At 54.2% G+C, this 56676-nt stretch carries 56 protein-coding genes, 3 tRNA genes and 2 rRNA genes (1 of these 61 only partly in view); 29 read left to right on the forward strand and 32 right to left on the reverse strand.

From position 1 onward, the window contains the following. Window positions 1-2724: hypothetical protein (locus tag KBY68_RS09170; RefSeq protein ID WP_255096895.1), on the forward strand; the 2724-nt coding region annotated here is incomplete at its 5' end. Between the two features lie 40 nt (window positions 2725-2764). Beyond that, window positions 2765-3721, forward strand: a complete 957-nt coding sequence (locus tag KBY68_RS09175) for a vitamin K epoxide reductase family protein (protein WP_255096896.1) — start codon at window positions 2765-2767, stop codon at window positions 3719-3721. A 10-nt stretch (window positions 3722-3731) separates the two neighbouring features. On the opposite strand, the gene nadB is transcribed toward KBY68_RS09175, so the two are convergent. From nadB to KBY68_RS09190, 3 genes are all read right to left on the reverse strand, one after another. Continuing rightward, window positions 3732-5342: an L-aspartate oxidase gene (gene nadB, locus KBY68_RS09180; protein ID WP_255096897.1), complete on the reverse strand. Its 1611-nt coding sequence runs from the start codon at window positions 5340-5342 to the stop codon at window positions 3732-3734. A gap of 53 nt (window positions 5343-5395) precedes the next feature. Continuing rightward, entirely contained in the window at window positions 5396-5779 is a 384-nt protein-coding gene (psbU, locus tag KBY68_RS09185) for a photosystem II complex extrinsic protein PsbU (protein ID WP_106500568.1), read from the reverse strand. A gap of 84 nt (window positions 5780-5863) precedes the next feature. After that, window positions 5864-6604, reverse strand: coding sequence for a DUF3120 domain-containing protein (locus tag KBY68_RS09190; protein WP_255096899.1), 741 nt, complete (start codon window positions 6602-6604; stop codon window positions 5864-5866). 75 nt (window positions 6605-6679) lie between these two features. Between KBY68_RS09190 and KBY68_RS09195 the strand changes: the two genes are divergently transcribed. From KBY68_RS09195 to KBY68_RS09215, 5 genes are read left to right on the forward strand one after another with little or no spacing between them, the layout of a single operon-like run. Further along, on the forward strand, window positions 6680-7540 hold the full coding sequence (locus KBY68_RS09195; protein WP_255096900.1) for an undecaprenyl-diphosphate phosphatase: 861 nt from the start codon (window positions 6680-6682) through the stop codon (window positions 7538-7540). An 18-nt stretch (window positions 7541-7558) separates the two neighbouring features. Continuing rightward, on the forward strand, window positions 7559-8929 hold the full coding sequence (locus KBY68_RS09200) for a TIGR03279 family radical SAM protein (RefSeq protein ID WP_255096901.1): 1371 nt from the start codon (window positions 7559-7561) through the stop codon (window positions 8927-8929). 51 nt (window positions 8930-8980) lie between these two features. After that, a complete protein-coding gene (locus tag KBY68_RS09205) occupies window positions 8981-10648 on the forward strand; it encodes a TolC family protein (RefSeq protein ID WP_255096903.1) in 1668 nt (555 codons plus the stop codon). An 11-nt stretch (window positions 10649-10659) separates the two neighbouring features. Beyond that, on the forward strand, window positions 10660-12051 hold the full coding sequence (locus KBY68_RS09210; protein ID WP_255096905.1) for a BCD family MFS transporter: 1392 nt from the start codon (window positions 10660-10662) through the stop codon (window positions 12049-12051). Beyond that, window positions 12044-12859: an inositol monophosphatase family protein gene (locus tag KBY68_RS09215; RefSeq protein ID WP_255096906.1), complete on the forward strand. Its 816-nt coding sequence runs from the start codon at window positions 12044-12046 to the stop codon at window positions 12857-12859. The genes KBY68_RS09210 and KBY68_RS09215 overlap by 8 nt, the downstream gene beginning before the upstream one ends. 20 nt (window positions 12860-12879) lie before the next feature. Here KBY68_RS09215 and obgE read toward each other — a convergent pair whose 3' ends face one another. Then, window positions 12880-13878, reverse strand: a complete 999-nt coding sequence (obgE, locus tag KBY68_RS09220; RefSeq protein ID WP_255096908.1) for a GTPase ObgE — start codon at window positions 13876-13878, stop codon at window positions 12880-12882. A 49-nt stretch (window positions 13879-13927) separates the two neighbouring features. Here obgE and KBY68_RS09225 point away from each other — a divergent pair, with 49 nt between their 5' ends. Then, window positions 13928-15097, forward strand: a complete 1170-nt coding sequence (locus KBY68_RS09225; protein WP_288918447.1) for an ABC transporter ATP-binding protein — start codon at window positions 13928-13930, stop codon at window positions 15095-15097. Here KBY68_RS09225 and KBY68_RS09230 read toward each other — a convergent pair. Genes KBY68_RS09230 through KBY68_RS09240 form a run of 3 tightly spaced genes read right to left on the reverse strand, consistent with a single transcriptional unit; the run spans window position 15080 to window position 18745 of the window. Next, window positions 15080-15985, reverse strand: a complete 906-nt coding sequence (locus tag KBY68_RS09230; RefSeq protein WP_106500136.1) for a cation diffusion facilitator family transporter — start codon at window positions 15983-15985, stop codon at window positions 15080-15082. The two genes, KBY68_RS09225 and KBY68_RS09230, sit on opposite strands and share 18 nt — an antisense overlap. After that, complete coding sequence (locus KBY68_RS09235; protein WP_255096909.1) at window positions 15961-18372, reverse strand: endonuclease MutS2; 2412 nt, start codon at window positions 18370-18372, stop codon at window positions 15961-15963. The genes KBY68_RS09230 and KBY68_RS09235 overlap by 25 nt, the downstream gene beginning before the upstream one ends. Next, entirely contained in the window at window positions 18356-18745 is a 390-nt protein-coding gene (locus KBY68_RS09240; protein WP_106500134.1) for a VOC family protein, read from the reverse strand. The genes KBY68_RS09235 and KBY68_RS09240 overlap by 17 nt, the downstream gene beginning before the upstream one ends. 44 nt (window positions 18746-18789) lie before the next feature. On the opposite strand from KBY68_RS09240, the gene KBY68_RS09245 reads away from it, so the two are divergent. Both KBY68_RS09245 and KBY68_RS09250 read left to right on the forward strand, forming a co-directional pair. After that, a complete protein-coding gene (locus KBY68_RS09245) occupies window positions 18790-20088 on the forward strand; it encodes an NHLP bacteriocin system secretion protein (protein ID WP_255096910.1) in 1299 nt (432 codons plus the stop codon). After that, window positions 20088-20279 carry a hypothetical protein gene (locus tag KBY68_RS09250; protein WP_106500133.1) on the forward strand — a complete coding sequence of 64 codons (192 nt, stop codon included), beginning with the start codon at window positions 20088-20090 and terminating at the stop codon, window positions 20277-20279. The genes KBY68_RS09245 and KBY68_RS09250 overlap by 1 nt, the downstream gene beginning before the upstream one ends. On the opposite strand, the gene KBY68_RS09255 is transcribed toward KBY68_RS09250, so the two are convergent. The 6 genes from KBY68_RS09255 to KBY68_RS09280 are packed head-to-tail and all read right to left on the reverse strand — an operon-like array spanning window position 20233 to window position 25421. After that, window positions 20233-21918 (reverse strand): TolC family protein, encoded by a 1686-nt coding sequence (locus tag KBY68_RS09255; protein WP_255096911.1) that lies wholly within the window; start codon window positions 21916-21918, stop codon window positions 20233-20235. The two genes, KBY68_RS09250 and KBY68_RS09255, sit on opposite strands and share 47 nt — an antisense overlap. Then, window positions 21915-22121, reverse strand: coding sequence for a hypothetical protein (locus tag KBY68_RS09260; protein WP_106500131.1), 207 nt, complete (start codon window positions 22119-22121; stop codon window positions 21915-21917). The genes KBY68_RS09255 and KBY68_RS09260 overlap by 4 nt, the downstream gene beginning before the upstream one ends. Window positions 22122-22125: 4 nt before the next feature. Beyond that, window positions 22126-22356 (reverse strand): hypothetical protein, encoded by a 231-nt coding sequence (locus KBY68_RS09265; protein ID WP_106500130.1) that lies wholly within the window; start codon window positions 22354-22356, stop codon window positions 22126-22128. Beyond that, the gene (gene hemB / locus KBY68_RS09270; RefSeq protein ID WP_255096912.1) at window positions 22338-23339 is read right to left on the reverse strand and encodes a porphobilinogen synthase; all 1002 of its coding nucleotides are present in this window, start codon (window positions 23337-23339) and stop codon (window positions 22338-22340) included. The genes KBY68_RS09265 and hemB overlap by 19 nt, the downstream gene beginning before the upstream one ends. A 25-nt stretch (window positions 23340-23364) precedes the next feature. Further along, window positions 23365-24453, reverse strand: coding sequence for a hypothetical protein (locus tag KBY68_RS09275; RefSeq protein ID WP_255096913.1), 1089 nt, complete (start codon window positions 24451-24453; stop codon window positions 23365-23367). Between the two features lie 38 nt (window positions 24454-24491). Next, entirely contained in the window at window positions 24492-25421 is a 930-nt protein-coding gene (locus tag KBY68_RS09280; RefSeq protein WP_106500127.1) for a DnaJ C-terminal domain-containing protein, read from the reverse strand. A 113-nt stretch (window positions 25422-25534) separates the two neighbouring features. Between KBY68_RS09280 and KBY68_RS09285 the strand changes: the two genes are divergently transcribed. From KBY68_RS09285 to KBY68_RS09300, 3 genes are all read left to right on the forward strand, one after another. Beyond that, a complete protein-coding gene (locus KBY68_RS09285) occupies window positions 25535-25912 on the forward strand; it encodes a thioredoxin domain-containing protein (protein WP_255096914.1) in 378 nt (125 codons plus the stop codon). Between the two features lie 88 nt (window positions 25913-26000). Beyond that, window positions 26001-26279: a DUF427 domain-containing protein gene (locus tag KBY68_RS09290; RefSeq protein WP_255096915.1), complete on the forward strand. Its 279-nt coding sequence runs from the start codon at window positions 26001-26003 to the stop codon at window positions 26277-26279. 372 nt (window positions 26280-26651) lie between these two features. Beyond that, the gene (locus tag KBY68_RS09300) at window positions 26652-27824 is read left to right on the forward strand and encodes a THUMP domain-containing class I SAM-dependent RNA methyltransferase (RefSeq protein WP_255096935.1); all 1173 of its coding nucleotides are present in this window, start codon (window positions 26652-26654) and stop codon (window positions 27822-27824) included. Here KBY68_RS09300 and KBY68_RS09305 read toward each other — a convergent pair. Both KBY68_RS09305 and KBY68_RS09310 read right to left on the reverse strand, forming a co-directional pair. Further along, window positions 27821-28195: a phage holin family protein gene (locus KBY68_RS09305; RefSeq protein ID WP_255096916.1), complete on the reverse strand. Its 375-nt coding sequence runs from the start codon at window positions 28193-28195 to the stop codon at window positions 27821-27823. The two genes, KBY68_RS09300 and KBY68_RS09305, sit on opposite strands and share 4 nt — an antisense overlap. A 5-nt stretch (window positions 28196-28200) precedes the next feature. Continuing rightward, window positions 28201-28623, reverse strand: coding sequence for a glycine zipper domain-containing protein (locus tag KBY68_RS09310; RefSeq protein WP_341886302.1), 423 nt, complete (start codon window positions 28621-28623; stop codon window positions 28201-28203). A gap of 103 nt (window positions 28624-28726) precedes the next feature. Here KBY68_RS09310 and smc point away from each other — a divergent pair, with 103 nt between their 5' ends. Beyond that, window positions 28727-32311 carry a chromosome segregation protein SMC gene (gene smc / locus KBY68_RS09315; RefSeq protein ID WP_255096936.1) on the forward strand — a complete coding sequence of 1195 codons (3585 nt, stop codon included), beginning with the start codon at window positions 28727-28729 and terminating at the stop codon, window positions 32309-32311. A 43-nt stretch (window positions 32312-32354) separates the two neighbouring features. Continuing rightward, window positions 32355-33395: a PRC-barrel domain-containing protein gene (locus KBY68_RS09320; RefSeq protein WP_255096918.1), complete on the forward strand. Its 1041-nt coding sequence runs from the start codon at window positions 32355-32357 to the stop codon at window positions 33393-33395. Between the two features lie 9 nt (window positions 33396-33404). Here the strand turns inward: KBY68_RS09320 and msrB are convergent, their stop codons facing one another. The 3 genes from msrB to KBY68_RS09335 form a co-directional block, all read right to left on the reverse strand. Continuing rightward, complete coding sequence (gene msrB, locus KBY68_RS09325; protein ID WP_255096919.1) at window positions 33405-33788, reverse strand: peptide-methionine (R)-S-oxide reductase MsrB; 384 nt, start codon at window positions 33786-33788, stop codon at window positions 33405-33407. A 39-nt stretch (window positions 33789-33827) separates the two neighbouring features. After that, window positions 33828-35135, reverse strand: coding sequence for a glycosyltransferase family protein (locus KBY68_RS09330; protein ID WP_255096920.1), 1308 nt, complete (start codon window positions 35133-35135; stop codon window positions 33828-33830). Further along, window positions 35097-35178: transfer RNA gene (locus KBY68_RS09335), tRNA-Leu, on the reverse strand. Before KBY68_RS09335 ends, KBY68_RS09330 begins: the two co-directional genes overlap by 39 nt. Window positions 35179-35294: 116 nt before the next feature. Here KBY68_RS09335 and accC point away from each other — a divergent pair. Then, complete coding sequence (gene accC / locus KBY68_RS09340; protein ID WP_106498809.1) at window positions 35295-36671, forward strand: acetyl-CoA carboxylase biotin carboxylase subunit; 1377 nt, start codon at window positions 35295-35297, stop codon at window positions 36669-36671. On the opposite strand, the gene KBY68_RS09345 is transcribed toward accC, so the two are convergent. Continuing rightward, window positions 36634-36954, reverse strand: coding sequence for a YggT family protein (locus KBY68_RS09345; protein ID WP_241536950.1), 321 nt, complete (start codon window positions 36952-36954; stop codon window positions 36634-36636). The genes accC and KBY68_RS09345 overlap by 38 nt on opposite strands. A 76-nt stretch (window positions 36955-37030) precedes the next feature. On the opposite strand from KBY68_RS09345, the gene psbX reads away from it, so the two are divergent. Genes psbX through KBY68_RS09365 form a run of 4 tightly spaced genes read left to right on the forward strand, consistent with a single transcriptional unit; the run spans window position 37031 to window position 38953 of the window. Then, window positions 37031-37153, forward strand: coding sequence for a photosystem II reaction center X protein (gene psbX / locus KBY68_RS09350; RefSeq protein WP_106498808.1), 123 nt, complete (start codon window positions 37031-37033; stop codon window positions 37151-37153). 47 nt (window positions 37154-37200) lie between these two features. After that, entirely contained in the window at window positions 37201-37977 is a 777-nt protein-coding gene (locus KBY68_RS09355; protein WP_255096921.1) for a Ycf66 family protein, read from the forward strand. 17 nt (window positions 37978-37994) lie between these two features. Next, window positions 37995-38477: a TolB family protein gene (locus KBY68_RS09360; RefSeq protein WP_106498806.1), complete on the forward strand. Its 483-nt coding sequence runs from the start codon at window positions 37995-37997 to the stop codon at window positions 38475-38477. Further along, window positions 38474-38953, forward strand: a complete 480-nt coding sequence (locus KBY68_RS09365) for a hypothetical protein (RefSeq protein WP_255096922.1) — start codon at window positions 38474-38476, stop codon at window positions 38951-38953. The genes KBY68_RS09360 and KBY68_RS09365 overlap by 4 nt, the downstream gene beginning before the upstream one ends. Before the next feature lie 3 nt (window positions 38954-38956). On the opposite strand, the gene KBY68_RS09370 is transcribed toward KBY68_RS09365, so the two are convergent. From KBY68_RS09370 to KBY68_RS09380, 3 genes are read right to left on the reverse strand one after another with little or no spacing between them, the layout of a single operon-like run. After that, window positions 38957-39133: a CAB/ELIP/HLIP family chlorophyll-binding protein gene (locus KBY68_RS09370; RefSeq protein WP_255096923.1), complete on the reverse strand. Its 177-nt coding sequence runs from the start codon at window positions 39131-39133 to the stop codon at window positions 38957-38959. Between the two features lie 20 nt (window positions 39134-39153). Further along, a complete protein-coding gene (locus KBY68_RS09375; RefSeq protein WP_255096924.1) occupies window positions 39154-41127 on the reverse strand; it encodes an ABC transporter ATP-binding protein/permease in 1974 nt (657 codons plus the stop codon). A 34-nt stretch (window positions 41128-41161) separates the two neighbouring features. Next, entirely contained in the window at window positions 41162-41509 is a 348-nt protein-coding gene (locus KBY68_RS09380) for a histidine triad nucleotide-binding protein (RefSeq protein WP_106498803.1), read from the reverse strand. Between the two features lie 37 nt (window positions 41510-41546). On the opposite strand from KBY68_RS09380, the gene KBY68_RS09385 reads away from it, so the two are divergent. Further along, window positions 41547-41867: a hypothetical protein gene (locus tag KBY68_RS09385; protein ID WP_255096925.1), complete on the forward strand. Its 321-nt coding sequence runs from the start codon at window positions 41547-41549 to the stop codon at window positions 41865-41867. Window positions 41868-41955: 88 nt separating this feature from the next. After that, a complete protein-coding gene (locus KBY68_RS09390) occupies window positions 41956-43491 on the forward strand; it encodes a YifB family Mg chelatase-like AAA ATPase (RefSeq protein ID WP_255096927.1) in 1536 nt (511 codons plus the stop codon). Here KBY68_RS09390 and KBY68_RS09395 read toward each other — a convergent pair. The 5 genes from KBY68_RS09395 to def are packed head-to-tail and all read right to left on the reverse strand — an operon-like array spanning window position 43482 to window position 45356. Continuing rightward, entirely contained in the window at window positions 43482-43715 is a 234-nt protein-coding gene (locus tag KBY68_RS09395; RefSeq protein WP_255096928.1) for a hypothetical protein, read from the reverse strand. The genes KBY68_RS09390 and KBY68_RS09395 overlap by 10 nt on opposite strands. A 4-nt stretch (window positions 43716-43719) precedes the next feature. Continuing rightward, window positions 43720-43890: a 30S ribosomal protein S21 gene (rpsU, locus tag KBY68_RS09400; RefSeq protein WP_010304532.1), complete on the reverse strand. Its 171-nt coding sequence runs from the start codon at window positions 43888-43890 to the stop codon at window positions 43720-43722. A gap of 39 nt (window positions 43891-43929) precedes the next feature. Beyond that, entirely contained in the window at window positions 43930-44493 is a 564-nt protein-coding gene (locus KBY68_RS09405) for a DUF3747 domain-containing protein (RefSeq protein WP_255096929.1), read from the reverse strand. Between the two features lie 56 nt (window positions 44494-44549). Continuing rightward, window positions 44550-44747 (reverse strand): hypothetical protein, encoded by a 198-nt coding sequence (locus tag KBY68_RS09410; protein WP_255096930.1) that lies wholly within the window; start codon window positions 44745-44747, stop codon window positions 44550-44552. Between the two features lie 3 nt (window positions 44748-44750). After that, window positions 44751-45356 (reverse strand): peptide deformylase, encoded by a 606-nt coding sequence (gene def, locus KBY68_RS09415; protein WP_106498824.1) that lies wholly within the window; start codon window positions 45354-45356, stop codon window positions 44751-44753. A gap of 52 nt (window positions 45357-45408) precedes the next feature. On the opposite strand from def, the gene KBY68_RS09420 reads away from it, so the two are divergent. After that, a complete protein-coding gene (locus KBY68_RS09420) occupies window positions 45409-47235 on the forward strand; it encodes an alpha/beta hydrolase family protein (RefSeq protein WP_255096931.1) in 1827 nt (608 codons plus the stop codon). 54 nt (window positions 47236-47289) lie between these two features. Further along, window positions 47290-47661 carry a hypothetical protein gene (locus tag KBY68_RS09425; protein ID WP_255096932.1) on the forward strand — a complete coding sequence of 124 codons (372 nt, stop codon included), beginning with the start codon at window positions 47290-47292 and terminating at the stop codon, window positions 47659-47661. On the opposite strand, the gene KBY68_RS09430 is transcribed toward KBY68_RS09425, so the two are convergent. Genes KBY68_RS09430 through KBY68_RS09445 form a run of 4 tightly spaced genes read right to left on the reverse strand, consistent with a single transcriptional unit; the run spans window position 47639 to window position 51478 of the window. Then, a complete protein-coding gene (locus tag KBY68_RS09430; RefSeq protein ID WP_255096933.1) occupies window positions 47639-48571 on the reverse strand; it encodes an aspartoacylase in 933 nt (310 codons plus the stop codon). The two genes, KBY68_RS09425 and KBY68_RS09430, sit on opposite strands and share 23 nt — an antisense overlap. Before the next feature lie 20 nt (window positions 48572-48591). Further along, a complete protein-coding gene (locus KBY68_RS09435; RefSeq protein ID WP_106498796.1) occupies window positions 48592-50037 on the reverse strand; it encodes an NAD(P)(+) transhydrogenase (Re/Si-specific) subunit beta in 1446 nt (481 codons plus the stop codon). Next, window positions 50034-50330, reverse strand: a complete 297-nt coding sequence (locus KBY68_RS09440) for an NAD(P) transhydrogenase subunit alpha part 2 (RefSeq protein ID WP_106498795.1) — start codon at window positions 50328-50330, stop codon at window positions 50034-50036. Before KBY68_RS09440 ends, KBY68_RS09435 begins: the two co-directional genes overlap by 4 nt. After that, the gene (locus tag KBY68_RS09445) at window positions 50327-51478 is read right to left on the reverse strand and encodes an NAD(P) transhydrogenase subunit alpha (RefSeq protein ID WP_193464798.1); all 1152 of its coding nucleotides are present in this window, start codon (window positions 51476-51478) and stop codon (window positions 50327-50329) included. Before KBY68_RS09445 ends, KBY68_RS09440 begins: the two co-directional genes overlap by 4 nt. 168 nt (window positions 51479-51646) lie before the next feature. Here KBY68_RS09445 and KBY68_RS09450 point away from each other — a divergent pair, with 168 nt between their 5' ends. Then, window positions 51647-51865, forward strand: coding sequence for a CP12 domain-containing protein (locus tag KBY68_RS09450; RefSeq protein WP_106498821.1), 219 nt, complete (start codon window positions 51647-51649; stop codon window positions 51863-51865). 13 nt (window positions 51866-51878) lie between these two features. Here KBY68_RS09450 and KBY68_RS09455 read toward each other — a convergent pair whose 3' ends face one another. After that, window positions 51879-52061, reverse strand: a complete 183-nt coding sequence (locus KBY68_RS09455; protein ID WP_106498794.1) for a hypothetical protein — start codon at window positions 52059-52061, stop codon at window positions 51879-51881. A 700-nt stretch (window positions 52062-52761) separates the two neighbouring features. Between KBY68_RS09455 and KBY68_RS09460 the strand changes: the two genes are divergently transcribed. From KBY68_RS09460 to KBY68_RS09475, 4 genes are all read left to right on the forward strand, one after another. Next, window positions 52762-54246: ribosomal RNA gene (locus KBY68_RS09460) — 16S ribosomal RNA — on the forward strand. 260 nt (window positions 54247-54506) lie between these two features. Continuing rightward, window positions 54507-54580: transfer RNA gene (locus tag KBY68_RS09465), tRNA-Ile, on the forward strand. A 9-nt stretch (window positions 54581-54589) separates the two neighbouring features. Beyond that, window positions 54590-54662 (forward strand) — tRNA-Ala (locus KBY68_RS09470). A gap of 496 nt (window positions 54663-55158) precedes the next feature. Further along, window positions 55159-56676: ribosomal RNA gene (locus tag KBY68_RS09475) — 23S ribosomal RNA — on the forward strand; its annotated part runs 462 nt beyond the window's last position; the annotation flags it as partial.

Genomic DNA, 56676 nt, shown 5'->3' on the forward strand with positions numbered 1-56676 from the left:
CTTGTTGCAGCTAATAGCAGTGCTGAATTGCCCTTGAAAGTTACCCTGCTGGCACCACTTCCTCACCATGCTGCAGCTGATGATAATTACAGCGAAGCATTAGCTTCCGGAGATTATAACGGTGCTATTAAAATTACTGGGGTTCCATTACGTGCAATGGCAAGCAATGGGCAGGTGGCTGAAGCAACTTCTAGCATTGTTGTTCTTGATGATATGCCAGCTGAGTTGCAATTAATTGGCGGCACAAATACCTATTTTGGTTCCACTATTCCCCTCATTGGTTCTTTTCTTGTTCAACCCGGAGCCGATCAGGGATCTCACACTGTTGAATTTGCTGCCAATGGTAGTTCCATATCGCTTAATAATTCGCTACCTGCTGGCTTTTTAGATATTCAAGGCTTTGGCCGTTTTGATGTTTTTGTTGATTTTGCTACGGGCAAAGGCATCTGGTCTTTTATTGCTAATGCCCCAGATGGATCTGCCGGCAATTTGGATTTTCATGTTGCTGTTAAAGATGCCGATGGCGATCAAAGATCTGCTTTCCATTCGATTGTAATCTCCAAGCCCGCCAGCATTGATTTAGGAGCAAGTGGTGGACAACTGGTACTCAATGAGGATGCATTAGCCATACCTTTTGTGGGGCCAGATTCTCCTTATACACCCACTTTCAGTAACACCATCGCAACAGGTGCCGGTATCACAATAAAAATCAATCTCAATTCTGATTCAGTTACTGGGATACGTTTCGATTCCTCAAGGCTCACTTCCATCCAGGCTAATGCGCCTGGATTAACTTTCCAGCTAACTAATCAAGCCACAACATTGCAGGTTTGGCAATCTAGTAATGCAGCTGTAGCGGCGCCGATTCAAGTGGCTGAAATTAATTTGGGAGCAATTGATTTAACTACAGATCCCCTTGTTCCCAGTGTTCCAATTTCAGCCACGTTGCTAAGTAATTTAATTACCCATTCCAGCACTCAAGCGGATAACAAATATTCAGCATTGGATTTTGCTAATCTTCCAATTGTTCTCGAGCGTGTTCAATCCGAATTGCCATCTGTAACTGAAGTTATTAAATTACGAATTTATGATGATGTTCCTCGGGTGGGGATAGCTGATCCCTACGCAGATTCAGGTGAAGAAGTTCAAATCATTGCCCTTAATGGTGAGAGCTTTGCTGATACTGATACCGTTACTCGCACAGCCCCTGGCGGCCAGGTGCAGGGCACCTGGGGTGCTTTAGCAACTAATAATGAAGCGCGATCATCAATAGCAGGTCTTGGCCTTGATTCGGCTTTAGGCGCCGATGGCCTTGCCGCCGGACCCGCGCTTGAAGGAATTAAAACTTGGCAATTGTGGGTTGATCTTAACCTTGATGGAAACGAATCCACAGATGAACTGTTTACGCCTACCTCCGCTGCAGCCCTTGATGGCACGGGCCCAAACAGTGGTTTGGCAATTCGAGATTCTAATGGGAAAGCTTTTGGTAGGTTTAAATTTTGGGATAGTCAAGCTTCTAAATCAGCTGGATGGGCTTTTAAGGCAGATGCTGGCGCCACATCTGGCAAGTTGAAATTTCGCCTGCAAGTTAGTGATGTTGATGGCGATTTAGATAGCCACCTACATAGCATTGAAGTTGCAGATAGCCCAACCCAGGTGGGGCAACATCCAACCGTAAATCTTTATTTGTTGTTGGATAATTCCACTTCGATGAAAGGTGCCGACCCTGCCACAGCAGCCGCTAGCAATCAAACACGCCTTGAAACTCAAAATCGCTCTGCCTTTATTGCCCTGCAGCAGGCGGCAGCTCTTGCTGGCTATGGATATTACACCGGCTCTAATTCTCCCTTCTTTAATTTTGATGATTCATCGATAAATAATGTGTTGCTAAATAGTAGCGATCTCATCGCTAACTCTTTGGCTTCTTATCAGCTGGCAGACAACCCTTCCGATGGCATCTTGGCTGGCAAGATTAATGTTCATGTTATAAAATATGGATATATTGTTGAGTACCAGAAAACTGAGATAACAACAACATCTGTTGATGAGGGCATATCTATAGCTCAGCAGGTGCTGCTCACTAAAACGCCTGATCAACTCTATGGAAACAGCATCGCCTCAAATCCAAACTGGATCGCCCGTGGCTTGCCCGCCCCAAGCGAGCTTGATTACTACCAGGGGCCAAATACGCTTGCTTCTAATCTTTATGCCGGCACTGAAATCCTAGGAGCCCTCACTGGTTTAAATAATTTGCTCCAGGCACAATTGCAATCAACTGCGCCAGGTTCATTAGATACAACGCTTGTTGCCATGAGTACCGATGGCCGCCCCGAACGCCGTTATTGGTGGGACAACCGGCCGGAGCGGGGCTCCACCGGCATCGCAGTTGCTTTGCCTGCGGAGTTGGGTGGTGATCGAATTCTCTCCTCTGGGCGTTTATACGATCAATCGGGTAATTCAAGGGTTACTCCCACGGCCGCTGGCGTGGATCAATGGAGCCTCACCCAACTGGCAATGAACAGAAGCCTTGATTCCCTAGCCGCCAAACTGGCATCACCTTCTGATCAGTTGCAGGTTTCTGCCCTTGGCACTGGCGATGGCTCCTTGGCCCGTTTCCCCCAGATCTACGCAGATTTGCTTGGCGCGCAAACCTTTGATAACAGCAACAGCACCTGGGTGTATCAATGGAGCGGCAGTAGCAGCCTCCCCCCTTTCAAGGGGTAGGCGTTCAATGCCAAACTATCAAAATCAGCTAGTCAGCCCTTTGACAACCACTCGCCAGCGCCCAGAGACCGTATTGCACCGTTGGGTGAGGCCAGTGATGGGGGCCCTTGCCACCATCGGCGCCATCGACACCGCATCAATCAGCCTTTCCAGCTGGGGTGTAATTGGTGAACTCAGCTGCCCCGGTGCTGCTGGCGGTTGCAACAAGGTGCTGAATAGCGCCTGGGGCACAGTGGCGGGCCAACCGCTTGCCCTGTTTGGCTTTTTTGCCTATGCCTCCCTTGTGTTGCTATGCCTTTTGCCCTTGATCCCGGCCCTGCAGCAATGGTTAAGTAGCCAATCGATATCAACTAAGGCTGGCCTTGGCGCCCGCCGCAGTGGCCGTAATCCAGATTTGTTTTGGCACCTAGGCTTTTTTATCAGCCTGGCAATGGCGGTGTTTAGCCTTGTATTAGTGGGCTTAATGCTGTTTAAAATCCAAGCAATTTGCGCATTTTGTTTTTTATCTGCAGCACTTAGTATTGCCCTTTTGCTTTTTCATTATTTCGGTAGGGAATGGCAGGATGTTGGCCAGTTGATATTTCGCTCGGTAATTGGCGCTCTATTAGTTGCGTTGATCTCATTGGCCTGGGCCGCTGCTGCCGATAGGCCTGCTGTTTTAACCGAAAAAGGTGTTCCCCCAGTGGTAATTAAGCAGAGCAATCCAGCCAAGATTGCTTTGGCGGAACACCTAACTAATACGGGTGCAACGATGTATTCAGCCTATTGGTGTCCCCATTGCCATGAACAAAAGGAGTTGTTTGGCAAACAAGCCACGGCCAAGCTGAATGTTGTTGAATGCGCTGTGGATGGCAAAAACTCCCAGGCGGCCCTGTGCGAAGCAAAAAAAATTGATGGTTTCCCCAGCTGGGAAATCAATGGCAAGCTTGATTCAGGTGTAAAAAAGCTTAGTCAATTGGCTGATTTAAGCGCCTATAAAGGTGATCGAGCTTTTTAAGGCTTTAGCTTTAATTAATTGCTTCGCCCACAGCAGCAGTGGAAAGCTTTTCGCCTATTCTTTGCAGGCTGTGGCGGCACCAATAGGGCAGAGCGGCGGGGGCATCACGGCGAAAATGACCGCCGCGGCTCTCTTCGCGAAAAGCAGCGGCTTTAAGTAAAAGCAAACTCACTAGATTGCGTTGGCGTTGATCCCATAAAACTTCAAATTGCGTTAGTTGTGCCTCGTTAACATTATGTAATTCACCCTGGGGCTGTTCTAAAATTGGTTTTAAAATCGTTGATAGATTTAATTCCTGCTGAATTGTTGTGGCTATTTTTATAGCTTCTTCCAGGCTGCTGCCCCAGCGCTCCACCCCCGCCACTTGCCAGCAGAGCCGCCGCAGCTTTTCGCTTGCTTGCTGGGCCTTCAGCATTAAAGTTTGCTCACAATTCCAATTCAAGCTGCTCACTTTTTTGTTGAAACTTGGGCCAACAGGGTTGCTCAAGGGGTTGAGCATTCGCAATTGATGGGCCATCACTAAGCATTCGCTCAAGGAATTACTTGCCAAGCGATTTGCCCCATGGATGCCGCTGCTGGCTACTTCGCCAACCGCATATAAACCAGCTATTGAGCAAGCTGCTGCCAGGTTGGTGGCCACACCACCCATCCAGTAGTGGGCCGCTGGTGCCACAGGCAATGGTTGTTGCAGTGGCGCAAGCCCTAGCTCGATGCAGCGCTTCAGAATCATTGGAAACTGTTGCTGCAGCTTTGTTACACCCACCGGTTTGAGATCCAGCCAGAGGCGCTGCTCAGCGCTGCGTTGCATTTCCCGCACCATGGCGCGGCTGAGTTGGTCCCGGGGCAGCATTTCACTGGCCCCAAGCGGTTTTCTATCGCTTTTCAACAGTTGAGCCCCCTCCCCCCGCAATGCCTCTGAAAGCAGGAAATGGGGTGCCCCGGGATGCATTAAGGCCGTGGGATGAAATTGCACAAATTCCAGATCCCGCAGCACTGCCCCGGCCTCCCAGGCCATTGCCACCCCATCACCGCGGGCGCTGGCTGGATTTGTTGTGTTGGCAAATAGGTGGCCACCACCACCGGTGGCCAGCACCACAGCCCCCGCCTGCAGCCAACCGAGCTGGCCGCCATAGATCAGCTGGAGCCCACAGCATTTGCCTGCTTTTAGCCAAAGTTGTGTGGCAAGCCCCCCCTGCAGGCAGCAAACATTGGCCTGGGCTTTCAGCCGTTGCTCCAGCAGCTCCACCAGGGCTAGGCCCGTTTGGTCTTGGGCATGGAGCACCCGCCTTCTGCTGTGGGCCGCCTCCAGGGTGGTGCTCAATTCGCTGCCATCACGGTCTAGTTGCAGGCCAAGTTGCAACAGCCGCTCAACGCAACCAGGCGCCTCTTTTACCAATAAATCCACCGCTGCCGGTTCCCCTAGGCCTGCACCGGCCCGTAGGGTGTCGGCCCGATGCAGGCTTGGGCTGTCGTCTGAACGCACCGCAGCGGCAAGTCCCCCTTGGGCCCAGCGGCTGGCGGAGCGGGGCTCCCCATCGCGGCAAAGCAGTAAAACCTTTAGGGCCTTGGGCAGCTCTAAGGCCGCCATCAAGCCAGCTGCTCCGCCCCCAACCACAACCACATCCCAAACGATTGGGAAGGGATCAGTATCTGGGGGGTAGGTAGATGAAGCGATCAGCGGTATTGCCCGTCGTTGATGCGATCAAACCCTTCATTTAGGGCGATTTCAGGTTGGGTAACAGTGAAATTAGAGCGATATTTCTCGAATAATTCCTTTTGGCGTTCGCTCAGATCAAGCTTGAGCACATCATCAACATCTGTGTAGGGGCCTCCCACAACGATCTTGCCGGCAAGGGTGGGATACATGCCTGGGAATTGCTGGAAGCGACGCACTGAGGAGTTGTTTAGATCCACCTTGCCCTGGGCCTGGGCGATTTTGTCGTCGGCCAGATTGCGCAGTTCGTCTGCTTGGGCCAGTTGGGGCTGCAGGCCCAAAAGGCAACTAAATAGCAAAACGCTGCAGAGCAGGGTGGCAAGCCAACGGTTGAGCCTGGTCATGCGGGGCCGTAGCAGGTCTAAACAGCAACGTTACAGAAGCCTTTGCAATGCTTAGCCGTTATTGGCCCATCCATTCGCAGTTCTTCAAACCAAGCCGCTGAATTGGGGGCTGAGCAGGGCCAGAAATAGGAAAATTCCATCCACCAACAATGTGGTGGCAAGGCAAGCGGCCACCACTCGGCAGCCTTGGCCCTTAAGCCACAACCAACGGCTAAAACAAAGCATCCCAACGGCAAAAGTTGCCACCACCAGCAAGTGGCTGGGTTGCAGCACTAGGGCCGCCGCCTCCGCAAGCAACTGCTGGGCTGCTGCTGGTTCTGCTTCTAAAACCTGCGGCCATAGGGGCATAACACCGCATAGGGCCATGGCCGCATCGGTGCAGGCAGTGCCGAGCAATGCTCCTAAATAAAATTGTCCAGCCTGGCGCCAGGGTCCCCAAAGCCCAGCCACGGCTATGGGCAGCGCAAAGGCTTCCACCGGTAGATGCCAGAGGGGATGGAGTCTGAGCCAACCCCAAAACACACAACCAGCCAGCCAGCTGCCACTAAATCCAACTAACAAATTGCCCCAAGTGCCCCTTTTGAGGATGCCAATGGCCAGCAACAGCAAAGTGAAAATTGAAGCCAAGGCCGGCTGGTGGCGCACCAATGGTGCCTGCAGGAACACCGGCAAACACACCAGCAGTGCGGCCAACAGTGGCGCTGAGATTTGATTTTTTAGTGGTAACTGAAACTGCTGGGGCAGCCAAAGAATTTCAGTTGGAGCGGCCGGCTGCACCTGATTCAAGGTTGCGGTGCCGGAACGCGCCAAAGGAATTGTGAACAAAGGTTCATAACCTTAAAGCCAAAAGCCCACAAACTGCCGTGAGCCGTAAGGTGCCGCTGCGCAAACTTCTTAAATGTGAACCCCGCAACCCCCTTAACCCTGTTGGAGGCCTGTTGGCGCACCTTGGTGCTGGGGGTAGTGCAAGGCCTCACGGAATTTTTACCGATCAGCAGCACCGCCCACCTCAAGGTGGTGCCGGTGCTGTTGGGCTGGGGTGACCCCGGTGTGGCCGTAACAGCAGTGATTCAACTTGGCAGCATCATTGCGGTGATCGCCTATTTCCGCAGCGATTTAAGCCAGGTTTTTAAAGGCATCGCCAGGGCCCTGCGGGGTGGTGATTGGGGCCACAAAGATGCCCGTTTGGGGGTGGCGATTGCCTTGGGCACGGTGCCGATTGTTTTGGCGGGTTTGGCAATCAAATTGTTTTGGCCCGGCTATGAGGCATCACCCCTGCGCAGCCTTGCCTCGATTGGCATTGTGTCGATTGTGATGGCCCTGTTGCTGGCCTTGGCCGAACGGATCGGCCAGAGGCGCCTGCAGTTGCCAGGTGTGAAACCAGGGGATGGTTTGGTGGTGGGTTTAGCCCAGGCCCTGGCGATCATTCCAGGCGTGTCCCGTTCCGGCAGCACCCTCACGGCAGCATTGCTCAGCGGCTGGGAGCGCTCCGATGCGGCCCGCTTTTCTTTCCTGCTTGGGATTCCGGCCATCACCCTGGCCGGCTTAGTGGAATTAAAGGATGCCCTCAAGGCAGGAGCCACCTATGCCCCACTGCCTTTGCTAATTGGAATTTGTTCGGCAGCTTTGGTTTCTTGGTTGGCGATCGCCTGGTTGCTGGAGTTTTTAAAAACCAACAGCACCTGGCCTTTTGTGGTGTATCGCTTGTTATTTGGTGCCCTTTTGCTTGGTTTGGTGGCGGGAAACCCCACACTGGGTTAGTTCGCTGGGTTTAAAGCCGTGTGGCTGGAGCCAAGTTCTGGTATTCCCCTCAATAGCAACCCTGGGGCAGCCACGCCCCAACCTGCTGTGGTGGCAAGTGTTGAACCCGGATCGATCGGCGCTGAACTCGGCTTCCAAGCCGGTGATCGCTTGATTGCCATCAATGGCATGCGCCCCAGGGATTTGATTGATCTGCAGATGCTTTGCGGCGAGGAGGAACTGCTGCTGGAGGTGGAAGACCCCAGCGGTGAAATCCATCGCCTTGAAATCGAAAAAGATGCCGATGATGGCCTAGGCCTTGGTTTTACAGAAGCCCTATTTGATGGTTTACGGCAATGTAATAACCATTGCCCCTTTTGTTTTATTGATCAACAACCCCCAGGCCGCCGCCATAGCTTGTATCTAAAAGACGACGATTACCGGCTTAGTTTTCTCTACGGTTCCTACCTAACCCTCACCAACCTCACCGCTGCAGATTGGCAAAGAATTGAAGAGCAGCGCCTGTCGCCCCTTTATGTGTCTGTGCATGCCACAGAACCAGCCCTGCGCAGCCGCCTATTGCAAAACGAAAGGGCTGGTTTGTTGTTGGAACAATTGGAATGGTTTCAAAAAAGGCAACTGCAAATTCACGCCCAGGTGGTGGTGTGCCCAGGAATTAATGATGGCGAAGCCCTAATCGCCAGCTTGAACGATCTTGCTGGTTTTGGCGCCGGTGATTGGCCGGCGGTGTTATCTGTTGCAGTGGTGCCAGTGGGTTTAACCCGCTTTCGCCCTGATGGCGATGGCTTAATACCCGTGGATCGGCCCTCAGCCTTGCAAACGATCGCGGCCGTGGAGGCGCTGCAGGCGGGTTTTAAAAAACGCTTTGGTAACCCTTGGGCCTGGTTATCGGATGAGTGGTATTTGATGGCTGGCTTACCCCTGCCGCCGCGGGCTAGCTATGCCGATTTTCCCCAGCAGGAAAATGGTGTGGGAAGCATTCGCGCCTTCCTTGAGGAGCTTGATCAAGCTACCAAAGCACTACCCAAAAGTTTGGCAACACCAAAGCGGATCAGCTGGGTGGTGGGCCGTTTGGTGGGGGAAGCGCTGCTGCCGGTGGTGGAGCGCCTCAAGAAAGTGGCTGGCCTCGATCTGCAATTGCAGCCATTGCCGAGTCCCTACTGGGGCTGCGATCAGGTGGTAACGGGTTTGCTCACCGGCTCCGATCTGTTGGAGGGGCTAGCCGATCGCGATTTGGGTGAGCTTTTGCTGCTGCCGGCGGTGCTGTTGCGCCAGGGGGATGCGGTTTTTCTTGATGATTTGAGGCTCGAGCAGGTGGAAAAAAAGCTTGGCGTGCCGATTTGTGTGGTGGGGGGTGCAGCTGAAGTCGTGGCTGCTTGCCTGCGTTAAAGGCTCAAAACAACCTAAATTCTCTGAACAGATAATTTCTGGAAGGTGAAGGTGGCTAGACGCATGCGCAGCTTGATGCTGGCCCTCGTCTTGGCCGCCGGGCCAACGGCTGCTTGGGCCAATGATTCCCTTGATCCAAGCCCTGAGCAATTGCCCAATGCCATCAAGGTGAAGGGTCCCCGGCCCAAATCAAACCCTGATGCCCTGCCACCAGCCGCCACTAGCTTGCCATCTGATTTAAATAATCTTGCGGCCCCTGCCCCCCTGGCCTTACCCACCAACCCAGCCCAGGTGCGAATAGTTGATTACCGGCCCTTGAGGCTCAGGGAAGTGGAAAGATTAATTGAAGTAAACAGTCCCCAATTAAAAGCAATTGCCTCCCAGGTTGAACAGGCTAAATCCAATTTAAGGGCTCAAATTTCCGCCTGGTATCCAACTTTGAATTTGAGTACGGATGGTTTCCCTTCCCGTAGTTTTGCAAGCCGCACCCAGAATTACGGTAGTGAGGCAATCACACCTAACAATCCCTACGATGCAAATGCCTATAAAACTCAAACCCAAATTTATGGAGCTGGCGCTGCCCTTAAATTCAATTGGGATTTGATTAATCCCCAGCGGGTTCCCCAGATTGCTGCCGCCAGGGACCAGTTTGAAAAGGCTAAAAATCAATATCTAATTACTCTGCGCGAATTGCGCCTGCAGGCAGCAACTTCTTACTTCAATTTACAAAATTCAGATGATCAGGTGCGGATTGGTAAATCTGCGGTGCAATCCTCCTCTGTTAATTTGCGCGATGCCAGGGCGCGCCTCCAGGCGGGTGTGGCCACCAAGCTTGATGTGATGGAGGCCGAAACCCAGCTGGCCCGTGATCAACAAAAACTCACCGAGGGTTTATTGCAGCAGTCTTTAGCCCGCAGAGACCTAGCCCGTTTGCTTGATCTTCCCCAAAACACAACGCCCACTGCCGCTGATCCATCTACCCTGCTGGGGGTGTGGCAACCATCCTTGCAAGAGAGCATTGTGGCGGCCTATGCCTTCCGCGAGGAGCTCAGCAATTTGATCCTTGATGTTTCTATTGCCAACTCCAACGCCAATAGTGCTCTTGGCAATGTTCAACCATTTTTAAGTATTTTCAGCACATCAGGTTGGGATAAAACCTTTGGTCAATCAAACGTTTCCGGGCCAGCCAATATGGGAATAGTAGTTGAGCAGCTTTATCAAGATATTGGTTTAAATCTTAAATGGAATTTATTTGATGGCGGTAAATCAGCAGCCCAGGCCCGCCAACAGCGCCAGTTGGCAACTGAAAATACCTATAAATTTTCCACTCAAAGGGATGCAATTCGCTATGAAGTTGAGCAGGCCTATTTTTCTCTGCAGGCTCAAATCCGCAATTTAATCACCACATCAAGGCAAGTTCTATCCACCCGCGAATCCCTGCGCCTGGCCCGTTTGCGCTTCCAAGCTGGGGTTGGCACCCAACGCAATGTTGTTGATAGCCAGCGGGATGCCACCACCGCAGAGGTTGACTATTCCAACGCAATTGGTAGATACAACACCAACGTGGCCCAATTACAGCGGCGCACCGGCCTTGATCGGGTGCTGCGCTGCACCCCAGCCCAATTACCCACTAAGCCCACAAGGGATCCAATCACACAAGTACCTGTTATTCCAGTGCCCACCAATTCCCCTTGCCTAATTCAAGCGGCACCCAAATAGCCTCGAAAATCTTGCCCTCTTCCCGCTTGCTGTTTTTAGCCCTCAGGCTTGGTTTATTTCAGGCCTGTTTAGGTGCCCTGGCAGTGCTCACCCTGGGGATATTTAATCGTTTATTGATTGATGATTTCCAGGTGCCGGCTGTGTTAACGGCCCTTGCCTTGGGTTGCCAGCAATTGGTTGCTTTTACGCGGGTGTGGTTTGGCAAGCGCTCTGATCAGTGCCGGCTCGGTGGTTTACGCCGCACCCCGTTCATCCTTGGCGGTGCAGCAGCTTTTTGCCTTTTGTTTTGGCTTGCCGGCAGCACAGTGCTGTGGGTGGCGGCCGCAGCCCAGGCAGGCGATAGCGCCGCGGTGCTAACGCGCTCGCTTGTGCTGGCCTTGGTTTTTCTGCTCTATGGCACAGCTATCTCAGCCAGTTCCACCCCCTTTGCTGCCCTTTTGGTTGATGTCACCAATGAACGGGAACGGCCCGCCCTGGTGTCGGTGGTGTGGTCGATGCTCACGGTTGGCATTGTTGTGGGTGCAATTTTTGCCAGTCGCTTTTTAGGTAGTGCCTGCGCCAGCACCGATTTAAGCCTGGTGATCTCCGCAGTTCGCGAGCTCACGGTAGTAGCGCCAATTGTTATTTTTGGCTTGATTTTAGTTGCGGTAATCGGGGTTGAACCCTCGCTTACCAATGGCCCAAAACCAGCAACTGCCATCTCACGCAAGATCCAAGAGTTGGGTTTTAGTGATTCGATTAAATTGCTGCGGGCCGACCCACAAGTGGCCTATTTCTTTTGTGTGCTGTGTTTATTTACCTTCAGCTTATTTCTGCAGGAAGCCGTACTTGAGCCCTATGGCGGCGCCGTTTTCAACATGACCGTATGTGATACCACCAGGCTAAATGCCCTCTGGGGCATGGGTACTTTGGTGGGTATTGCCAGCACCGGGTTTCTCCTGGTGCCAAGGCTTGGCCCCCAACGCACCGCCCTTATCGGTGGGGTTGTTTCGGCTGTTTTTCTAGTGGCAATTGCAGCCTCTGGCCTGTTGCAATCGGTGCCACTTTTTAAATTTGCCCTTGTTCTATTTGGCTACGGAGCAGGCGTTGGCACAAATGCTTGCCTCACCTTGATGCTTGGCCTCACCTCCCCCCAATTGGCGGGCACCTTTATCGGCTTGTGGGGATTAGCCCAGGCCTATGCCCGTGGATTTGCAACAGTTGCTGGCGGTGGATTACTTAGTTTGTTTGGCGGTTTCTTTGGCAATCAAAACAGCTACGGCGCCTATGCCAGTGTGTTCCTGCTGCAGGCCTTTGGCTTGTTGCTGGCGGGCATCCTGCTTTTACGAGTTGACACCGCCTTATTCCAGCAAAGGGTGCAACGGGCCCTTGGCGATTTACTTGCCCTAGACCTTGATGCCTGAGCTGCACCCCTCGCCCCAAAACACTTTCCCTGTTGATCACCAGTGGCAAGCCCTATTTGAATTGGTTGATCTGGTGGCTGATCGCCAGCGGGAGGATTTCGGCCAGATCAGCAGTGCTCTTAAAGCCGATGGCAGCCTCGTTACCGCCTGTGATCAATGGAGTGACAGCACCTTGGCCGCTGGCCTTGCTCGTATTTATCCCGGCGATGGCCTTTTGAGTGAAGAAGGCAGCACTGTGGTGCCTGCGGAAGATTGTTACTGGGTGGTGGATCCCCTTGATGGCACTACAAATTTCTCCGTGGGTTTGCCGATTTGGGCAATTTCCATGGCCCGTTTTGCTGGCGGTCAGCCCGTGGCGGCAATTTTGGATGTGCCGCCCTTGCGTCAACGCTTTGTTGCCATCAAGGGCAAGGGGGTGTGGCGCGATGGGGTTTCCCTGGCTAGCCCCGGCGGACCACGCCACGGCTGTAGTTGCGCCAGCCTTTGCACCCGTTCAATCAAGGTTTTAGGCAGCCTTAAGCAACCATTTCCAGCTAAAACCCGCATGCTTGGTGTGGCAAGCCTCAATCTGCTTGGGGTTGGTTTAGGCACGATGCTCGCGGCCTTGGAAGCCACCCCCAAGGTGTGGGACATCGCTGCGGTGTGGCTGATGCTGCAGGAATTGCAGTGCCCCCTGCGCTCAATGGCAGCACCGCCTTTCCCTTTAACCAAGGGATCTGCAGAAGCTGATGCCAGTTATCCAACGCTGGCGGCCTGTAATCAAGAGCAATTGGAGCGATTCATGCCCTGGGCCAATCAGTTGGTTTGATTAATCAATCAATTTCCCAGTTAGGGATTTTCAATGCCAAGCTCTAGCCACACCGCCTGCAGCAAGCTGGTGAGGCCATATCCAGTGGCGGCTGAAATCAAGGCAACCTTTTGTTGTAGAGCTGTTTCCAGGTTTGTTTGGATTTCTTTTTGCTGTTCCGCATCTATTAATTCGCTTTTACTTAGCACTGTGATCCTGGGCCGCTCCGGTAACCCATGGCCATAGGCTTGTAATTCATTTAATAGTGTAATTGCATCAGCTTGGGGATCACTGGTTGAGCAATCAACTAAATGAATCAATAACTTTGTGCGTTCGATGTGCCGTAGGAAATCATGGCCCAGCCCAGCCCCCCTGGCCGCCCCTGCAATTAAGCCAGGGATATCGGCAAATACTGTGCCATCGCCACTGGGACGGCGCACCACGCCAAGGTTTGGCACCAGCGTAGTGAAGGGGTAATCGGCAATTTTTGGCCTGGCACTTGATAACACTGAAATAAGGGTACTTTTGCCGGCATTTGGCATGCCCACTAAACCCACTTCAGCTAAAAGTTTTAGTTCTAATTGCAATTCTCTTTGCTCGCCCTCTTTGCCCTCTGTGAACTTCTCCGGGGCCCGGTTGCGGTTGCTCAGGTAATGGGCATTGCCCAGCCCCCCCTTGCCACCCTTGGCGATTATCAGTTTTTCCCCCTCATCCACCAAATCGCCAAGCAACATGCCGCTTGGTAACTCACGCACTTCAGTGCCGCAGGGCACTTTGATCTCAAGGTCGTTTGCACTGGCTCCGGTGGATTTGTTCGGCCCTCCCCTGCGGCCATCATTTGCTTCAAACAAACGTTTGTATTTGAAATCAAGCAGGGTTTGCAGATTGCTATCCGCCACCATCACCACATCACCACCCCAGCCGCCATCACCGCCTGAGGGCCCCCCGGCTGGCACATATTTCTCCCGGCGAAAAGCAGCGATGCCATCGCCCCCCCGGCCGGCCTTAACGGCGATCTTGGCCTGGTCGATGAACTGCAAAATGCCTTAGCCAATCCCCCATTAAAGTTGAACATCTCGCCCTGCCCATTTGGCTGAGGTTGAATTTCAAAACCTGCGCAAGCAATATCCCCCCCGCCGTGGTGCTGCTGCGGTTGAGGTTTTACGTGGAATTGATTTACAGATTAAAGACGGTGAATTTTTAGTACTTGTGGGCCCCTCCGGTTGCGGCAAGAGCACCTTGTTGCGCCTGTTGGCCGGTTTGGAAACCCCAAGCGCAGGGGAGGTGTTGGTGGGCGGGCGCACCGTAACTAACCTGCCCCCTTCCCGCAGGGACGTGGCAATGGTGTTTCAGAGCTATGCCCTTTATCCCCACCTATCGGTGGCGCAAAACATTGCCTTTGGGCTAAGGCGCAGCGGTCACCGTGGTTGGCAGCAACAGCTGCGGGATTGGTTGGCCCGCAACACTGCATTTGTACATTCGCCCAGGGAGCAAGCCATCACAAAGCAGGTGCAGCACGTGGCGGAAATGCTCAACCTCGGCCCATTGCTGGATCGCTTACCAAAAGAATTATCTGGTGGTCAAAAGCAAAGGGTGGCGCTTGGTAGGGCGATTGCCCGGGAACCGGCTGTGTTTTTGATGGATGAACCGCTCAGCAATCTGGATGCAAAATTGCGGGGTGACACCCGGCGCCAAATCGTTGATTTGCAGCGGTCCCTTGGGGTTACCACCGTGTATGTAACCCATGATCAAGTGGAAGCGATGACCATGGGCCATCGCATTGCCGTTCTCAATGGCGGCTGTTTGCAACAGCTCGGCACCCCCATGGAGTTGTATCAAAAACCTGCAAATTTATTTGTGGCTCAATTCATTGGCTCACCGCCCATGAACCTGCTCAAGGTTGAAGTGGTTTCAGCAGAGCAGGTGCTCTTGGGGGGGCGCCGCATAACCCTGGAGCCAGCGGCGGCCGGATTGCTGCATAACCATTTAGGGAAACAGCTTACGGCTGGTTTACGCCCGGAAAAATTGCGGCTTGCCCCTGCCACAAACCGCAATCTGCCAGCGGAGGTGGAACAGATTGAAGCCCTAGGTAATGAAGTGCTGGTGGCGGCGGTGCTTCAGGAAAGTGGCGAAAAAGTGCAGTTCAGGGCCCTGCCGGCGGCGGCTTTGCAATTGGGGCAAGTGATTCACCTGGAGGTGGATGCCAGCGGCTGGAGCTTGTTTGATGCAGATGGGCTTGCCCTAGGGCAGGTTCTCTAGTTGCAGGGTTGAGTGGGCGATGCCGAGTTCAGCCAGGGCTTGCTTGGCCTGGTGGATTAATTCCATATCGTTAACGGCTTGGGGATTCCTGAGTAGATGGGCGGTGAGGGCGGTTTGCGATGTGCTCATGCCCCAAACATGGATGTGATGCACGTTCACCACCCCAGGTAGGGATGCCAGGGTAGTTTCAACTGCTTCCATATTTATGCCTGGGGGCACCCCATCTAGGGCAACTACCACGGATTGACGCAGCAGTTTCCAACCGGTCCAGGCCACTGCCAAGCCAACCAAGATGCCGGTGAAGGGATCCAACCAATGGATGCCGGTGAATTGAACCAAAAGGGCACTCACAAGAACCGCTGCGCTAACGGCGGCATCGGTTAACAGATGGAATACTGCGGCTTTTTTATTTAAGTCGTGGCCGTGGTTATGGCCAAATAAGCGGGCGGAGCCAAGATTTACAAGGATGCCGATGAAGGCGGCCACCGCCACCGGGCCCGCTGTAACTTCCACCGGTTTTGCTAAGCGCTGGAGCCCCTCCACAATCACCACAGCGGAGGCCATCAAGATCAGTGCCGCATTGGCCATGGCGGCCAGCTGGGTACTGCGGCCAAAGCCATAGGTGAATTGTTTGCTGGCGGGCCTTGCACTTAATTGTTCGGCGCCCCAACCGAGCAACAAACCAGCCACATCGCCGAGGTTATGCAAGGCATCACCGATCAGGGCAAGGGAGCCAAAGCCGATGCCAATGGCTAACTGCAACCCTGAAAGGCCACTGTTTAGGAGCACGCTCCAGCGGAAAGCGGCGGGATTGCCATCCCGATGTTCGTGTTGGATTTCGTGGGGATGAGCCAATGGTGGGGTTAACGCAGCCAAACAACGCTGCATCCTGGTCCGCCTTCATCTTGGTTGGCATCACAAACTTTGTCCACGTAATTGAGCCCCTCCAGCCAGCTGCGTAGGCCACGCTTTAAGCGACCGGTGCCAACGCCATGCACCACCCAAAGGGTGCCGCGGCATCGGCGCAGGTGTTCTTCCACCACTGCTTCCGCCTCATGCACCCGCATGCCGCGCACATCAACGCTGTTGTTGCTGGTGCGCGGGCTGCTGCTGGCAGCGTTTGATTTAACAACTGTTGCTGGAGTTGCAGCTGGAGCTGGAGGTGGTGCCACTGGTTTTTCACCGTGCAAACCTTCGATGCCATCAAGGGGCACCGTGAGTCGCAACACACCGCAGCGCAATTGCAGGCTGTTGCCGCCATCGCCAATGGCCAGCACCTCAGCTGCTTTACCAAGGCTTAGTAAGCGCACTCGATCACCCACCTGGGGCAGCCAGCCCTTTACTGGTGGGGGGGCGATTTGGCCGCGGTGAGCCGCTTCTAAAACTTTCAACCTCTGGCCCGCTTGGCGGGCATCCTCTCCGCCGGCATCACCACGGCGCAGCCGTTTAATTAATTGCCGCACCTCTTTTTGGCCTTCGCGAATCGATCCCACCAGTTGGTCGCGGGCCAGGCCCTGTTGCTCGATTTTGATTTGTTGTTGTTGCTGCCAGCGTTGTTGCAGTTCCTCGTGCAACAGTTCTGCCCGCATCAAAAGGGCGGCTGCTTCTTCAGCGGCCTCCTGTTGCCTTTGCCTTTGCTCTTCAAGACCAAAGATAACGCTATTAACTGAGCTGGCACCTTGGTTTTCCAGCATGGTTTCAGCTGCCTGCAGCACCGGCTCAGGCAAGCCCAATCGCCTTGCTACCGCTAGGGCGTTGCTTCTCCCCGGAATACCCCAAAGCAACCTGTAGGTGGGCCTAAGGCTGGCTTCATTGAATTCAACCGAGGCATTTTCAAAGCGGGGGTCGTTGTATTTGAGCGCCTTTAATTCACCGAAATGAGTGGTGGCAACCGATAACTGCACCGTTGCCGCCAGCTGTTGCAGTAGGGCGGTGGCTAAGGCACTGCCTTCACTGGGATCGGTGCCAGCGCCCACCTCATCTAGCAGCACTAGGGCCGGAGCTAGGCCACCGTTAGCTGCCGATTGCAGATTGGTGATAGCAGTAAGGATTCTGGCAATGCGTTTCACATGGCCGCTGAAGGTGGAAAGGTTTTGCTGAAGCGATTGTTCATCGCCGATATCAGCTAATACCGCTGCACACCAGGGCAATTTTGCAGTGCCTTGGCAGGGTAAAAACAGCCCCGCCCTAGCCATCAGTGTTGCTAGGCCAAGGCTTTTAAGCGTTACGGTTTTTCCGCCGGTGTTGGGGCCTGTGATGGCAACCACCCGCAAATTGGGCTCGATCTGCAAACTCACCGGCACCACAGGCGCACCCCCCTCCTGCCGCTCCTGCCACACCAGTAGGGGATGACGTAATTCCAATAGCTGCCAATGCTGGCTGCCAAGTTCTGGTTTCACCGCCCCAAGCCAGGCGCTGTAGCGGGCTCTTGCAAGGGCGAGATCCAACCGGGCCAGGCAGTTTTGAAGGGCCGCGAGGCCATCGGCTTCAGCCCCCACCGCTTTGCTGAGGTTTAGCAACACGCGCCGCTCCTCCTGCCGTTCTTGCCCTTCCAGCTCGGCGATGCGATTGCCAAGGGCCACCACCGCTTGGGGTTCAATAAATAGGGTGCTGCCGGAGGCAGAGCTGTCGTGCACCTGGCCCTGGATTTGACCAACGGCGCTGGCCTTCACGGCGAGCACTGGTCTGTTGTGGCGTTGGGAAACCACGTTGTCTTGCAATTGAGCTGCCCAGCGGCGGATTAATTCCTGGAGGCGCCGCTGCCGCTCGAGCCGTTGGGCTGCCAATTGACGCCGCAGGGCTTCTAGGGCTGAACTGGCGCGGTCCGCCACGCGACCGCCCTCCTCTAGGGCAAAACGCAACTGTTGTTCCAATTCCGGCAGGGTGCGCAAGCCCACCAGCAATGCGGTGCTAACTGGCCTGAGCAGGGGATCATCGATTTGACGCCGCAGGCGCCTGGCGGCAGCAAGGGTGTTTGCTAACTGCAGTAGGGCTTCACCATCGCTGCAGCCGCCTTTGAGGCATAACTGCACGGTGTCAGTTGTGTCTGCAACGCCAACAAAACTGAGTCCACCCTCTAAAAGGCCGTCTAGGCCAAGTATTTCAGCGGTTTCCTCCAGGCGCCGCCGCGCCTCTTCAAGGTTGGGGGCAAGGGGGATGGCCTCGCATAATTTCTGCCCCAATACGCTGCCGGCGAATTGGGCCAATTGTTGGCCGAGCCTGCCCCACTCCAGTAATTGGAGTGCTTCTGCTTCGATATCAAGCGTGCTTGGCATCCCTTTCCAGGTTGCTGGGGATGCCACCGGGGGGCTCGTAGAGCATTTCGAGCCAGTTGCCTTCCGGGTCTTGGAGGTAGAAGCTGGCGGTGCCATCGCGATGGTCATGGATCGGCCCACAGCTATGGCCTGCCGATTGCAGTTCTGCGTGCAGGGAATTCAATTCGGGGCGATCTTCAAAATGAAAAGCAAAATGGGGCCCAGCTGCTTTGTAGCTGGGCCCTAGTAGGGCTAAGCCGTCGGCGCCTGCCATCAGGTAGGCCCAGTCGGGGGCATCCCACACCAAACGCATCCCTAATTGTTGGTAAAAGTGCTTAGCCCTAGCCATGTCAGCCACTCGAATGGCCACATGGCCCAGCCTTTCCACTCCCATGGCAATGATGCGATTACTCCCATTGTTGAGGCCAATGGTGCCTAGTGGTGATTCCAGGCAAACTGCAAGTTAAGTGGCCTGCTTTTTTGGTGTTTGATGCCCCTGGCTATCGCCCTGTGGCGCTTTCCCTCACTGGGATGGCAGCCCTAACTGCCGCTTGGGTGCTGCTCTGGCCTGTGCCCACGGAAGTTGTTGGCCGTGGGGTGTTAACCGTGCCAGGTGATGCCACCTTGCTGGATGCCAGGGCAGCCGGCCAGATCCTTGATTTATTCATGGAGCAAGGTCAATTGGTGCGAAGGGGGCAACCGCTGCTGAGGATCTATCTACCTGCCTTGGAGCAGGAATTGCAGCGTCAAAACCGTGATTTAGCAGAGCTGATTGCGATCAACGCAAACCTCAACCGCCGGGATAGCAGCCGCTTAAGGGCAGCCCAAAACCTTAAAAACACCGCCCTGGTGAAGTTGCAAAGCGATGCTGCCAATTTGCGCCAGTTGAAAACTACTTACGACCAAAAACTTGCCGATTATCGCTACCTAGCTGCCCGGGAGGTGGTTGCACCATTAGCTGCTCCTGTAGTGAGCACAGAGGATCGCTCCACCCAATTAGCAGTAAATATTGCTGATTTGCGCATTCAGGAGCGGGCTGCCCAGGATCAATATCAAAAGATCAAACTTGAGATCGATAGTGAACAGCAGCAGCGCGATTACCGCATCAACGATTTGCGCCGCACGATTCGAGTAACCCAGCAACGGCTTGCTTTTGAAGGCACCCTAAAAGCAAATAGGGATGGCAGGGTTTTGGATGTGCAGGTGGTGCGCGGTCAAACGGTGAAGGCCGGCCAAAGGCTCGGCACGCTCCAGGGCCTACGGCCCCTGCCCCTGCGGGCGGTGGCTTATTTCTCCCCCGCCGATGCCAGGCGTTTGCGGCGGGGCTTGCCTTTGGAATTAGTGCCTGATTGGCAGCAGCGGGGCCGCTTTGGCGGCGTAGAAGCGGAGGTTGAAAGGGTGAATTTGCTGCCTGCCACTGAGGAAGACGTGAATACAACCCTTGGTAATCCCCAGTTGGCCCGGGAATTGGTGAAGGATGGCCCCGTAATGCGGGCTGAATTGTTGTTGAGTCGCAACCCTGCCACAAAAGATGGCTACCGCTGGACCCTTTCCGCCGGCAGCAGGGTGTTTCCGCTTAGGGAAGGGCTTACCCTCACGGCCCATAGTTATGTGGAATGGCGGCCGCCGATTAGTTATTTAGTGCCGGTGTTGCGCAATCTCACCGGTAGCTATCGCACCCTGCGGCAATTGCGTTGGGATCGTTCAAATCTGCGTCAAAATCCAGAGGAACTCTGATGAATTGGTTCCACACACCATTGCGGCGGGAATTGCCTTGGTTGGCGTTAGCTGCTGTGCTTTTGGTGGTGCTGCTCCATGCCAACGCACCGGAGTTGTGGTTTTGGTTTGTATTGCTGGTTTTGTTATTAATTTGGCGTGGGATTAATTGTTGGTGGCAAGCGAATCAAGTTGATTCAGGGGAGGGCTAAGTTCCCGCAGCAAGCGGGCATAGCTGAGGTTTGCCTGGGTAATTGCTTCTGCTTTTGCTTCCATGGCCACAGTTAATTGCCGCAGGCTGTCGCTCACATCGCTGTAATCGGCAAGGCCCACCCCATAGCGGGCCCTGGCATCCCGCAGGGCTTCCCTGGCGGCGCGGTAGCCATACCGAGCAGCCACTACTTGCGCTAAAGAAGCTTCGTAGTAAAAAAATGCGCTTTCCAATTCTTGGCGAATGCGATTGCGTTCCCTTGCGCTGGCAAGGCTCAACCGTTCAGCTGCGGCGCGGCTGGCGGCCACCTGGCCGCTGGTTACACCACCATCAAAAAGCCGCCAATTGAATCGCAAGCCTGCGGCCCAATCTGCCTGTTGGTTTTGCACTACTGGGATGTGGGTGGCAGCGCAACAACCCTGAAGTTTTACGCCAAAGTTGCTGATGTTGTTTTGGCCGTAGCCCCCTTCCGCAAATAGACCCAGGTTTGGCAGCAGCTGGGCAGCTTGACTATCGGCTTGGCGCAAAAGGGCATCCCGCGCCGCTTTTAGGGCTAGCAACTGGGGATTTTGATAGAAGCCCTGCACCAGGGTGTTTTCGAGGCTGAGGGGCCAGGGGGGTTGCAGATTGATGGGCCCGGCGGCGCTGATGGTGGTGTTGAAGGCAACGTTGAGCAGGTTGGAAAGTTCCCGCTGGCTGCTGCGGCGATCAGCCATTGCTTGCAACAGGCGTCGTTTGCCCTCCTGGCTACGGGCTTCGATGCGGTATTGATCAAGCCGGGGCACTAGGCCTGCCTGCTTAAGGGCCTTTACCTGGCTTTGGATCACCAGGTCGTTTGCGAGCACCGCTTCGCGAATTCGCACCAACTGTTGAGCTAGTTGCAATCTGTAAAAGCTGCTGCTCACCGCTAATTGGGTGGCCCGCAGTTGATCGCCATAGCGAGCAATCGCTTCTTGGCGTTGGGCTTGCCTTGCCGCCAGGGTGGGACCACGGCTGAGATCTAAAAGGTTGTAATCAAGCCGTAGGCCAGCCGAAATATCAGCAAAACCAGTGGTGAGTGCATTCCAGCCATCGCTTGTAACTCGAAAGCTGGCACTGGGGGCATAGGTTTTGATGCTGCTGCCATTTGCTTGGCTAACGCTGCTGTATTCGGGATAAAGCGAAAAGTTGTTTTGAGGAGCGAAATTATATTGGCTTTGTTGGCTGTAACCACCTCGGGCCCGAAAGCCGATGGTTGGTGCAAATAAACCCTTGGCACTTTGCACATACCCTTGGCTTTCGTTTATTTGGGCTTGGCGTTCCTTTAGGGCTAAATCATTTATCAAAGCCAGTTCTTGTGCTTGGGCCAGGGTGAGGTGCAATTCCTGGCGAATCGTTAGTGCATCGGCTTGATTTGGAATGGCTGAATTGGCTGGCGCTAATAAACTGCCAGACGGGGCATCAGTTAAGGAGGCAAGGCTGGTTTCTTTGCTGTTTGGTATTTCGCCAAGGGCCCTATCTAGCTGGCCTAATTCCAGCTCTAGCTGCCCTAGTTGACGCAATAGGGCAGCAGAAGCTTCAGGAGCTTTTGCTTGTATTTGCGCTAATGGCCCCACCATTGCCAAGCCAAGGCTTGCCGCCACCAGGATGGCTGCGGTCACTTTTGATCCTCAGCTGAGCGCAGGTTGTGTAAACCCAAGCTGGTGCGAGCTAAGCAGCCGATGCTGAAGCAAATCAGGCCGCTGCCCAGCAGCCCCCAATGCACTTTGCTGCGCTGGTCAGCCAATTTCACAACCGCCAGCAACACCACAAGGGCCGCTACCCAGGGGAGGCTCACAAGTAAACGCAGCACCTGGCGGTTCATGGCATCAACGTTGCTGGGGGGCGGCTTTGCTGAGCTTGGCTAACCCCCAAGACACCTTGCAAACACAACCAATGCTGAAGCAGATGGCGCCATTACCGATCAAGCCCCAGCCATGGCTGTGCTCACTGAACTGGTCGATAAAAAGCAGGCGCATGGCGATCAGTGCGCAGGTGGCGGCAGCCCCCCAGGGGGCATAAACCCAACCAACAAAAAAGATCAGCCTTGGCGGAGCCATGTTGCTGCGTCGCAGGCGTGATAAGTGAGGATTAAGTCAGCACCGGCCCGCTTGAAACAAAGCAAAGTTTCGAGCACCACGGCTTTCTCATCGATCCAACCGCGTTCGGCGGCGGCTTTAACCATGGCGTATTCCCCACTTACGTTGTAGGCAGCGATTGGTAGTTCGGTTTCTGCCCGCAACCTATGAACGATGTCTAGGTAGGCCAAGCCTGGCTTAACCATCAAAATATCGGCACCCTCCTGTTCATCCAGCAGTGCTTCGGTAAGGGCTTCCCGGCCATTGGCGGGATCCATTTGGTAGGTGGATTTATTAGTTGGGATCGGCTTGGCTGTGGTGCTCCGCGGGGCTGAATCCAGGGCTTCGCGGAAGGGGCCGTAGTAGGCGGAGGCGTATTTAGCGGTGTAACTAATGATGCCCACATGTTCAAAACCCTCAGCATCTAGGGCTTCACGAATCGCCCCCACCCGGCCATCCATCATGTCGCTGGGGCCAATTAGATCGGCACCGGCCATGGCTTGGGTAACCGCCTGGCGGCAGAGAATTTCAACGGTTTCATCGTTCAGCACAATTCCCTCTTGGCTAACAATGCCGTCGTGGCCATCGCAGGAATAGGGATCGAGGGCAACATCGGTCATCACCGTCATGGCGGGATGCACTTCCTTTATGCGTTTGATTGCCCTGGGGATAAGGCCGCCAGCATTGAAGGATTCACTGCCAGCTTCAGTTTTAAGGCCATCGGCCACCTTGGGAAATAACACCACACAGCGGATGCCTAATTCCCAAGCTCTACCCACCTCATGGATTAAGCCATCCAAACTCCAGCGCTGGCAGCCGGGCATGGCGCCGATCGCTTCATTGGTTGCCCCTTCGTGCACAAAAAGGGGATAGATGAAATCAGCGGGGCTTAGCTGGGTTTCCCGCACCATTGCCCGCAGGGCAGGGGTGCGCCGGAGCCGGCGGGGACGGTAGGAAAGTTCCATGGCATAAAACCTGGCTAGGGGAATCCTAGAGAGAGGCGGAAACGGCAATTAAACCACTGCCAGCAATAACACTGATTTGGTAGATAAGATCTATTCGATTTATTTTTAACATAACAGTTTGCTGCTGTTCTGCCGGAGCAGTTTCGTACAAATTGCTGCCCCAAACAAATAGGGCGAAAAGAACTATGGAAGCAATATATCCAAACAGATAGAGCTGATCGATGAAGGTTATATAGCTGAGTTTTGGCAGATCTGAGCTTGTGCCAAGTTGCAAAAACACCAGGGTTAAAAGGGCGGTGGAAGGAATCGCTAATCGCAATTCCGTGAATTTACCCTCAAGGTTGGGCGCTAAAATTAACATTGCCATCACAGCAAGCCAGGGCATTATATATTGGTAAAAAGAAGGCCAAAATTCCGTTGCGTAGTTAACGGTGTAATCAACTCGGCTAAATTCACCTCCCTTTTCGCCATTGCTTTTACCAAAGTTAGTGTTATAAGCATAAATTGATTTAGTTAAAGATGAACCCTGCAGCTCAAAGCCATTAAGGCCTGCATATTGGCCTAAAACCCCTCTGGTGCCAAGTTTTGGATAGAGGCTGATTGCTTGATCGGCCATTGAAAATATGGTGGACCTGGTTTCAACCGTGATCGGTAATTCAAGGGTTTCAAAGGGAAAGCGCTTGAGATTCTGAGCGTCGTCGTAAAATTTCGCTGAAAAACGCACCAGTTGCAACCTATTTCCATCAGCCTGAAGTTCTGGTTCATTGCTATCTAATTGAATATTGGAATCCCAGGTTTCCACTTGATTCACTAATTCAACAATTTCTAGAATAGGTATTTTGTTTTTGGTAATTATTTCCTGCACCGCTTCCGGCCACTTCAGCCAAAACCAACCCTCAGCGTTAAATGTTTTATCTTTCAGGGATAAATTGTAAACATTTTCAATATGGATGCCAATTTCGATATCTCGCTTGGGATCTAATGGTCTAACAGCTAAATCGGATTCTGTTTGCCTAGGGGTTGCGGCAAAGCTGTGGTGTTGAAGCCCCAAGCCAAGGCTAAAACTGAAGAATAAGCCAATAAAAAATAAAATAAAAACTTTTTTAATGCCCATTTTAATCCGCTTCCCAGGCTATTTATAATTCAATAATATCACAAAACACCATTTGCCACCAGTTGATCCCTTGGATTTAACTTCAGGCTTTGGCGCAGCTGGCGCAACTGTTCATAGATTCGCTTCTCTTCCGGGTTTAGTTCTGATGGGATTTGAACTTGAATAGTGAGCAGTAAGTCGCCCCTACCTTGGCGCAGGGGCCAGCCTTTTCCTTTTAAGCGCAGGCTGCGGCCACTATTGATGCCAGCCGGCACTGTTATCAGCGCCTCCCCATCGGGGGTGGGCACAATTAATTCACCACCAAGAATCGCTTCTTCTGGGCTTAGGGGAAGATCAGCGCGCATTAAATCCCCCTCAAGTTCCCACACTGGATGGTTGTCTAATTGGATATTGAGGTAGAGATCGCCCCTGCGGCCACTGCTGGGTTGCAGGTTGCCTTTTCCTTTTAGCCGTAGCCTGCTGCCAGTGCGTACTCCTGCTGGTATGCGCACCTGAACTTTCTCTTGATTCACCTGCAAGCTGCGTTCGCAGCCGCGAAATGCTTCCGCAAAACTAACTTTTAGGTTTGCGGAAGCATCGAGGTTTGGGCTAGGGGTTGAGCCAGCCCCAGGAAATCCACCCATGCCAAAACCGGCTGGGCCTCCAAACCTGCCCAGGAGGTCGTTGATGAAATCATCAAAATTGCCGTAACGGCCGAAATCCACATCAAAACCAGCTCCTGGCGCCGCACCGGCCTGGTTCCAATATTGGCCAAACTGTTCGTAGCGTTGGCGTTTTTCCGGATCTGAAAGCACTTCATAGGCTTCACTTATTTCTTTAAAGCGAGCTTCTGCGCTGGCATCTCCAGGGTTCACATCCGGGTGGTATTGCCGCGCAAGGCGTCTAAAGGCCTTTTTTACGGCATCAGCATCAGCCCCCCGCTCCAGTTCAAGCACCTTGAAATAGTCGCGGTAACCACCCCCTGCCATCACCAACCTGCAAAATCCATTTGCCCCAGTGTCTCAGCTTTTGGCTAAGCAAGGGAGGCGGAAGCCCGAACGCAGGCCTATTCGCCTAATCTGCAGGCAGTTGCCCTAAGAGGATGGCTCGTTTTGGCTGGGCTTTACCCCTGCTTGCTTACTTGTGGGTAGCGCCCCTTGAAATGCCCGCTAGGGCAGGCAATTTAGGCGATGCAGTTAGCCCGTCCACGGCGGAGCAGTTGAAATTTGCAAAGGCCCTAAAGCAGGCGGGGGCAATTTTTTATGGTGCCTGGTGGTGCACCCACTGCTTCCATCAAAAAAATCTTTTTGGCACAGAAGCAGGCCGGGAATTGCCCTATGTGGAATGCGATAAAGACGACGCCGGCCGCGAACGCTGCAAAAAAGCAGGAATAAAAGCCTTCCCCACCTGGACTCTGGGTGAAAAACGCAAGGAGGGCGTGATGAACCTAAAGGAACTGCGCAGCTGGGCAGAGCTTTAACATTCAGCTGGGTGTGATTATTTAACTAATCTAGATTTACTCATTTAAACGCCACCCTGTTATATTTTTGCAAATTGCCCATCTCTGCATGCAAGCCCAATGGAATGGCAAGGTTATTGCCAGCAGCAACAACATTGTGAAGGTTGATGGTAATGCCTATTTCCCATTGGAAGACCTCGACCAGGCTTATTTTGAGCCTTCCAGTCACACAACTGAATGTGGCTGGAAGGGAACTGCCAGCTATTACAACATTAATGTTGATGGCAAGGTAAATGAAAATGCTGCTTGGTTTTATGCAAATCCAAAAGAAGCAGCAAAGCAGATCAAGGGAAGAGTTGCTTTTTGGAAAGGGGTTGTTGTTAATTGATTTGCAACAGTAATAAATTAAATGTTGTACTAATTCAGTTAATAAATTCTTTTAAAGGCATTAAGTAAACTTTAAAGGGCCCTTCCAGGCCCAATGAGTTATTTGGTTGATAAGGCTAACTTCACCCCATCTCCCCTAAGGGTCAGGCGGCCACGGGGGCGGCTTGACGGGAGAAACGAACGATGTTGTTCGCTGTTACGGTTTTGCTCTCACCGAGCAGGCTTCAGTCATCCGCCTGATGCCCCGTCGAAACCATTGCAGCCCCTTGCAATAGGGGGAAATGGAGCTGAGCGGAATCGAACCGCTGTCCGAAGCACTGGTGTGGATCACCTAGTTCGATCGAAACCGAACCCCATCATTGTGGCAGCAGCTATGGCAGTAGTGGAAGGAGCTGAATACAGCTGCATAGCAGTGGTGCCCCCCGGCCTTGAGCTAGCAGCTGCGGCTGAACTCACGGCCTTGGACTGCACTGCCGTAAAAACGCTCCATCGTGCCGTGCGTTTTCGCACTAACCAAACCGGTTTCTATCGCGTTCATCTCCAAGCCCGCTTGCCTTTTCGTTTTTTAAGGGAGCTGTCCCATTTCCCCTGTCGAAACCGTGAGCAGCTGCATAGTGGCGTGCAAGCTGCTGCCGATTGGCACCACTGGTTGCCCCCCAGCCGCAGCTTTCGCGTGGAGGCAACTGGCAGTATGCCGGGTTTAAGCCACAGCCACTACAGCGCCTTAGCTGTAAAAAATGCCCTGGTTGATTGGCAGCGTGAGCATTGGGGTGAACGCTCCAGCATCGAGCTGGATAACCCGGATTTGGTGTTGCACCTGCACCTAGGTGGAGCAGATGCAAGCCTTTATTTAGATGGCAGCGGCGAAAGTTTGCACCGTCGCGGCTATCGGCCCGCCATGGGCCTTGCTCCCCTTAAGGAAAACCTGGCCGCTGGTTTGATTGCCCTCACCGGTTGGGATGGTTCGCTGCCCCTTGTGGATCCCCTATGCGGTTCGGGCACCCTTTTGATTGAGGCAGCTGCCATGGCCCTAGGCCGGGCCCCTGGCCTTGAGTTAGCCCAAGCCGGCCGGTTTGCCCTGCAACGCTGGCCTGATTTTGAAGCCTTGCTATGGCGTGATGAGCTGGCAGTTGCCACGGCCCTAGGGCGCAGCAAGCTGATTGATGGCAGCCCCATGGCGCCAATTTTCGGTTTCGACAACAACACCGCAGTGGTGGAGCAAGCAAAGCAAAATGCCGCTGCAGCTGGTGTTTCCCCATGGCTGCAATTTGAACTGGCTGATTTTCGTGATTTTCAACCACCCCAGCAAGCGGGGCTAATTGTGTGCAATCCCCCCTATGGCGTGCGTTTAGGTAATGAAGAAAACCTTGAGCAGCTCTTTTTTGATCTCGGCCAGATGCTGAAGCAACGCTGCTCTGGTTGGCAGTTGTGGTTATTGAGTGGTGATCCCGCCAGCACTGCAGCGATGCGGCTAAAGGCCCGCCGCCGGATTCCCATTAGTAATGGCGGCATCGATTGCCGCTGGCTCAACTACGAAATCCGTTAACGGCCCAGCAAGGTGCGGGTGGTGCGGCTGATGCCAGCAGTTGTTTGCGGTAGGTAAGGCCCCTTAAGCAATTGCCCGCCAAGGCGCAGCAACAGGCCAGCCAGCACCAAGTCAACGGCACCAACAATTAAAAAAGCTGCCAGCCAGCTCCACTGCCACTCCTGCACCAGCCACAGCAGCGCAGCGCCATGGGCCACCAACAAAGCACCGCTGAGTAACACAAGCGCAGTGCCGATCAATAAAGCGCCAACAATTAAACGTCTTTTTTCGCGATCCGCTTCCTGCAGTGCAATGCGCACATGCAGATCCATCACCGATGTAACCAATGAAGCCAGCCTGGAGCTGGTGCTGCGGGGAGCTGAATCAGCCATGGCGATTAGCGCCTACGGCCGCTTAGAAGCAGGCCGGCCAAAAGTCCCACCCCAGCGGCTAAACCCAATGCCAGTAGGGGGCGCTCCCTAACCGGTTGCTCGATTTTGGGTCGTAGGTTTGCATTCAAATCATCGAGTAATTGCTCCAGTTGTTCCTCGAGCGGTTGCAGGCTGTCGCCTAAACGGCGGCCTTGATCGCTCGCAACTTCAAGGAATCCCAGCAGTTGCTCTTGAATAACAGTAGCGGTGCGGCCGGTTTGATCAGAGATCAACAGCACCACCTCATCAAAACTGCCACGGGTATTAGTAAGGGTGTCTTGGGTGATCTGGGGCCATTGCTTTTGGATTACAGGCAATAATTCAGCAAAGCGCTCCCTGAAAAGTTCGCCAACTTGGCCAACGGAACTGGTTGGATTTGAACTGTCCATAGCCATGGGCAACCAATTTGTTTACAGGCTACCCCTTGTGCAGCTGGCAAATTGAGCTACGGTCGCTGCAACCTTGCTTCGGGGCTTAGCCGCCGCTTTCCTGTTGGTTTATATCAATCAGGTAAGCCTCACCCATTTTAAGTCTTTTGGTGGTTCGGTAACCATTCCCCTAAACACTGGATTCACAGTGGTAACGGGCCCCAATGGTTCAGGTAAAAGCAATATTTTAGATGGAATTCTTTTTTGTTTGGGTTTAGCCAATAGCCGCGGCATGCGAGCCGAAAGGCTGCCGGATTTAATCAATAACGGTGTGATGCGCGAAGGCAAAGCGGCTGAGGCTGCGGTGTCTGTGCGTTTTGATCTGGCCGGTTGGCAACCCGATGAAGCTGAGGCTGGCCTCGAGGCCCCAGCTGAGGGCCCTTGGATAAAACCTGGTCAACAGGAATGGACCGTTACCCGCCGCCTCAGGGTGGCCGCCGGTGGCACCTACAGCAGTAGCTACAGCGCCGATGGCATCAGCTGCAATTTGCAACAGCTGCAAACTCAATTGAGGCGCCTGCGGGTTGACCCCGATGGCAGCAATGTGGTGATGCAGGGGGATGTAACCCGGATAGTTTCAATGAGCGCTAAGGATCGCCGCGGCATCATCGATGAATTGGCCGGGGTAGCCCTATTTGATAGCCGCATAGACCAAGCCCGCGCCAAATTGGCCGAGGTGCAGGAAAGGGAAGACCGTTGCCGCATCGTTGAAGGTGAACTGCAGGCATCCCGCACCCGCCTTGAGCGGGATTGCCAAAGGGCGCGTTTATATCAAGAACTAAGGCTCAAATTGCAGTTGGGGCGCCAGCAGGAACAGGTGCTGCAGGTGGAACATTCCCGCCAGCAGCTGCAGCAGTTGGCACAGCAACAGCAGCACCTAGAGCAGCGTCAAGGCCAAGAGCAGGAGGCTATTCAGCGGGGTGAAACGGAAATCCACAAGGCCGCAGCGGCCCTGGAACAATTGCAGCAGGAGGTGAAATCCCTTGGTGAAGACCAGCTTTTGGCAGTGCAAGGCCAGCTTGCTGAATTGGAGGCAACCGCAAGGGAAAGGCAAAGGCGGGTTGAACGGCATCAACAGGAATCAGCTCAAATTCAGCAACAACGCCATCAGCTATTGCAGGAGCGGGGCGCCCTGCTCGATCAACAGCGCCAGCTGGAAGCCAGCGATCAGCAGGAAATGCGTGAGCAAGCCCAACAGCAATGCCTCACCGCTGAAGCCGCCGTGGAGTTATCCCGCCGCCGCCTAGGGGAGGTGGCTGGTCGTTCAGGTAGTTGGCTTGAGGAGCAACAGCAGCTCAGCCGCCGCCGCCAGGAGCTGGTGGCCCAACTAACTCCCCTGCAGGCGGAGCAGTTGCAACTCGATGAACGTTGCCGCCACGATCGGGAGCAGTTGCAGGAGTTGGAGCAACAACTTAGCCAAGACCAGGAAGGGGCAAGCGTTGCCCAGCAGCAATTGCAGCAATTGCAAAGCCAACTCCAACAGGTGTTGCAAGGGGGCAAAACAGAGCGCAGCTCCATCCAGGAGTTGGCGGAAGCCCTTTCCCTGCAGCAGCGCACCCGCCAACGGCTCGAGCAGGAACAACAGCAGCTGGAGCGTGAAATTGCCCGCCAAGACAGCCGCCGTGAAACCCTGCAAGAAAGCCGTGGCACCGGCGCCCTGCGGGTATTGCTAGAGGCTGGTTTGGAGGGCATCCATGGGCCCGTTGCCCAGTTGGCAGAGGTGGAAGAACGTTTTCGCCTTGCCCTTGAGGTGGCCGCCGGTGGCCGGCTCAGCCAGGTGGTGGTTGATAACGATCGCATCGCCGCTAGGGCGATTGAGCTGCTGAAGCAACGGCGAGCCGGGCGGCTTACTTTTCTACCACTCAATAAAATTCGCGCAGGCTCCAATTTTTCAGCCGCCTCTTCATCCACCCAGGCCAGTGGGTGCCTTGGCCTTGCCCTAGAGCTCTTGCATTTTGAGCCGGTTTATGGGGAGGTGTTTCGCTATGTATTTGGAGAAACCCTTGTTTATCAAGATCTGGAATCGGCCCGCCGTGAATTAGGCCGCAATCGCATCGTTACCCTCGATGGCGAATTATTGGAGCGCAGTGGTGCGATCACCGGTGGTAGCCAACAGCAGCGCAGCGGTTCCTTAAGTTTCGGCCGCGCCAATGAAGGTGATGAGGCCGAACCACTTAGGCGGCGCCTAATGGAATTGGGTGAAACCTTGGTGGCCTGTCGCCGCAAAGAACAGCAGCTAGCCACAAGCCTGGAAGCGCTTCAAACCTCCCTTGGCAACCAACGCTCCCAGCAGGCGGCCCTTGAGGCGGAATTAGCCGCAGCCCAAAGGGCCCATGGGCCGCAACTAAACCGTGAAGCGCAATCCCGCCAACGCTTTGAGCAGCTGCAAGCCAGCCTCGTTAGCGACAGTGAAAAACTCCAAAAACTAACCATTGCAATCGAGCCATTAGAGCGGGAAAGGCTTTCGATTGAGGTGGCTGAGGCCAGTGCCGGTGAACAGCAAGACGGAGCCAGATGGCGGGTATTGCAACAGGAACTAGAAGCTGCAGATGTTGCCTTAAGCCTTGCCAGAAACCATAAAGATGGCCTGGAAGCAAGCCAAAGGGAATCCATCCTGGTGTTGGCGCGTTTGCAAAGTCAACTGGAGGCATTGGTTAGCAATGAACAGCGGATCCAAGCGGCCGCCACCGCACTCACGGCAGAGGTTCAGGAATTACGCCAGCAGCAATTGGCAGATCAAAGCCGCCGCCAAGGCCTAGAAGCTGAGCAGCAAACATTGCAAACCCGTTTTGGCGAGCAGCGCCGCGCCCGTGATCAAGCGGAAGCCCATCTGGCTGGCCAGCGCCAACAACAGCAGCAGCACCAGTGGGAATTGGAACGGCTGGGTGAACAGCTGCAGGCACTGATGGAAGAGCAGCGCAACCTTGCTTTACGCCTGCAGCAACTTGAACTTGCCCTGCCTGAGCCCCTGCCGGAATTGCCAGAGGAGGTGCGGCAAGCCGGCTTGGAGCTATTGCAGGAGCAGTTGCGGGTTGTGCAGCAACGCATGGAAGCCCTGGAGCCCGTGAATATGTTGGCCCTGGAGGAGTTGGAGCAGCTGGAAACCCGTTTAGCCGAATTAGCGGAACGCTTGGCTGTGCTGGCCAGCGAGCGGTTGGAATTGCTGTTGAGGGTGGAAACCGTTGCCACCCTGCGCCAGGAGGCATTTATGGAGGCTTTTCGGGCCGTTGATGGCCATTTCCGCGAGATATTTGCTGGTCTTTCCGAGGGGGAGGGGCAGCTGCAATTGGAAAATGACCAGGACCCCCTCGAGGGGGGACTCACGCTTGTGGCCCATCCCAAGGGCAAAGCGGTGCGTCGCTTGGCATCCATGTCGGGGGGTGAGAAATCGCTCACGGCGCTTAGCTTTTTGTTTGCCCTGCAACGTTTCCGCCCATCGCCTTTCTATGCCCTTGATGAGGTTGACAGCTTCCTTGATGGCGTGAATGTGGAAAGACTTGCCAGTTTGATTTCTTCCCAGGCCGATGCTGCTCAATTTTTGGTAGTTAGCCACCGGCGCCCAATGATTGCGGCAAGCACCCGCACCATTGGTGTTACCCAAGCCCGCGGCGCCCACACCCAGGTGGTGGGTTTACCCTCTGCAGCCTGATGGCCAATCCTGCGCCACAATAACTCGATTATTAGTTGAGCCCTTGCAGGCGCCTCCCCCCCCCGATTCCAATCCCGCCCCCTCTGATCGCCTCTGGTTGCGTTCTGAGTTGATGGGCACCCAGGTGATCACCCGCGACACCGGCCGCCGCCTAGGCGTGGTTGGTGAAGTGATGGTGGACATAGACCGCAGGGAAGTGGTAGCCCTCGGCTTGCGTGATAACCCCCTCACCCGTTTCCTACCTGGCTTACCCCGCTGGATGCTCCTCGAGCAAATCCGTCAGGTTGGTGATGTGATCCTGGTGGATTCGGTTGATTCCCTTTCGGAAAAGTTCAATCCAGAGCGCTATAGCAGGGTTATTAATTCCCAGGTGATTTCAGAGGCTGGTGAACAGCTTGGCCGGGTATTGGGCTTTAGTTTTGATGTGGAAACTGGTGAATTAACCACTTTGGTTATGGGGGCGGTGGGGGTGCCTTTGCTGGGCGAAGGTATTCTTAGTACTTGGGAATTAACGGTGGAGGAAATAGTTAGTTCAGGGCCAGATCGCATCATTGTTTATGAGGGTGCAGAGGAAAAATTAAAGCAATTAAGTAGTGGCTTATTGGAAAAACTTGGGATTGGTGGAGGTAATTTAGAGCGCGAGGAACGCGAGCGCTATCGCTTAAATATGGTGCCGGTTGAAAATCAATTACCCGCAGCCCAGGCAACAGAACAGGAGCAGCGTCGCCTGCAGGCAAACCAAGCAGAGCGCTTTGCTCCAGCCGCAAGCCAAGATCGGCTTAGATCAAATTATGACGTTGACTATTCAGCTGCCAATGCTGAATTAAATTCAAGCCCCGACTACGACTACGTTGAACTTGAACAACGCACAACAGCAAGGCAGCAGCAGCGGCGCAGATATCTAGATGAAGACCAGGAGGAAAATAATTATCAGAAACAACCCAGATACAGGGATTCCGGCTACGGAAATTCCAGATACGACAACTTTGAGAGAAGCAGGGAACCCTTAGATGTTGAAGCCGAACCGTTGGATAACAGGGCTAACAAAGCCCCTAACCCAGTTGATGATGACCCCTGGGCCTGAGCGTCTTAATTATTCCGCTTCAAAATTTAAAGATGCGGAATTAACGCAGTAGCGCTCACCCGTTGGCGCAGGCCCATCGTTAAAAACATGGCCTAGATGGGCATCGCAGTTGGCGCAACGGATTTCAGTGCGCACCATTCCATGGCTTTCGTCTTGATGAATGCTGATCGCCGCTGGATTTACCCCCTGCCAAAAACTGGGCCAGCCGGTGCCGGAATCAAATTTTGCCTCGGATTTAAACAGTTCTGAATTACAACAAACGCAACGGTATGTTCCTTTGCCTTTGTGGTTCCAATAAACACCCGTAAAAGCCCTTTCAGTTCCGCCCTCCCGGGCAACCTGATATTGCTCTTGGCTGAGCTTTGCGCGCCATTCTTCAGGACTCAGCTTCATTGATTAGGAATAACTCGCTTGAAAATATAACGTTTGAATTTAAGTGGGAGGTTGTTTTTTTGCGGCCAATAATTCGTCCACCATCGCCGCTAGCTGGGCTACGGCCCCGGATTTTCCCCTCAAGTTGCGCAGTTCCTCAGCCATAGACTGCAATTTGTGGGGGTTGGCGAGCCATTGCTCAGCTTCTTTGGCAATTCCCTCAGGGGTGATCGTGCCAACCCTTTCAGGCACCACCAAATGGCCGGCGCTGATGTTGGGCCAGGCCAAAAAGCCCCGATGGCGCATCCGCCAGGTGGTAAGTGCAACACCAAGAAGCCATCGCAACAGGGGCAGCCTTGCCAATAGGCCAAGCCAACCATCCCAGGCCTGCATCACATGAAGATGTTGGGTGGGCACTAGCACCAGCATTGGCACACTTAAGGCCCCCAGTTCTGCCGTATTTGCCCCAACTGTTGTGAGTGCTAGGGAGCATTGGCTAAGGAAATGGTGGGCCGGTTGGGTTTCAATAAGCAAAATTTCGCAGCCATTCCAGCTTTTCAACCAGCGTTCACCGTCCCTTTCCAGCAGTTGAGGCGTGCTATTGCCATAAAAATGCTGGAGTGGATTGCTGGGGCTGCCGTAGTTGATTATTTCTGCCACCGATGTGGTGGGAGCCACTGGCAACAAAAAACGCACCTGGGGCCGCATCTGTTGCAACAGTTCGGCGCAGCGCAGCATGAAAGGCACCCCCACCTGCAATTTGGCCCGCTTTGAGCCCGGCATTAGCGCAACCCATTCCCCTGCAGCTAGTTGGCTTTCAGAGCTGGCGTAGTTAGTGAGATCTGCCATCAGATCACCCACCACAGTGCAGCGCTGTTGCCAGCGGGGCGCCAATTGATTAGCGGCAGCTTCCCCCATCGCCGCAATGCGGTCGTTCCATTGGGGCCAACGGGCCACCCATTCGGCGTAGGTGATGTGGCGATAGCCAAGCCGCGCTGATAACAGCACCGTCCAAAATTGATCGCCGCCAAGGAACACCACCACCCCTTGGGTTGGCCATGGCCCATAGCGTTTTGGCTGTAAAAGCAACCACCAAAATTCACGGGCGGCGATTACCCGCTCAAACAGCCCCATGGCATTGGCCACCCGATGCTCAGTGCCTGTTGCATTTGGGCATGGCACCAACACCAGCCGTAGGTTTTCGGCGGCACCAGGCGCCAGGGGCCTAAGCGAACGGAGCCGATGCAAGGCCTGGGCCAGGGGCCTCACCCATGTGGTGAGCTCCCCGGGGCCATTGCAAACCAAAACGATTGTTCCGGTTGGTTCTGATGCGGATGGCGAGACTTGAACTCGCAAGACCGAAGTCACACGCCCCTCAAACGTGCGTGTCTACCAATTCCACCACATCCGCGTGGCCTGCCAAAAAAGCAGAGATCGACTTTACCAGCTGCTCCAGCGGGTTCTACGGTTTGATTCGTAACTAATCCCGATAGCCACTGATACAGTCGCTGGCTACAGAGGGCCCCCATGGCCATTGGCAAGCTTCTGATAGCAAATCGGGGTGAAATCGCCCTGAGAATCATTCGTACCTGTCGGGAGATGGGTATCAGCACCGTGGCGGTGTACAGCACGGTTGACCGCACTGCCCTGCATGTGCAGCTAGCAGATGAGGCCGTATGCGTTGGGGATCCCCCCAGCAGCCGCAGTTATTTAAATATTCCCAACATCATTGCCGCCGCCACCTCCCGCGGCGCTGATGCCATTCACCCCGGTTACGGCTTTTTGGCGGAAAACGACCGTTTTGCCGAAATCTGCAATGCCCATGGCCTCACCTTTGTGGGTCCATCACCGGAATCGATCCGTGAAATGGGGGATAAATCAACGGCAAAGGCCACCATGCAACGGGTTGGGGTACCCACCATCCCCGGCAGTGAGGGCCTGCTTGATACCCCGGAGGAGGCGGCCCAACTGGCTGAAACCATGGGCTACCCGGTGATGATTAAGGCCACGGCAGGCGGCGGTGGCAGGGGCATGCGCCTCGTGCGCCACGGGGATGAATTGGAGTCTTTATTTAAGGCAGCTCAAGGGGAGGCAGAGGCTGCCTTTGGTAACCCTGGCCTTTATATGGAGAAATTTATTGATCGTCCCCGCCATGTGGAGGTGCAAATCCTTGCCGATCGTTTTGGCCAGGTGGTGCACCTGGGAGAAAGGGATTGCTCGATTCAAAGGCGCCATCAAAAATTGCTTGAGGAAGCCCCAGGGCCTGGTTTAGATCCAATCATTAGAGCCCGTATGGGTGATGCAGCCGTGGCTGCTGCCCGCTCGATTGGTTATGAGGGTGCTGGCACGGTTGAGTTTTTGCTGGATGCCACAGGGCAGTTTTATTTCATGGAAATGAACACCCGCATCCAGGTGGAGCACCCCGTTACGGAGGTGGTTACGGGCATTGATTTAATCGCTGAACAGCTGCGCATTGCCGCTGGTGAGCCCCTGCGGCTGCGCCAGGAAGACATCCAACTACGGGGCCATGCAATTGAATGCCGCATCAATGCTGAGGATCCCCGCCATAACTTCCGCCCTGCCCCTGGCACGATCACAGGCTGGTTACCCCCTGGCGGGCCAGGCGTTCGTTTCGATAGCCACGTGTATACGGGCTATGAAATTCCTCCTTTCTACGATTCCCTCATCGGCAAGCTGATTGTTTGGGGGGAAGACCGGCCCGCCGCCTTAAAACGGATGCGCCGTGCCCTCTCCGAATGCGCTGTGATTGGGGTGCCCACCACGATTGAATTCCACCTAGCCCTGCTGGATCGGCCGGAATTTCAAAGGGGTGAGGTGCACACCAAATTTGTTGAGATGGAGATGCTTAAGCCAGGTGCTGGGCTGAACGCAACAACTGGCTGATCAGGCCTTGCTGGCCCACCAACAGTTCACGCATCAAGCTCACTAAGCCCACCCAAATAACAGGTGTAACGTCTACCCCGCCGATCGGCTGGATCAGCTTTCTAGTGGGGGCAAGCAATGGCTCCGTTGGGATCAAAACCAATGCCACCAAGGGATTTGAGCTATCTAATTGCGGATACCAGCTCAGCACAATCCGCACAAGAAATAAAAGGGTCCAGGCCGCAAGTAGGAGGCCGATCAAGCTATTGCTGGCATTAAGCAAAGGCAGGGGTAAAGCTGTCACAAACTTCTACGGCTTTCAGCGCCGATCCTAAAGAACCCACAGGGCGCCGTAGGATTAAGCAATCACCGAAGGTGCCATGACCCCTTCCCTTTCCAATTTCCTCACCAGCCTTGGCGCTGGTGCCCTGATCGTTGTGGTGCCAATCACAATCGCTTTGATTTTGATCAGCCAAACCGATCAGCTCGATCGCAAACTTTGAGTTGCTCTAGCACTGCCCCTTAAACTGACTAAACAAGGGCACCCCCTATGGTTAATGCCAGCCTGAATTGGGCCAGCATCGTTGGCATTGTGCTTGCGGTTGGTGGCACGATGCTTTATTTCTTGCGTAGTTTTAAACCTGGGCTCGCCCGCGACTACGACGTATTTTTTGCCGCAGTTGGCCTTCTGTGCGGTGGAATTTTATTTTTTCAAGGCTGGCGATTAGATCCAATTCTTCAATTTGGTCAGTTTTTGTTAGCTGCCACCACGGTATTTTTTGCCTACGAATCGGTGCGCTTGCGCAGTGTTACCACCGAACAGGCAAGGCGCTCAGCTTTTTTTGATGAAGATGAACCGCTCCCCTCTCGGCCCCGCATGGGTCGTGGTGAATGGGGTGCTGAAGATCGCTTCGACGACCCCCAGCCCCTAAGGCGCAAAATTCGCTCCCGCGCCGATGATTTTGAGGAACCGGAAGAAGATTTAGATCGGGATTTCTATCGGCCGCGCCGGCCTGAACGCCCAGCAATTCCCGAACGGGCCCAAAGTCGTTTTGCAGCTAGCAGCGAAGCCCCCCCTGAATTCGGCGCCCGCCGCCGCGAACGGGATGGCCGCGAAACCAGATCAAGGCTGCAGAGCAGTGCAGCTGGCGATCTGCCTAGATCCAGCCGCCGCCCAGGCCCCGCTGCAACCAGGCCGGAAAGAGCCGCTGCACCCATCAGCGAAGCTGATTTCAGCCCCCTTCCACCAAGGTCTAAACCTGTGGAACGGGCCACTGGTGCCACAAATTCGCAAAATCCAAGCAATAACTCCAGGTTTGATAGCTGAGGGCATACCTAAACCCAATGGTTTGGCTGTTGCCCTTGCTTTTTTTGTTAACTGCATGTGGCCAGCGTTTTGATGCCCCAGGTATCGGTGATCAGCAGGAACCTGCCCTAAGTGGCAATGGCCGCCTTCTGGCAATGGTGGCTGAGCGCTCTGGCAGAAGGGTGGTGCGTTTAGTTGAGCGCAATAGCGGCCAAGAGCTGCCCTTAAAAGGTTTGCAGTGGGGCATGCCCCACCGCTCGCCATCGCTTAGCTGGAACGGTAGATATTTGGCCTTGATTTTGCAGAGGGGAGAACGGGGCGAAATAGTGGTGTTGGATCGTGCTTTAGGGCTGTTGCGGCCTTTGCCCTTGCCGGGGGATCGTTTGCCCCAGGCCTTGAGTATGTCGCCGGATGGCAAGCGGCTCGCTGTGCAATTACTGCATCGCGGCCAGCAGGATGTTGAGCTATTTCAGCTGCCAGCCCATGAGGCGGATTTAGCCCCAGGCACCCCTTTGCCATGACCAAGGCTTTGGGCGCGTGCTTGGTGTTGCTGCTTTTGGCTGGCTGCCAAGGCCAAGGGCTGCAGCCTGAGATGGGTTTAAATCCCCGCATTGCCCAACCCGGCGACGACAGTTCACCAAGTTTGGCCGCCACCGGCATGGCCTGGATTGCCCCTGCCCCCAATGGCCATCAACAGATTCGTTGGTTGGATTTTGCCTCTGGTTTAGGCGCCCCCCTGCCGGGGTTAAACCGGCCTGATGCTCAACCTATCAGTGTTGGGGTGGATCGCTTAGGCCAACGCTTTGCCTTGGTGCGCAGCTTGGAGGGGCGCACGGAGCTTTTAATTTACGAACGCAACCTTGCCCTATTGCGGCCGATCCCATTGCTGCCGGCTGGGGTGCCCGCCAAGGTGGCCCTTAGCGGCGATGGACGGGTGCTTGCGGTGCAGGTGAGCCGGGAGGGGCGCTGGCAGGTGGAGGTTATCAATCTGCCTTAGGTGTTAATTAATGCCAGCCCAATGTAAAAAAGTTTGGCCGCTTAAGGCTTCAATTAAAAGTATCGCTGTGAAGCCAAGCATGGCAAAACGGCCATTGATCCTTTCGGCATAGGGGCTCCAACCAAAATCAGGAGCATCGTTTGTGGTGGCGCTGGTGGCCGGGGGGGTGGATTGATCCATGGGGATTGCTTATTTGATGTTTAGCTGGGGTCGAAAACGTAGCTTGCGGCCGGTATGAGGCTCCAGCCCCCTTGGCCATCAAGTTGTAAAACAGTGTCGTGGAATGCACTCAAGGTGGGGCGATGGCCCACGCTGATGAACGCCATTTCCCTTTGGGCTAATAAACCATAAAGCCTTTTTTCAGTGGCCACATCCAGGGCACTGGTGGCTTCATCCAGCACTGCAAATTGAGGGGAATTAAGCAACAGCCGAGCGAAAGCGAGCCGCTGCTGTTCGCCAAGGGATAGCAACCTGGGCCAATCCTGCTGAATACCTAGATTGGGATAGCGCTTAACCATGCCAGCTAAATTCACCTCCTCAAGAACATTGCGCAGTTGGGCATCGCTAAAGCGTTCTTGATCTAGGGGATAACAAAGCTGTTCCCGCAGGCTACCAAGCAACATATATGGCTTTTGGGGGATGAACATTAGTTCCCCTAGGGGCGGGCGATGCACCTCGCCGCTTTCACTGGGCCAGAGCCCACTAACAAGGCGCATTAGGGAGGTTTTTCCGCAACCGCTTGGCCCCACCACTAAAACCCGCTGATTGATGGCAACTTCAAGGCTTATGTTTTTTATTAAGGCCATATTTGTGCCCGGTGGTGTAACCGTGGCATCTCGCAACACGATGGAGCCGCTGTGGTCGCCCCGCTCCTTGGCCTCTAGGGAAGGTGCCGGCAGTGATTCAATTGTTGATTGAAAACCCTCCAATCGGCTAATGCTTGCGGAAAAAGCTGTTAAATTTTCAATGTTATTAACAATAAAGCTAACTGAGCCAAACACTTGGCTAAATGCTATAAATGATTGACTGATTACTCCAAACTCTACACCTTTAGCAAAGTAAACTGGTGCGATTACAATCCAGGGTAGGAAGCGGGAAAAGTAATCGTAAGACCTTTGGATCATATTGATTAAGGCTTGCCATATGATTAGGCGATCAAAGTTCTTAATCGCACCCCCTAGGCGCCGCTCCACCTCTAGGCTTTCTTGGGTTTCGCCTTTGTAAAATGCGATCGATTCAGCATTGTCTCTTATGTGTACAAGACCATAGCGAAAATCAGCCTCTAATTTTAATTGCTGGAAATTCAATTTAACCAGTTTGCGGCCGATAAAGATTATTATTGCCGTGCCGCCAACCGCGTAAACGAGGAGGGCGAAAGTTAGGGTTTTACTGATTGTCCATAAAACAATTATAAAGCTAAAGAATGTTAGCAAAGCTTCTAATATACCAACAATAAACGATAGGCTTGTGCCGGTAAAGTTTTTTGTGTCTTCGGATATTCGTTGATCTGGGTTGTCTACTTCTGCATTGCTTTCATCGTTGGGATTTAGTTGATAATAGGCCCGATCACCCATGTAGCGATCAAGTAATCTTTTGGTGAGCCATTCACGCCATAGCAGCCCAAATTTAGGGATTATATAATTTTGTAAGGTGCGAATTGGCAGGGCTAAAAGTAGGCAAAAGCCGTAAATAGAAACAATCCGCCAAAATCCGGAGGCATCGTATGCAACTAGCGAATTATCGATATTTCTCGCAATAAAGCTGATGCCCACATTTATGCCATTTAACACAAGCAGCAACAGGGCAATTACCCCAAGCAGTAGCCAGGGCAGCCAGCGCCCTTGGCGCAATTTGTTCCTAAAGGCCACAAAGCAAGCGATGCTTGCGGCAAAAATAAGCATCATTACCGCGCCAGCAGGCCCCCCCCAGATGCCTGCCACCCTCTCCGGTACTCCCGGTAGGAAGCGGCTTTGTAACTGGGGAATCAAGGCGCCACTGGCTGCCACCACTCCAGTGAGCAAAAGCAGGGTTAGCCCCACCACAATCCCCAACAGGGCAGCCACCAGCAATAGAAATTGCCAAGAATTGGATTCTTCGCCCGGTAGGAAGTAGGGCTGGGCTAGGCGCTGCAGTTTCCCCAGCTGAATGCGCAAAGACTGAATGGGGTTACTCAAAGGTTGCTGATAACTGTGCAGCCATTCTGATGGTTTAACCCGGAGGCCAACTGAGGGGACGGCCACCAATCACATGTAAATGCAAGTGGAACACCGTTTGGCCAGCCTCGGCTCCTGTGTTGATAACCGTGCGCCAAGCGGCTAAGCCCGCTTCTTTCGCCACCTGGGCTGCCACGAGCAGGAGGTGGCCCAGCAGGGCTTCCTGGCCCGCATCGGCCTCGTTTAAGCCTGCCAAATGCAGCCTTGGAATCACCAAAAGGTGAACTGGGGCTTGGGGTTGGAGATCTTTAAAAGCGATGCAGTATTCGTCTTCGTATACACGAGGAGCATCTATTTCCCCCCGCAGGATCTTGCCAAAAACCGTTGGATTGCTATCCGCCATTGGGATCGAGTTGCGTATCAATTGTCAGCATCTCAGCTTGGCTAGCAGCACACCTTTACCAAAGGCCCGTAACACGCTTCAATATGTTGCCGGCCAGTTGTGCCTAGTAATGCTTCATCTCCAGTTTCTGGAAGAGCTGGCCCAGCGTCGCCGCGGGCCGATCCGCAAGCGGCTAGAACCCGATTGGCGTGATGCCGGCATTGATCTGCTCTATTCCGTTAACCGCCTTGCCGACATGCTTGATGCCGTTGATGGCCCCAGTGATAAGCAAGCTCGCTCTGAATTGATCGACTACACCGAGGCATCAATTCGCCGCCTGGAGCGCATTCGCTATCGCTTAAGCCAGCGTGGGGCCTGAAAAAGCTAAACCACACTAATTAATTTCAATAAATAAATGGATACAAATCAGCCCTGGGTGGAATCAATTTCCTAGTGGCTTAATTGATTTGCTGGCCTTTTGTTCCGGTGCTTGCCTGTTTGGTTTGGAGGCAAAGCCCATTCAGGTTGAGGTGGATCTAGCTCCGGGCCTGCCAGGTTTACAACTAGTTGGTTTAGGCGACACCAGCGGTAGGGAAGCCCGCGAACGGGTGCGTTCTGCCCTGCGCAACAGTGGCTTCCGCGTGCCCCAAACCCGCGTGGTGGTGAGTATTGCCCCAGCTGATCTGCGCAAGGAGGGGCCCGGTTTTGATCTGCCGATGGCCCTGGCGCTTTTGATGGCAACAGGGCAGCAAAAACCTGAGCCATTGCAGGGGGTTTGGGCTACTGGGGAGTTGGGTTTGGATGGCAGTTTGCGGCCAGTGCGAGGCGTGTTGGCCATGGCCCAGGCGGCGCGCAAAGCCGGGGCTAAAGCCTTGATCGTGCCCAATGAAAACGCTCTGGAGGCCTCCTTGGTGCAAGGCCTAGAGGTGTTGCCCGCTAAGGGGTTAACCCAAGTGGTAGCTGCTTTGGCCGGCAGCCAAGCCTGGGGCACTGCTGAGTTACCAACGCTTCCATCGCCGTCGCCCTTGGCATCAGCCCCTGATCTGGCAAGCGTTAGGGGGCAATTACATGGCCGCCGCGCCTTGGAAATTGCCGCCAGTGGCGGCCATCATTTGCTTTTTATTGGTCCGCCCGGTTGCGGAAAAACACTGCTGGCCCGCTGCTTGCCAGGTTTGCTGCCCCCCCTTGGCCATGAACAGGCCCTAGAGCTCACTCAAATCCATTCGGTGGCTGGTTTGTTGCCTGCTGGGGCAGGCTTGCTGCGCCAACCACCATTCCGGTCACCCCATCACGGCTGCAGCGGGGTTGCTTTGGTGGGTGGTGGCGCTTATCCAAGGCCAGGGGAGCTTTCCTTAGCCCATAGGGGAGTGCTTTTCCTAGATGAGCTGGCTGAATTTCGCCGTGATGTGCTCGACCATTTGCGCCAGCCATTGGAAACCGGCATGGTTCATCTGGCGCGGGCGCGATTTTCCCAGTCCTTTCCCTGCCAATTGCTTTTAGTTGCAGCCACAAATCCATGTCCCTGTGGCTGGTGGGGCGACCAAACCCGCACCTGCAGCTGCGGTGAACGCTTAAGGCGCCAGTATTGGTCGAGGTTGTCGGGGCCGCTGCTGGATCGCCTTGATCTACAGGTGTTGCTTGCCCCCCTGAGCCCTGCTGAGCTAACCGAAGTGGGCGAACAACCATTGCACCAGAGCAGTGCTCAAGTTGCTAAGCGGGTTTTGCAGGCAAGGGAGAGGATGAAGTTGCTGAATCCGATGGGCCTTAGCAACGCTGAAGCTCCCCTTGAAGCAATGAAAGGCCGCCTAAAACTGCAGGGGGCAGCCAAAAATCTTTGGCAGGCAACTTTGGAGCGTTTGTGTTTATCGGCCCGCAGTTCCTGCAAGGTTTTGCGGGTTGCCCGCACGATTGCAGATTTAGATGAAGCGCAAATGATTGAACCGGTGCACATCGCCGAGGCGCTCACCTATCGCCCCCTAGATCGACAGGCAGCTCAGTTGTAGCCAACTCCATAGGTTTCCACCCACACTTGCCCTTTGGGTCTGGTGTCGCAGGTCATGGAGCCATCGGGATAGCTGCGGCAGTTGTCGCTACCCAGCTGGCTTTGGGTATCCCAAGGATCTTGGTTGTAAATAATCGTTTGATTGAGAATATCCGCCTTTACGAAACCAGCCGAAGCCACGGCAAGGCTGGTAAGGGCAATGGCCAGGCAGAGTTTTAAGGCCATTGGCTCAACGACGCCTGCGCCGTTGTTGAGCTTTGCGTTTGTATTTTTCCACCGGTGTTTCATGGTGGCGCAAGCGTTTTAGGTCGGCAAAAATGCCCGCCTTAGACACCTGGCGCTTAAAGCGCCGCAGGGCCGATTCAATTCCTTCGTTTTCGCCAACGGTAACCTGCGTCATGAATGGATTGGGGTGCCCATAAACCAGCCCATAACCCTATCAAAAAGCCTGTTTTTGTTCAGGCATGGTTTCACGGTAAACATACACATGGCCCAGGGGGCGCCTGCCGAAGTGGCGCCGCATCAGCTTCCAGCCCGGTTCAAACTTGAGTTCCATAAAGCCACTGCCGCTGCCCCCTGCCCGGGCCAGTAGCAGAGCTAGCCCATCGGGGCTGTGGCCCATGAGCAGGGCTTCACCCGCCTGATGGCTAACGGTTAGGCGCATATCGGGGCCAAAGTCGCGCTTGCCCACCCGCACGGAATAGCCATTGCTGTCTATGTAGCGATTGCAGATTCCGGTGAAATCGAATGTGCCCAAAAGTGGGTTTACCACTGTGGGCTTGTTGCCTGAACGGGCAAAGCAAGGGCGGCGATCGCTCACCTGCTCATAGATGTTTAATTGCGAGTTGCTGCCGTCGCCGATGGGTGCCGCCACAAGAATGAAGCGTTCACTTTTCACCTCTTGCGCCTGGAAAAGGCTTGCAAAGGCTGGTGTGCAGTAGAGGCTGCTGAGGCCGGCAACCACTGCGGCCAAAAATTTTGCACTGCGGCTTTGGCTAAACACAAACAATTGGCAGAGGGGCTGATCGTATAAGTGGTTAGGGGTTGGCGAAAGGTGGGTTAGGCCGGAGAGTTAATACGAATAGCTACCAACAGCGCAACAGCACTGCCCGGCAAGCAGGCAGCAAGGATGGCGCTGGTAAGGCCCACCCCCAGGTCGGGCTCTCCATAGGCGAGTTCAAAAACACAGCCTGTTGCTGCAATGCCGCTGAGGCAGGCCAAGGCCAAGAACAATCCAGCAAGGGGTTTCATTGGCATGGTTCAAGCAAGCGGTTGTACGTGGGCACTGTTCAAGCCCAACCGCTGCAGTTCACTATTTAGTGAAATCTCATCGGTTACCCGATCCACAAACAGCACACCTTTGAGATGGTCTAGCTCATGGAGGATGCAGCGGGCTAACAAACCATCGGCCTTGCGTCTTTGGGGCCTGCCGAGTTCATCTCGATAGCTGATTTCCACTCGGCTGGGGCGCACCACCTGCAAATACACGCCTGGAATACTTAGGCAACCTTCTTCGTAGGTGTCTAGTTCCTCGCTGGTATTTGATATTTCTGGATTGATCAGCACCAATGGCGGGTTGGCGGCTTCCTCCGGCTCCAGATCGATCACCAACAACTGTTGCTGCACTCCCACCTGCGGGGCTGCAAGGCCAATGCCTTTTGCTGCATACATGCTGCGCAACATGTTGCGGGCAAGATCGCGAATGCTTTCATCCACGCGGCTGATGCGTTTGGCCGATTGCCTCAGTTCCGTGGCACCCAAGGTGTGGATCCGTGGCGAAGCTGGCTGCTCATCACCCTTTGGCACCATCACGGTGGAGTTTTGGCGTTCCGATAAACGCGCTAGTGAAGCGAAATCAAGGGCCAATGCCATCTGTTGCTCTTAACAGCATCCTAGGCAGCAGTGGCAGGTGCAAATGATGGCGAATATCAAGCTTCAAGCAGCAGAGGTTGTGGCAGCAAGCCTTGCCCTTAAGGAACCCTTGCTCAGTGGTAACCGCTTGTTCTGGTTAGAGCAAAGGCCAGCAGAGAGGGGACGCACCACCTTGATGCTGCAGTGCAATGGCCAAGCCCCCCAAGAGCTCACCCCAGCGCCCTTCAATCTGCGTACCCGCATCCACGAATTTGGCGGCGGTTGTTTTGCTGTTGCTGCTGATCAGGTGGCCTTTATCAATGGCGGCGACGGTGCCATTTGGCTAATTGAATTGGCAGCTAATTCGCCCCCGAAGCAACTCACGCCGGCAAGAACAGAGCCCAGCGGTGGCTTTGCTGGTGGCCTAATCGATGCCAAACGCCAACGCTGGATTGGGGTACTTGAAGAGGCGGAGCAGGACCATTTGGTGGCTGTGCCATTGGCTGGCGGACCTGCACAGCCATTGCGGGCGGCTGCCGATTTCTGTGGTTATGCGGTTCTTTCCCCTAGCGGCCAGCAATTGGCTTGGCTCGAGTGGAATTTGCCCTGGATGCCATGGGAGCGCACTGAGCTTTGGTGGTCTGCCCTTGGTGAAGCAGGCGAATTGCTGGAGCCCAGATGCCTTGCGGGGGGAGATCGGGAACCGCAATCGTTATTTCAGCCCCTTTGGGCATCTAACACTGAATTGCTGGTGGCCTCCGACCTAAATGGCTATTGGAATGTGCAGAGCTTTTCTGTTGATGCCAAAACTGGCAAAACCAAAGCCCCGATTTGTTTAGGACCAAGGCAGGCGGAATGTGGCATGCCCCAATGGGTTTACGGCATGCGCACGCTTGCCGTGGGAGCTGAAAATCTGCTGGCTTTGTTTTGTGATCAGGGCCAATGGCAGCTCTGCCGCCGCCCGCTGGATGCGAGCCAGGGGTTTGGTTGGCAAACCATTCCTTTGCCCTTTAACGATTTGGCGGTGCTATCGGCTTCCGGAGATCGGCTTGCTTGCCTCGCCAGCAGCGCGCTGCAAAAGGAGGGGTTACTGCAACTCCAAATTGCGAGTGGCAAATGGAGCCATTCCGCAGGGCCAGCAACTGAGCAGGCAATTGCGCCGCAATCAATTTGGTTTGAAGGCGGTGATGGTGAGCAGAGCCAGGCTTGGTTTTACCCAGCGATGGTTAGCGATGGGGGGCCAGCTCCACTTCTTGTGCGCAGTCACAGTGGTCCCACCGCCATGGCCAGGCCTGGTTTTAGTTTGGCTAACGCCTTCTGGAATAGCCGCGGCTGGGGGGTTGTAGACGTTAACTACGGCGGTTCCACCGGTTTTGGCCGCCAATATCGCCAAAGGCTGGATGGCAACTGGGGTGTTCTTGATTCTGCCGATTGCGCGGCAGCCGCAAAAGCTTTAATTGCCAGCGGTGCTGCTGATCCTGCCCGCATTGCCATTGAAGGCGGCAGTGCGGGCGGTTTCACCACCCTGGCGGCCCTGGTAAGGGAGCCGGTTTTTAAGGCCGGCGTTTGCAGGTATGCCGTGGCCGATGTGGAGGCATTACAAAATCAAACCCATCGTTTTGAATCGGGTTATATCGAGCGGCTGATTGGTCCCTGGCGCTGGCCTGGAGCGGCGGCACTAACCAAACCGGTGCTCTTTTTTCAAGGTTTGCAGGATCGTGTTGTTCCACCCCAGCAAACAGAGGCAATGGTGAATGCCTTACGTCAGCAAGGACAAACCGTTGAGGTGGTTTTCTTGGAGGCTGAGGGCCATGGTTTTCGCAGTGAGCTGATTAAGGGGCAGATCCTCGAGCACACAGAACGGTTTTTCGAGCGGATGTTGCCAGCTTCTTAAGGATTTAATGGCCAGGAAGCGCTTAGATTTAACTCAGAAATTTTTTAAACTGTGTTGCTTCGCACCTCCGCGGCTTTGCTGCTTGGCTCCCTAGCAATGCTGGCTGCGGGGCCAGCTTTCAGCCAAGCCGGTATTGATAATGCCCAGCAAAGGGCTGCAAATTTGGCTCGTAATACGGCGGTGAAGCTAAATGGTGGCCTTGTGAAATACAGGCCTGCGGCCTGCATGTTTGTTATTGGCGGCACCCCTTGCTTAGTTAAAAGCGATGGCAAGGGTTTCCTTTTTCGTTTCGAAGGTGGTGGCCCCGCCTGGCAGCAACTAAATCAACCCCCCACCACCCTCACTGAGGTGTTGGTAGATCCCAGTGGCAGGGAGGTTATTGGCACCCCAGTTAACAAAATTCTTACCCCTGCAGCAAAGCCATAAGAGCCTTAGCCCAGTTTTGATCGCAATTAAGCCTTTCTCGGCGGGTGAGGCTTAGGGCGATGTGCTTCTCCTGGTAAGCCGCTTCGTTGCTAAAAACAGTAAACAATGGTGCGGTTTGATCCGTTTCAAATAAATCCACAGTTCCGTTTGGTTTAAGAAAAAGCGGATCACCGTTTTTAATTGGGCGCCAATCGCCCTCTAACCGTTTGGGATGGAGGCAAGCCGTTGGAACCCCCGCCCGATCCCTTGGGAGATCAACACTGCCCAGATGGCGGTGCACCCAAAGGAATTTGGGTAATTTCAAGTTGCCAAGCTTGGCTTTGGCAAGCACCTCCAGCAGGCTGTTAACACCAAGGCGGGTTTGGGCGCAGATCTTTGGGCACAACACCCCTTGGGCTACCGGCCCCACCTCTAAAACCAAGCCGCAAGGCCAAGCTTTAACCATAAAACCGTCTTGTTTGGCATCGGAGCCATGCAGGTAAATAGGTAGGCCCAAAGCGCTTTGGCAGGCTGCCGCTAGGGCTAAATCCGCAGGCCTCTCCCCATAGATAACCAGGCAGGCACCCATGGCTGCCGTGGTGCTGTGCAGATCGATCAGCACTGGCGTGGGTGTGTTTCCTTCTGGCCCATATAAAGAGAGGATCTGCCTAGCTCTTTGCAATTCCCATTCCTGGTTTGTTGCGTTTTGGAGTAGGTCGCTGCGGAAACTACGGTTTAAATCGCGATCGATATATCTGCGGTTTTGTGCCAAGGCCGTGGGATTGCCCACCAAGGTGATCACCTCAAGGCCTTGTTTTTGCAGTTCCTCTGGATATTGCTGCCAGTGGTGATGCAACCAGGGGGCATTGGGTTCATTGCCATGGGTGCCAGCCACGAGCAAAACCCGTGCAGCTGAAGGGATCGGAGCCACGGGCATCAAAATCAGAGGAATTAAGCCACTTTGGCGAGGTCTTTAGTTGTTTTGCCCACTCCCAATTCGCGCAGTTCTTGGGCCAAGCCATTGAGCACCTGTTTCGCATCCCCAAAAATCATTGAGGTGTTGGGGCACTCAAACAAACTGTTGCGAATGCCGGCATAGCCAGCGCCAAGGCTGCGTTTAACAACAAACACCGTGGCAGCCTCCTCCACATGCAGCACCGGCATGCCGAATAGGGGGCTTGAAGCATCAGTGCGTGCTTGCGGATTCACTACATCGTTGGCCCCAAGCACGATCACCACATCGGTGCGGGGGAAATCAGGGTTGATGGCCTCCATTTCAATTAGCTGGTCGTAGGGCACATCGGCTTCAGCGAGCAGCACATTCATGTGGCCAGGCATTCTTCCCGCCACTGGATGGATTGCATAACTCACCTCAACGCCATGGCGCTCCAGCAGTTGGGCCACTTCTTTGAGGCTGTGCTGAGCTTGAGCTACGGCAAGGCCATAACCAGGCACAAAAACAACCCTTTGAGCTTGCTCAAGGGTCATGGCACATTCCTCAGGGCTGCAGGAGGTAACGCCGCTGTATTCGCCTTGGTCGGCACTGGTGGCGCTTGCACCACCAAGGGCACCGCCAAATAAAACACTTGTAAGCGAGCGATTCATGGCATTGCACATCACTTGGGTGAGGATCAAGCCAGCGGTGCCCACCATGGCTCCAGCCACGATCAAAAGCTCACTGCCCACAACAAAACCGGCTGCTGCTGCAGCCACCCCTGAGTAGGAGTTCAAAAGGGAAATAACCACGGGCATATCAGCACCACCGATCGGCAGGGTGAGGCCCACCCCCAGCAGTAGGGAGAGCAGGGCAAGCGGAAGCAGGGCAATTGAGTGGCCGCTGCAAACCCACCAACCCAAAGCGAGGGCGCTGGCGGCAGTTAGGCCATTAACCCAGTGCCTTGCTGGTTGCAACATCCATGCGGGGGTTTGCAGCCATTCCTGCAGCTTTGCCATTGCCACCAGGGAGCCACTAAACGTGATTCCCCCCACCAGCACGGAAACAACGATCGAAACCAGGGCTAACAACCCGGTTTGAGTTGGTAAGGCAGCAGCGGCTAAAGCCACCAGCAATGAGGCCATACCACCGCAGCCATTGAAAAGTGCCACCAGTTGCGGCATGGCTGTCATGGCAGCTTTTTGGGCAACCAAAACCCCAAGCAGGCTGCCGGCAACAGCACCGGCCAAAAGCCAGGGCCAACCCTGTAGGCCCTGCTGGAGTAATAATCCCAGCACGGCAATGGCAAGGGCTAGGGCCGCTAAGCGATTGGCAGCGCGGGCGGAACGCACCTTGCCCAGCCCCTTAATGCCAAGGGCTAGCAGCAAAACCGCCGCCAGATCAAGGGGAGCATGGGTTAGGGGCAACCAGCTCAGATCGTTGAAGGAGTTGATGTTGATCATTGGTCGTTGCGACGGCGGAACATGGCAAGCATTCGGTCGGTTACTAAAAATCCACCAACCACGTTGAACAAGGCAAAGGCGAGGCTCACGGCACCCATTGCTTGCAGCAAGGGGGTTGGCGCCTCTGCGATCAGAACTATTGAGGCCAGCAGGGTGATGCCGCTAATGGCATTTGCGCCGCTCATCAAGGGGGTATGCAGGGTGGGGGGCACCTTGCCGATCAGTTCAAGCCCCAAAAGGCTGCCCAGCAGCAGCACCCAGAGGGCTTCATTCAATGAAAGGGCGTTGTTCATGGTTTTACTCCTTCTTCTTGTTTCCAGTTGGGTACTAAATCGGTGCGTCGCAGCGCCCCCGCAAGGCTCACTAGGCATGGATCGAGCAGAGGATCCTCGGGATCGAGGTTTAGCTCCCCTGTTTTAGAGATAACCACTTCTAAAAGCGCTGCCACATTGCGGGCATAGAGGCTGCTGGCGTGGTGGGGAACCGTGGCCGGTAAGCGATCAGCACCTATTACTAAAACTCCTTTGTGGTTGATGTTTTCTCCCACTTGGCTCAATTCACAATTTCCACCTTGGGCCACGGCAAGGTCCACCACTACTGCGCCAGGGCGCAGTAGTTCGGTGATCTCCTTGGTTAGGAGAAGAGGTGCTGGCCTGCCAGGCACCTGGGCCGTGCAAATAACCATGTCTATATCTGTAAGTTGTTCGGCTAAACCCTGGCGTTGAGCTTCAAGAAAAGCTGCCGTTGCCTCTTTTGCATATCCGCCCTGCTCACCAGGCACCCCTTGCACTGGCGGTTCAATGAAACGAGCACCTAGGGATTCCACCTGCTCCCTAGCCGCGGGGCGCACATCACTCACCTTCACCACTGCGCCAAGCCGCCTGGCCGTAGCTACCGCCTGCAAACCGGCAACACCGGCACCGATTACCAAAACCTTGGCAGGTTGCACGGTGCCGGCTGCTGTCATCAGCATCGGCATATATCGATCCAAGGCCGCGGCCGCCAGCAACACCGCCTTGTAGCCGGCGATATTGGCTTGGGATGAAAGCACATCCATGCTTTGGGCCCTGCTAATGCGGGGCAGCAGTTCTAGGGAGATGGCAGACAGCTTTTGGCCTTGCAGGAGCTGCAGCAGATTTTCATTGCCGTGGGGAGCTAACTGACCCACCACTAAGGCTCCAGCTGAAAGCTTGGGTTGCTCCAATTGCAGGGGCCCAACGGTTAGTAGCAGGTTTGCTTCTGCCCAAACAGCGCTGTCTTGGGGGGAAGCCAATTCGGCCCCCGCGGCGCTGTATTGCTCATCAGAAAAACCTGAGGCAGTGCCAGCACCTTTTTCCACAACGCACAGCAGTTGGCGTTTGGCCAGGGCCCTAACTGTGTCTGGGCTTCCAGCCACCCTTGTTTCAGCTCCCATTTCCTTGGGAATTAACACCTTGAGCATTGGCAACAGCAACGGTTTCACTATTCACAACAACTGCTATGGGATTCGGCCACCCCGGGGCAGGTCATGTGTGGGCTTGCGCACAGCGGAATGCTTCGTTGCCCCCTTTTAATGCGCCAGGAAGGGAATCAGTGGATAACCTTGGCTTTGCTGAGGACCAACCAAATCATGAAGTCCATCGACGAGCACATCGCCAAGGACCAAGACAAAATTGCTGAAGCTCGCGCCAAGGGAGACGAAGCAATGGTGCGTCACTTGGAGGAAGAGCTGGAATCCCTAAAGGAATTCAAAGATCACCACCCAGAAGACGACCACGACCCCACATCCTTAGAGATGTATTGCGAGAACAATCCCGAAGCCGCTGAGTGCCGCATCTACGACGACTGAAGCGGTTTCTGCTTCAAACATCCTCGTTGTAGGAGGCCGGGGTGTCGGTTACACGGCAAACCACGGCCTCTCCGGGTTCCATTTCCACAACTTTTGCCACGGGGCGGCCCAGGCTCTTCAAAACCTCCACGTCTGCCATGGTTTGGCAACGGGCGATGAGGGTGCCCTCTTGGTCGAAGCAACAGAAGAATTTCACGAAAGCAAATCAAGAGAGCTCCCACCATTTATGGCGAGCAGATCGATCCTGGGCAACGCGGCCACTTGTTAAATCTGGTTCCCCGAACCGCCAATGGCCCCTTCTCAAGTGGCATGTGCCACTTTCCTGTTGACAGTGCCTTCCTGTGGGATATGATTCCTTGGTGCGCAGTTCTCGGAGCTCGGTTCGCCCGGCCCCGTGTTACTGTTCACAAGTCGCCGAAGGGCGACGCACCTGGACAACCGAAAAGCTTAAGGAACCGACGCTTTTGTCGCGTTTCTATCGCAAGTTTATTTTTGCTACTTGAAATAGAGCAAAAACTGGCCTGGGATTGAAACGGATATGCGACAAAGGTGTGAGGTCCCGTCAAAAAGAAACAAGCGAAAGCTACCTAAGGATCAATTTGCGGTTCTCACGACTGCGAGTTGAGGTAAAGCTGGGTAGTGGACGCACCGGAACTGAGTTCCACGGAGAGCTGTGGATTGCACTGAGGAGTGTAATCGACACATAGCACTTTTCTGAACCTTCCGAGAGGAAGAGAGCTTATGAACTGCAACTGAAACAGTGTTGCGGGTCGAGCTAAGCACTTTGAGAAAAAATCAAAGCTAATAAGTTCAATACTGTTTGGTAGTTATGATTTATTATAGCTATTAAGTATTTATTGTTCTTTCTGTTCTGATCTATTCAACAGGGGGTGTTTACAACGGAGAGTTTGATCCTGGCTCAGGATGAACGCTGGCGGCGTGCTTAACACATGCAAGTCGAACGAACCTTCGGGTTAGTGGCGGACGGGTGAGTAACGCGTGAGAATCTGCCCTCAGGAGGGGGATAACGGCTGGAAACGGCCGCTAATACCCCATATGCCGAGAGGTGAAATGAATTTCGCCTGAGGATGAGCTCGCGTCTGATTAGCTAGTTGGTGTGGTAAAGGCTCACCAAGGCTTCGATCAGTAGCTGGTCTGAGAGGATGATCAGCCACACTGGGACTGAGACACGGCCCAGACTCCTACGGGAGGCAGCAGTGGGGAATTTTCCGCAATGGGCGCAAGCCTGACGGAGCAACGCCGCGTGAGGGATGAAGGCCTCTGGGCTGTAAACCTCTTTTATCAAGGAAGAAGATCTGACGGTACTTGATGAATAAGCCACGGCTAATTCCGTGCCAGCAGCCGCGGTAATACGGGAGTGGCAAGCGTTATCCGGAATTATTGGGCGTAAAGCGTCCGCAGGCGGTTTTACAAGTCTGTCGTTAAAACGTGGAGCTCAACTCCATTTCGGCGATGGAAACTGTAAGACTAGAGTGTGGTAGGGGCAGAGGGAATTCCCGGTGTAGCGGTGAAATGCGTAGATATCGGGAAGAACACCAGTGGCGAAGGCGCTCTGCTGGGCCATAACTGACGCTCATGGACGAAAGCCAGGGGAGCGAAAGGGATTAGATACCCCTGTAGTCCTGGCCGTAAACGATGAACACTAGGTGTCGGGGGAATCGACCCCCTCGGTGTCGTAGCCAACGCGTTAAGTGTTCCGCCTGGGGAGTACGCACGCAAGTGTGAAACTCAAAGGAATTGACGGGGGCCCGCACAAGCGGTGGAGTATGTGGTTTAATTCGATGCAACGCGAAGAACCTTACCAGGGTTTGACATCCTGCGAATTCCTTGGAAACTTGGAAGTGCCTTCGGGAGCGCAGAGACAGGTGGTGCATGGCTGTCGTCAGCTCGTGTCGTGAGATGTTGGGTTAAGTCCCGCAACGAGCGCAACCCACGTCTTTAGTTGCCAGCATTAAGTTGGGCACTCTAGAGAGACCGCCGGTGATAAACCGGAGGAAGGTGTGGATGACGTCAAGTCATCATGCCCCTTACATCCTGGGCTACACACGTACTACAATGCTACGGACAAAGGGCAGCAAACTCGCGAGAGCTAGCAAATCCCATAAACCGTGGCTCAGTTCAGATCGTAGGCTGCAACTCGCCTACGTGAAGGAGGAATCGCTAGTAATCGCAGGTCAGCATACTGCGGTGAATACGTTCCCGGGCCTTGTACACACCGCCCGTCACACCATGGAAGTTGGCCACGCCCGAAGTCGTTACTCCAACCCTTGTGGAGGAGGATGCCGAAGGTGGGGCTGATGACTGGGGTGAAGTCGTAACAAGGTAGCCGTACCGGAAGGTGCGGCTGGATCACCTCCTAACAGGGATACAATAACTAATTGTGATGTCTGAGTAATTTATTCTCAGGCCATGATTCTGTCATCTCTAAGGTCGATCGGTGCCTCAATTTGAGAATTCAAGAAGAACTGAGAAATCAGTTTGGAGATGAATGTCTTAATTTCAGTTCCTAAACTTTGTCTAGGTCACCCCACAGCGGGTAAAGCCGAGAACACATTTAATTTCATTATTTGTGTTTGATCTGGCAAGCCGAAAGGCGAGCTAGGTTGCGGCGAGAGCTCCTGGGCCATTAGCTCAGGTGGTTAGAGCGCACCCCTGATAAGGGTGAGGTCCCTGGTTCAAGTCCAGGATGGCCCATTCGTGTTTGGGGGTTTAGCTCAGTTGGTAGAGCGCCTGCTTTGCAAGCAGGATGTCAGCGGTTCGAGTCCGCTAACCTCCATCCAATAATGATGCTCATCCCTCAATCTGTAACTGCAAGTTTTGCGGTAAGGAGTTTAGCTGTGTTTGTGATCTTGACTGTTGTTCGCTGAAGATTTCAGCTTCTTTTCATTCTTAATGAGTTAACCAGATAGCTGGTTAGTAAGTTTGGTTGAAAAGACGCTGGATTCAATCCTGCCCTGGAGACAGGGCTGTTTGAATGTCAGCAGAACCTTGACAACTGCATAGGTAAAGTCTGGAAATAAAGCATCTCATGGATGCTTGATTCTAGCTTGAGTTTCATCCAGCAATGGATAGGGCTTAAAGCTGGTATCAAGAAAATTCTATTGAGTTTTTAGAGCCGAGAGCTTCCAGTTTTCTTCTGAGCCCGCCGAGGGTTTGGGAGTTTGATCCTGGCATTCAAACCGCATTAGGTGCTCAAAGAGATTTGAGTATTAAGTGTAGGTGAATCTAGAGAGAATAGGCCTCAACAGCCTGAAGGACTGGGAGTTGAAATTGGTCAAGCTACAAAGGGCTCACGGTGGATACCTTGGCACACAGAGGCGATGAAGGACGTGGTTACCTGCGATAAGTCTCGGGGAGCTGGAAACACGCTTTGATCCGGGAATTTCCGAATGGGGCAACCCTTAGAACGGCCGCCTGAATCCATAGGGCGGCACGAGCCAACCCAGCGAACTGAAACATCTTAGTAGCTGGAGGAAAGGAAAGTAAAAACGACTCCCTGAGTAGCGGCGAGCGAACGGGGAAGAGCCTAAACCGATGCTTCCGAGCATCGGGGTTGTGGGACAGCAACGTGGACCAACAGAGTTAGAAGAAGCGTTTGAATGGCGCGCCACAGAGGGTGAAAGCCCCGTATTCGAAAACAAAGTTGGCCTAGCTGTATCCCGAGTAGCACGGAGCACGTGAAATTCCGTGTGAATCTGCGAGGACCACCTCGTAAGGCTAAGTACTCCTGTGTGACCGATAGCGAAACAGTACCGCGAGGGAAAGGTGAAAAGAACCCCGGGAGGGGAGTGAAATAGAACATGAAACCGTGAGCTTACAAGCAATGGGAGCCCGACTAATCGGGTGACCGTGTGCCTGTTGAAGAATGAGCCGGCGACTTATAGGCACTGGCAGGTTAAACCGGGAATGGTGGAGCCATAGCGAAAGCGAGTCTGAATAGGGCGATCGTCAGTGTTTATAGACCCGAACCCGGGTGATCTAACCATGGCCAGGATGAAGCTTGGGTGATACCAAGTGGAGGTCCGAACCGACTGATGTTGAAAAATCAGCGGATGAGCTGTGGTTAGGGGTGAAATGCCAATCGAACCCGGAGCTAGCTGGTTCTCCCCGAAATACGTTGAGGCGTAGCGTCTAGTGCTCCAGCAGGGGGGTAAAGCCACCGTTTCGGTGCGGGCTGCGAGAGCGGTACCAAATCGATACGAACTCTGAATACCCTGTGTGTAACTAGGCAGTCAGACTGTGGGGGATAAGCTCCATGGTCGAAAGGGAAACAGCCCAGACCGCCAGCTAAGGTCCCCAAATCAATGCTGAGTGATAAAGGAGGTGGGATTGCCCAGACAACCAGGAGGTTTGCCTAGAAGCAGCCATCCTCAAAGGAGTGCGTAATAGCTCACTGGTCGAGCGATCCTGCGCCGAAAATGAACGGGGCTAAGCATTGTACCGAAGCTGCGGATTAAACTTGTTTAATGGTAGGGGAGCGTTCCATGCGGGGTGAAGCGTTAGCGTAAGCGGGCGTGGACTACATGGAAGTGAGAATGTCGGCTTGAGTAGCGAAAACATGGGTGAGAATCCCATGCCCCGAAACCCTAAGGGTTCCTCCGGCAGGCTCGTCCGCGGAGGGTTAGTCAGGACCTAAGGCGAGGCCGAAAGGCGTAGTCGATGGACAACAGGTCAACATTCCTGTACCTGTGATGTTTTGGGAAGGGGGACGGAGAAGGCTAGCCAAGCCAGATGTTGGTTACTGGTCCAAGCGTTCGAGGCGTTGAGAACCGGCGAAAACGGTTTGAGCT

The sequence above is a fragment of the Synechococcus lacustris Maggiore-St4-Slac genome (genome assembly GCF_024345595.1).
GTDB classification, from domain to species: Bacteria; Cyanobacteriota; Cyanobacteriia; order PCC-6307; family Cyanobiaceae; genus Synechococcus_D; species Synechococcus_D lacustris.

Coding starts and splice junctions, on each gene's coding strand:
- psbU (WP_106500568.1), bottom strand. CDS start 5,779: ATGACCAGGCTCAACCGTTGGCTTGCCACCCTGCTCTGCAGCGTTTTG.
- KBY68_RS09215 (WP_255096906.1), top strand. CDS start 12,044: ATGCCTGAGCTGCACCCCTCGCCCCAAAACACTTTCCCTGTTGATCAC.
- KBY68_RS09230 (WP_106500136.1), bottom strand. CDS start 15,985: ATGCAGCGTTGTTTGGCTGCGTTAACCCCACCATTGGCTCATCCCCAC.
- KBY68_RS09235 (WP_255096909.1), bottom strand. CDS start 18,372: ATGCCAAGCACGCTTGATATCGAAGCAGAAGCACTCCAATTACTGGAG.
- KBY68_RS09240 (WP_106500134.1), bottom strand. CDS start 18,745: ATGGGAGTGGAAAGGCTGGGCCATGTGGCCATTCGAGTGGCTGACATG.
- KBY68_RS09250 (WP_106500133.1), top strand. CDS start 20,088: ATGAATTGGTTCCACACACCATTGCGGCGGGAATTGCCTTGGTTGGCG.
- KBY68_RS09260 (WP_106500131.1), bottom strand. CDS start 22,121: ATGAACCGCCAGGTGCTGCGTTTACTTGTGAGCCTCCCCTGGGTAGCG.
- KBY68_RS09265 (WP_106500130.1), bottom strand. CDS start 22,356: ATGGCTCCGCCAAGGCTGATCTTTTTTGTTGGTTGGGTTTATGCCCCC.
- hemB (WP_255096912.1), bottom strand. CDS start 23,339: ATGGAACTTTCCTACCGTCCCCGCCGGCTCCGGCGCACCCCTGCCCTG.
- KBY68_RS09275 (WP_255096913.1), bottom strand. CDS start 24,453: ATGGGCATTAAAAAAGTTTTTATTTTATTTTTTATTGGCTTATTCTTC.
- KBY68_RS09280 (WP_106500127.1), bottom strand. CDS start 25,421: ATGGCAGGGGGTGGTTACCGCGACTATTTCAAGGTGCTTGAACTGGAG.
- KBY68_RS09285 (WP_255096914.1), top strand. CDS start 25,535: ATGGCTCGTTTTGGCTGGGCTTTACCCCTGCTTGCTTACTTGTGGGTA.
- KBY68_RS09290 (WP_255096915.1), top strand. CDS start 26,001: ATGCAAGCCCAATGGAATGGCAAGGTTATTGCCAGCAGCAACAACATT.
- KBY68_RS09300 (WP_255096935.1), top strand. CDS start 26,652: ATGGCAGTAGTGGAAGGAGCTGAATACAGCTGCATAGCAGTGGTGCCC.
- KBY68_RS09305 (WP_255096916.1), bottom strand. CDS start 28,195: ATGGCTGATTCAGCTCCCCGCAGCACCAGCTCCAGGCTGGCTTCATTG.
- KBY68_RS09310 (WP_341886302.1), bottom strand. CDS start 28,623: ATGGACAGTTCAAATCCAACCAGTTCCGTTGGCCAAGTTGGCGAACTT.
- msrB (WP_255096919.1), bottom strand. CDS start 33,788: ATGAAGCTGAGTCCTGAAGAATGGCGCGCAAAGCTCAGCCAAGAGCAA.
- accC (WP_106498809.1), top strand. CDS start 35,295: ATGGCCATTGGCAAGCTTCTGATAGCAAATCGGGGTGAAATCGCCCTG.
- psbX (WP_106498808.1), top strand. CDS start 37,031: ATGACCCCTTCCCTTTCCAATTTCCTCACCAGCCTTGGCGCTGGTGCC.
- KBY68_RS09355 (WP_255096921.1), top strand. CDS start 37,201: ATGGTTAATGCCAGCCTGAATTGGGCCAGCATCGTTGGCATTGTGCTT.
- KBY68_RS09360 (WP_106498806.1), top strand. CDS start 37,995: ATGGTTTGGCTGTTGCCCTTGCTTTTTTTGTTAACTGCATGTGGCCAG.
- KBY68_RS09365 (WP_255096922.1), top strand. CDS start 38,474: ATGACCAAGGCTTTGGGCGCGTGCTTGGTGTTGCTGCTTTTGGCTGGC.
- KBY68_RS09370 (WP_255096923.1), bottom strand. CDS start 39,133: ATGGATCAATCCACCCCCCCGGCCACCAGCGCCACCACAAACGATGCT.
- KBY68_RS09380 (WP_106498803.1), bottom strand. CDS start 41,509: ATGGCGGATAGCAATCCAACGGTTTTTGGCAAGATCCTGCGGGGGGAA.
- KBY68_RS09395 (WP_255096928.1), bottom strand. CDS start 43,715: ATGGCCTTAAAACTCTGCCTGGCCATTGCCCTTACCAGCCTTGCCGTG.
- rpsU (WP_010304532.1), bottom strand. CDS start 43,890: ATGACGCAGGTTACCGTTGGCGAAAACGAAGGAATTGAATCGGCCCTG.
- KBY68_RS09410 (WP_255096930.1), bottom strand. CDS start 44,747: ATGCCAATGAAACCCCTTGCTGGATTGTTCTTGGCCTTGGCCTGCCTC.
- KBY68_RS09420 (WP_255096931.1), top strand. CDS start 45,409: ATGGCGAATATCAAGCTTCAAGCAGCAGAGGTTGTGGCAGCAAGCCTT.
- KBY68_RS09435 (WP_106498796.1), bottom strand. CDS start 50,037: ATGATCAACATCAACTCCTTCAACGATCTGAGCTGGTTGCCCCTAACC.
- KBY68_RS09440 (WP_106498795.1), bottom strand. CDS start 50,330: ATGAACAACGCCCTTTCATTGAATGAAGCCCTCTGGGTGCTGCTGCTG.
- KBY68_RS09445 (WP_193464798.1), bottom strand. CDS start 51,478: ATGCTCAAGGTGTTAATTCCCAAGGAAATGGGAGCTGAAACAAGGGTG.
- KBY68_RS09450 (WP_106498821.1), top strand. CDS start 51,647: ATGAAGTCCATCGACGAGCACATCGCCAAGGACCAAGACAAAATTGCT.